This window comes from Pseudoprimorskyibacter insulae (genome assembly GCF_900302505.1).
GTDB classification, from domain to species: domain Bacteria; phylum Pseudomonadota; class Alphaproteobacteria; order Rhodobacterales; family Rhodobacteraceae; genus Pseudoprimorskyibacter; species Pseudoprimorskyibacter insulae.
In genome coordinates, this window is sequence record NZ_OMOJ01000003.1 from 224,531 (window position 1) to 282,201 (window position 57,671).

General features: G+C 61.1%; 29 protein-coding genes, 1 tRNA gene and 2 pseudogenes (2 of these 32 running past the window's edge). 8 read left to right on the forward strand and 24 right to left on the reverse strand.

What is annotated here, in order from left to right; all coding sequences use genetic code 11:
- From PRI8871_RS10240 to PRI8871_RS10255, 4 genes are all read right to left on the reverse strand, one after another.
- Window positions 1-398, reverse strand: the 5' portion of a protein-coding gene (locus PRI8871_RS10240; RefSeq protein WP_108886127.1) for a TRAP transporter small permease. 97 nt of this gene lie to the left of the window's left edge; only the first 398 of its 495 coding nucleotides appear in the window; it begins with the start codon at window positions 396-398; its stop codon lies beyond the left edge, outside the window.
- Between the two features lie 63 nt (window positions 399-461).
- On the reverse strand, window positions 462-1,433 hold the full coding sequence (locus PRI8871_RS10245) for a TRAP transporter substrate-binding protein (RefSeq protein WP_108886128.1): 972 nt from the start codon (window positions 1,431-1,433) through the stop codon (window positions 462-464).
- Window positions 1,434-1,522: 89 nt separating this feature from the next.
- The gene (locus PRI8871_RS10250) at window positions 1,523-2,221 is read right to left on the reverse strand and encodes a GntR family transcriptional regulator (protein WP_108886129.1); all 699 of its coding nucleotides are present in this window, start codon (window positions 2,219-2,221) and stop codon (window positions 1,523-1,525) included.
- 242 nt (window positions 2,222-2,463) lie between these two features.
- On the reverse strand, window positions 2,464-4,092 hold the full coding sequence (locus PRI8871_RS10255) for a thiamine pyrophosphate-binding protein (protein ID WP_108886130.1): 1,629 nt from the start codon (window positions 4,090-4,092) through the stop codon (window positions 2,464-2,466).
- Window positions 4,093-4,395: 303 nt separating this feature from the next.
- On the opposite strand from PRI8871_RS10255, the gene PRI8871_RS19945 reads away from it, so the two are divergent.
- Window positions 4,396-8,892 (forward strand): beta strand repeat-containing protein, encoded by a 4,497-nt coding sequence (locus PRI8871_RS19945; RefSeq protein WP_108886131.1) that lies wholly within the window; start codon window positions 4,396-4,398, stop codon window positions 8,890-8,892.
- A 92-nt stretch (window positions 8,893-8,984) separates the two neighbouring features.
- On the opposite strand, the gene PRI8871_RS10265 is transcribed toward PRI8871_RS19945, so the two are convergent.
- Complete coding sequence (locus PRI8871_RS10265; RefSeq protein WP_108886132.1) at window positions 8,985-10,280, reverse strand: DEAD/DEAH box helicase; 1,296 nt, start codon at window positions 10,278-10,280, stop codon at window positions 8,985-8,987.
- Window positions 10,281-10,633: 353 nt separating this feature from the next.
- On the opposite strand from PRI8871_RS10265, the gene PRI8871_RS10270 reads away from it, so the two are divergent.
- Window positions 10,634-12,283, forward strand: coding sequence for a glycoside hydrolase family 3 protein (locus PRI8871_RS10270; RefSeq protein ID WP_108886133.1), 1,650 nt, complete (start codon window positions 10,634-10,636; stop codon window positions 12,281-12,283).
- Between the two features lie 3 nt (window positions 12,284-12,286).
- On the opposite strand, the gene PRI8871_RS10275 is transcribed toward PRI8871_RS10270, so the two are convergent.
- A complete protein-coding gene (locus PRI8871_RS10275; RefSeq protein WP_181389435.1) occupies window positions 12,287-14,599 on the reverse strand; it encodes a calcium-binding protein in 2,313 nt (770 codons plus the stop codon).
- Between the two features lie 267 nt (window positions 14,600-14,866).
- Here PRI8871_RS10275 and PRI8871_RS10280 point away from each other — a divergent pair, with 267 nt between their 5' ends.
- The gene (locus tag PRI8871_RS10280) at window positions 14,867-17,794 is read left to right on the forward strand and encodes a calcium-binding protein (RefSeq protein WP_108886134.1); all 2,928 of its coding nucleotides are present in this window, start codon (window positions 14,867-14,869) and stop codon (window positions 17,792-17,794) included.
- A 4-nt stretch (window positions 17,795-17,798) separates the two neighbouring features.
- Here PRI8871_RS10280 and PRI8871_RS10285 read toward each other — a convergent pair whose 3' ends face one another.
- The gene (locus PRI8871_RS10285; RefSeq protein WP_306418450.1) at window positions 17,799-18,242 is read right to left on the reverse strand and encodes an Lrp/AsnC family transcriptional regulator; all 444 of its coding nucleotides are present in this window, start codon (window positions 18,240-18,242) and stop codon (window positions 17,799-17,801) included.
- A gap of 144 nt (window positions 18,243-18,386) precedes the next feature.
- Here PRI8871_RS10285 and putA point away from each other — a divergent pair, with 144 nt between their 5' ends.
- A complete protein-coding gene (gene putA / locus PRI8871_RS10290; RefSeq protein ID WP_108886136.1) occupies window positions 18,387-21,815 on the forward strand; it encodes a bifunctional proline dehydrogenase/L-glutamate gamma-semialdehyde dehydrogenase PutA in 3,429 nt (1,142 codons plus the stop codon).
- Between the two features lie 108 nt (window positions 21,816-21,923).
- On the opposite strand, the gene mprF is transcribed toward putA, so the two are convergent.
- Window positions 21,924-24,509 (reverse strand): bifunctional lysylphosphatidylglycerol flippase/synthetase MprF, encoded by a 2,586-nt coding sequence (gene mprF, locus PRI8871_RS10295; protein ID WP_108886137.1) that lies wholly within the window; start codon window positions 24,507-24,509, stop codon window positions 21,924-21,926.
- Between the two features lie 553 nt (window positions 24,510-25,062).
- Between mprF and PRI8871_RS10300 the strand changes: the two are divergent.
- Window positions 25,063-25,428, forward strand: a pseudogene (locus tag PRI8871_RS10300) (hypothetical protein); the annotation flags it as partial.
- A gap of 154 nt (window positions 25,429-25,582) precedes the next feature.
- On the opposite strand, the gene PRI8871_RS10305 reads toward PRI8871_RS10300, so the two are convergent.
- The 6 genes from PRI8871_RS10305 to PRI8871_RS10330 are packed head-to-tail and all read right to left on the reverse strand — an operon-like array spanning window position 25,583 to window position 31,264.
- Entirely contained in the window at window positions 25,583-26,482 is a 900-nt protein-coding gene (locus PRI8871_RS10305; protein WP_108886139.1) for a glutathione S-transferase family protein, read from the reverse strand.
- Window positions 26,391-27,839: an aldehyde dehydrogenase gene (locus PRI8871_RS10310; RefSeq protein WP_108886140.1), complete on the reverse strand. Its 1,449-nt coding sequence runs from the start codon at window positions 27,837-27,839 to the stop codon at window positions 26,391-26,393. The genes PRI8871_RS10305 and PRI8871_RS10310 overlap by 92 nt, the downstream gene beginning before the upstream one ends.
- Before the next feature lie 14 nt (window positions 27,840-27,853).
- Window positions 27,854-28,306 carry a GlcG/HbpS family heme-binding protein gene (locus PRI8871_RS10315; RefSeq protein WP_108886141.1) on the reverse strand — a complete coding sequence of 151 codons (453 nt, stop codon included), beginning with the start codon at window positions 28,304-28,306 and terminating at the stop codon, window positions 27,854-27,856.
- Window positions 28,307-28,356: 50 nt separating this feature from the next.
- Window positions 28,357-29,451 carry a type 2 periplasmic-binding domain-containing protein gene (locus tag PRI8871_RS10320; RefSeq protein ID WP_108886142.1) on the reverse strand — a complete coding sequence of 365 codons (1,095 nt, stop codon included), beginning with the start codon at window positions 29,449-29,451 and terminating at the stop codon, window positions 28,357-28,359.
- Between the two features lie 20 nt (window positions 29,452-29,471).
- Window positions 29,472-30,776, reverse strand: coding sequence for a TRAP transporter large permease (locus tag PRI8871_RS10325; protein WP_108886143.1), 1,305 nt, complete (start codon window positions 30,774-30,776; stop codon window positions 29,472-29,474).
- Window positions 30,773-31,264 (reverse strand): TRAP transporter small permease, encoded by a 492-nt coding sequence (locus tag PRI8871_RS10330; RefSeq protein ID WP_108886208.1) that lies wholly within the window; start codon window positions 31,262-31,264, stop codon window positions 30,773-30,775. The genes PRI8871_RS10325 and PRI8871_RS10330 overlap by 4 nt, the downstream gene beginning before the upstream one ends.
- A 230-nt stretch (window positions 31,265-31,494) precedes the next feature.
- On the opposite strand from PRI8871_RS10330, the gene PRI8871_RS10335 reads away from it, so the two are divergent.
- Both PRI8871_RS10335 and PRI8871_RS10340 read left to right on the forward strand, forming a co-directional pair.
- Window positions 31,495-32,181: a TetR/AcrR family transcriptional regulator gene (locus PRI8871_RS10335; protein WP_146188672.1), complete on the forward strand. Its 687-nt coding sequence runs from the start codon at window positions 31,495-31,497 to the stop codon at window positions 32,179-32,181.
- A gap of 58 nt (window positions 32,182-32,239) precedes the next feature.
- The gene (locus PRI8871_RS10340; protein ID WP_181389436.1) at window positions 32,240-33,955 is read left to right on the forward strand and encodes a thiamine pyrophosphate-binding protein; all 1,716 of its coding nucleotides are present in this window, start codon (window positions 32,240-32,242) and stop codon (window positions 33,953-33,955) included.
- A gap of 221 nt (window positions 33,956-34,176) precedes the next feature.
- Here the strand turns inward: PRI8871_RS10340 and PRI8871_RS10345 are convergent, their stop codons facing one another.
- The 3 genes and pseudogenes from PRI8871_RS10345 to PRI8871_RS10355 form a co-directional block, all read right to left on the reverse strand.
- Window positions 34,177-35,502 (reverse strand): flavin monoamine oxidase family protein, encoded by a 1,326-nt coding sequence (locus PRI8871_RS10345; RefSeq protein ID WP_108886146.1) that lies wholly within the window; start codon window positions 35,500-35,502, stop codon window positions 34,177-34,179.
- Between the two features lie 2 nt (window positions 35,503-35,504).
- On the reverse strand, window positions 35,505-35,948 hold the full coding sequence (locus PRI8871_RS10350) for a hypothetical protein (protein WP_108886147.1): 444 nt from the start codon (window positions 35,946-35,948) through the stop codon (window positions 35,505-35,507).
- A gap of 168 nt (window positions 35,949-36,116) precedes the next feature.
- A pseudogene (locus tag PRI8871_RS10355) lies at window positions 36,117-36,417 on the reverse strand (transposase); the annotation flags it as partial.
- Window positions 36,418-36,425: 8 nt separating this feature from the next.
- Here PRI8871_RS10355 and PRI8871_RS19590 point away from each other — a divergent pair.
- Window positions 36,426-36,656, forward strand: a complete 231-nt coding sequence (locus PRI8871_RS19590) for a hypothetical protein (RefSeq protein ID WP_181389439.1) — start codon at window positions 36,426-36,428, stop codon at window positions 36,654-36,656.
- Window positions 36,657-37,141: 485 nt separating this feature from the next.
- On the opposite strand, the gene PRI8871_RS10360 is transcribed toward PRI8871_RS19590, so the two are convergent.
- The 7 genes from PRI8871_RS10360 to PRI8871_RS19595 all read right to left on the reverse strand — a co-directional run.
- Window positions 37,142-37,231 (reverse strand) — tRNA-Ser (locus tag PRI8871_RS10360).
- Window positions 37,232-37,325: 94 nt separating this feature from the next.
- Entirely contained in the window at window positions 37,326-38,120 is a 795-nt protein-coding gene (locus PRI8871_RS10365; protein ID WP_108886148.1) for an efflux RND transporter periplasmic adaptor subunit, read from the reverse strand.
- A complete protein-coding gene (locus PRI8871_RS10370) occupies window positions 38,117-40,084 on the reverse strand; it encodes a preprotein translocase subunit SecA (protein WP_108886149.1) in 1,968 nt (655 codons plus the stop codon). The genes PRI8871_RS10365 and PRI8871_RS10370 overlap by 4 nt, the downstream gene beginning before the upstream one ends.
- 9 nt (window positions 40,085-40,093) lie before the next feature.
- Window positions 40,094-42,235, reverse strand: coding sequence for a peptidase M50 (locus PRI8871_RS10375; RefSeq protein WP_108886150.1), 2,142 nt, complete (start codon window positions 42,233-42,235; stop codon window positions 40,094-40,096).
- Window positions 42,236-42,247: 12 nt separating this feature from the next.
- A complete protein-coding gene (locus PRI8871_RS10380) occupies window positions 42,248-44,056 on the reverse strand; it encodes a GAF domain-containing protein (RefSeq protein WP_181389437.1) in 1,809 nt (602 codons plus the stop codon).
- Window positions 44,057-44,080: 24 nt separating this feature from the next.
- Complete coding sequence (locus PRI8871_RS10385; protein ID WP_108886152.1) at window positions 44,081-44,848, reverse strand: SapC family protein; 768 nt, start codon at window positions 44,846-44,848, stop codon at window positions 44,081-44,083.
- 12 nt (window positions 44,849-44,860) lie between these two features.
- Window positions 44,861-57,671: the end of a PKD domain-containing protein gene (locus tag PRI8871_RS19595; RefSeq protein ID WP_108886153.1), read on the reverse strand. Its footprint extends 15,974 nt past the window's final position; 12,811 of the gene's 28,785 nt are visible here — the last part of the coding sequence; its start codon lies beyond the right edge, outside the window — the gene reads right to left on this strand; the stop codon is at window positions 44,861-44,863.

Below are 57,671 nucleotides of genomic sequence, written 5' to 3' on the forward strand. Positions count from 1 at the left end.
CCTTCGGACACGCCCAGAAGCGGGATTTCGCGCTGTGCGGTGCGTTCAAACATGACATAGCCCTGCCACGCCATGACCACGCCGAAGAACAAAAGCGCCGCAATGCTGAGCAAGACGCAGGCCCGGCGTAGTGGGCCGGGCATGGCGTCGCGGATGAAGTCCACCGCCAAATGGCTGTTGCGCCGGATGCCCACGGCGGCGGCCAAAAAGGCGATCCAGACCACGATCAACAGGGCCAATTGTTCAACCCATGTGGGCGTGTCGTTCAGCACGTAGCGGCCAAAGACCAACCAGCCGAAGATGACAATCAAGACGACCATCAGAACGCTTGATAGCCCCATCGCAACAGAGGCAATGGCGTTCAAGGCGCGGTCGATCAGGGAAAGTTCAGTGGCCATCGGCCCCTCCTGAAACGGCAAGAAGGGGGCAAGGCGCCCCCTCCTTTTTGACAGTGCAAAGCGTTACTTAACGGCCTGAATGGCTTCGATCACTGCGGCCAGATCGGGGTTGGCCGATACAAAGCCTTCGTAAACCGGGGCCATCAGTTCCTGGAAGGCGACCTTGTTTTCCACTTCGTTCACCTTGGACCCGGCGGCCTCAACCTTGGCGCGGCTTTCCTTTTCACGCTCGGCCCAGAGCTTGCGCTGGGTGTCGGCGGAATTGCGGGCAGCGGTCTTGACCACGGCTTGGGTGGCTTCGTCCAGCGCGTTCCAGGCATCCGTCGAAATGCAGATACACTCGGGGATGATCAGGTGATCGGTGATCGAATAGAAGCCCGCCACTTCGAAATGGCCGGTCGATTCATACGACGGATAGTTGTTTTCCGCGCCATCGATCACGCCGGTTTTCAGCGACTGATACACTTCGCCAAAGGCCATCGGCGTTGCGTTGCCGCCCAGTTGCGCGACCATGTCAACGAACAGGTCGTTGTTCATCACGCGCAGTTTCAGACCCTGCACATCGGCGGGAGCCATGATCGGACGCTTGGAGTTGTAGAAGCTACGCGAGCCGCTGTCGTACCATGCCAGCGGGACAAGGCCCTCTTTTTCCATCGCATCGGCAAAGATCTGGCCCACATCGCCGTCCATAGCTTTGTGCATGTGATCCACACCCGAGAAAATGAACGGCAGCGACAGCACGTTCGTCGTCGGGATGATCGGGCCCATCGGCCCCATGTTGAACTGACCGAATTCCAGCGCACCGTTGCGAACCTGCTCAATCGCATCGGGCTGCGAGCCAAGCACGCCGCCGTGGAACACCTGAATGGTCAGATCCGAATTCGCGCCAACCTCTTCGGCGAACTGATCCAGCGCCACGGTGTTGGGGTAGCCTTCGGGGTGAATGTTCCAGCCGCGCCACGTTTCCGCACCTGCGATTGCAGGCAGTGCCAGCGCCAGAGCCGCAGCAGCGGCAAAAGTCGTTTTCAGGTTCATATCGGACCTCCCTATGATTCCGGGGGTCAGGATACTAGGTTACTAGTTTGAGTAAAGTTTATTAAATCATTAAATATCAACATCTTGGATTAATTCTCGAACAAATCGGGGTGATTGACATGCACAGCATCGATCGTTTGATCGATATGTGTCAAGTGCCGCCGGATCAACTGTTCGGCCTGCGCGGGGTCATTGGTTCGAATGCTATCGTAAAGCGCCCGGTGGTCGCGCGTCAGCTCTTCCATTTCCTGCAAACGTCGCAGGCTGAGGACGCAAATCCGGTGCACCAAGGCACGGCATTTTTCGACCACGTCAAAGGCATAGGGCCGCCCCGCAACCTCAGAAATCAGTTCATGAAAGGCACCATCCAGCGTGTGGAATGCCAGCGTATCATTCTCGGCCGTGGCCTTTTCCTGCGCCGCAAGATTGACCTCAAACGCGGGGCTGTGATCGTCAGACCAATTGGCGCAGGCACAGCGCAGCACCTCCAGTTCGACCGCAAGACGGATGAACCGGGCGGCGCGAATGTCCGGCAAGGAAAAGCGCCGGACCTCGGTCGCTTTTTGCGGCTGGATCAGCAGAAACCCCTGCGCACTTAGCCGTGTAAACGCCTCGCGGACGGGCTGACGGGACACGCCATACCGATCTGCGACTTCAACCTCAGACATCTTGGTGCCGGGCATCAGTTCCAGCGAAACAATCTGTTCGCGCAGGTCTTGGAACACCAAATCTGCATTGGTCTTACGCTCTGACGCGGGGTCTAATTTGCGTTTCAGGATCGCAGACAAATCGGGCCTCTTCGGGTGTGGTTGCGCAGTTCACGTAGCCTGTCCGGCGCTTAATTTCCACCCCGTTGTCTTTCGAATCCGCCTTTGCAGCCCGATCTGCCACGCGGCAATTGCGCGCAAAACCTGGGATGGCGTCAAAAATTGACGGCAGAAATATTTTTATTTTTCAATTATAAAATTGCCACTCTTAATCTGATCCGAAGTGCCACGAGCGGCGGATTGATCCCCGCCGCCCTGCCCGGTCAGATGCGCATGCGCGGCACATCGTCGGGGTCCAGATGCAGTTCCAGCAGCTTGGTGCCCTTGGTTTGCGCGGCCTCGGCCAGCGCCGTCTCCAGCGCTTCAAGACTGCGCACTTCAAACCCGGTGCCACCAAGCGCGGTCGCGACCTTGGCAAAGGACGGCCAGTCGAATTCCGACAGGCTGGGATCCATGCGGCGATCCAGGAATTGGATATGTTCCGCGCCATAGGCCGCGTCGTTGCACATGATGATCGTCAGGTTCAGCCCCAGCCGAACGGCGGTGTTAAACTCGTTGATCCCGCCCATCATGAAGCCGCCATCGCCGGTGAACAAAACCACCTCGCGGTCGGGCGCAGCCAAGGCCGCCCCGATGGCCGATTGCAGCCCCAACCCGATCGAGCCGAAATTGGCGGTGACAACAAAGCTTTGCGGATCGGTCACGGACACGCGGCACCAGACCTCGGTCATAAAGCGCCCGCCGTCAGTGACCAACACACGGTCCTGCGGCAGCACCTGCTCCATCCGTTCGAGCGCCGCGACGTAGGGCACGCAGCCCTCTTTCACCTCGCCCGGTGCGCGACTGGGATGGAAGCGCAGGGTTTCGGGATCAAGGTCGCGGGTAAAGCCGCTGGCAGGGATTTCCGCCTCATTCAGCCACCAGACAAAGTTATCCGCCGTCAGCGCCGCATCGGCCACCAAAGCCGCGTCTGGATGCACGCTGCGCCCGATCACACGCGGGTCGTTGTCGATGTGAATGACCCGTTTCTTGGCCATCAGCTTGCCGCGGTCGGTGGTGAATTCGTGCAGGCCCGCGCCGAAACAGATCAGGCAGTCGGACTGGGCAATCAGATCATAGGCGGCAGGCGTCGAGAGCGTGCCGAAAATATCCATATCATAGGGATGGCCGCGGAACAGGCCTTTCGCCTTGAGCGTCGTGGCCAAGGGGGCCTCTAGCCGGTCGGCCAGTTTGATGATCGCATCGCGCGCATGAACCGCGCCGCCGCCTGCCAAAATCAAAGGCCGACGGGCCGAAGCGATCATGCCAATCGCCTCGTCCACGGCGGGGCCTTCGGGCACATAGGCCGGACCTTCGAGCAACCCAAGAATGACGGGCGTATGGGGCGTTTCCACCCACATGTAATCGGCGGGCATGTTCAGGACGATGGGCCGCCGCTCAGACTGTGCCCGGTACATCGCCCGCGCCAGATCTTTGGTGGCGGTTTCCGGCAGGCGGACTTGTTCAAACCCCGCGCCGGTGGTTTTGACCACCTCGCGCTGGTCAATGCTTTGCAAATGCAAGGGGTTGGACGCAGGCGTATCCCCCGCCATCAGCACCATCGGAATGCGGCCCCGCACGCCTTCGGTCAGCGCGGTGACGCAGTTGGTCAGGGCCGGGCCATGGGTGACGGTGGCCACGGCCACATTGCCCGATAGCTGCGCATAGGCCAGCGCCATCAGAACCGAGCTGCCCTCATAGGCCGCCGGAACAAACCGCCCGCCGCAGCCGCGCACGTAATGATCGACGAAGAACAGGTTGGCATCCCCCATCAGACCGAACAGCACGCCAACCCCATGATCTTGCAGCCCTTGGGCCAAGGATTGGTGAACAAATGTCTTCTGGTCGGTCATGGCACGCTCCTGTTCTTGGGTGGGCGCAGTTTAGGGCCCAAACGATGCAGGAAGTGTGCGTTACGCTGGTTTGACGCAGCAATAACGCATGAATAACGCGCCCCATCGTTTGTTGATGCAAACATCGCGCATCGGCCAAGGCGTCTCATCCAGAAAGGTCCAAGACGTCCAGAGCTTTGCTGGGCAATCCCAGTTTGAGACGCATCGCCCATCGACTTTATGAAACTCTAAGGATTGAGACCGAAACAATGCCTGTTTAGGCTAACCCCAATTTTAAAAATACCGTTCAAGGAGGGACTTTTCATGCAAATTGCCATTCGGGGTAGCTCTGCAACCTTTTTCGACGACGCTTTTTTCACCAACAACGGTGATGTGGACGTTCAAGTCGTTGGCACGCCAACCTCCACTCAGATCACGCTGAAAAGCAATTTCAACGGTCATGAAACCACGCTTTTCGGAACCGGGCTAAGCCTTTCGCAGTCCATGTCGCCAACCGGCGGCACCGTGACGGGCATTCAGTACAACGACGCAAACGGGTCTCGTCTGGCGGATGTGACGGGCATTTCCTGGTCGCTGGTGGCGTTTGACTCGGCGCTGGCGGCTTCGGCAGTCGGCAACCTTGCACCCATGGCCGCGCTGATCGACGGCTCTGGCCCGCTGAGCGTGGACGGCAGCAACATGACCGGCCCGCTGAACTTGGTCGATGACTGGAACGATCTGTTGCCGCTGGTGACCACGCCAATCACCGTGGCCGGATCAAGCTTTGGCGACCGTTTGGAAGGCGGCGCAGGCAATGACAGCATTTCGCTTGGGCCGGTCAGCAGCGACAACAACCTATTTGAACAAGTGCGTGCCAGCGCGGGGAATGATACCGTCGATCTTTCTGGCCTGACCGGACGACAAGGCGCAGGAATTAGCTACGAAGACATTGCCGAGGCGGTAACGCTCACAGTGAATGGCGCATCCAATACCGGATCCGCCAGCAGCGCGAATAAATCCGACACCTTGCTTGGCCTTAAAGACGCGATGGAGGCCGATGGGCTGGACCTTTCTGGCACTGAGTTTGGCGACACATTCAATGTCACCGGCACTGATGACAGCTGGATCGGGCTAAGCGGTCTGGAAGGGAACGATACGTTCAACGTTACTGTGAACGACACCGTTCGCGTTTCATTCCGCTACGGTGCCGACACGGCGGCGACGCAAGGAGTGGTTGCAGATTTGCGGACCGGCGTTGTGTCGAATGACGGGCTGGGGTTCTCCGATCAAATCAATGTCTTGGGCGGCAGCGGCCGGCTAGAGCTTGAGGGCACGGACAATTTTGCCGACCATTTCATCGGCTCGGACCGGGACGAACGGTTCCGCCTGCTGGGCGGGGATGACACGGTGGATGCAGGCGGCGGCGATCGTGATGTGCTGCGGCTGGACCGCAGTAACTTTGGCACGGTCGATATTGATCTGGCGGCAGGCACCGCAACCGGCACCTATAACGGGCTGGCCTTTACCAAGACCGTGCAGAACTTCGAAGAGGTTCGCGCCTCAGACAACAACGACACAGTGCGCGGCAATGATGCGGACAACTGGATCGAAGGGCGCGACGGCGACGATAGCCTGATGGGCGGCGCGGGTGATGACGATCTGCGCGGCGATGCTGGCAATGACACCATGGACGGCGGCACCGGCTTTGACACCGCCCGGATGGAAATGAACCGCGCGGATGCCACCATCACCTTTGGCGGTGCGGGCGAGGCAACGATTGTGTCGGCTGACGGCACCGATGTTCTACGCAGCATGGAGCGTATTCGCTTCTGGGATGAGGACGTGTCGCTGGGCAATGGCGTCTCCCCCACCGAAGGCGACGATTTAATTGTTGGCGGCGCGCAGGGCGACACGATTGATGGGCTTGGCGGAAACGACACCATCGAAGGCGGCGGCGGCAATGACAGCCTGCTGGGCAGCACGGGCGATGATCGGCTTGAGGGCGACGCGGGCAATGACACGCTGCGGGGCGGCGCGGGCCGCGACCGTCTGCAAGGCGGGGATGGCAACGATCTGCTGGACGCCTCGGGCGGGGATGTGGCCTCAAACGGTTGGGGTGACTACATCCGCCCCGGTCTGGGGCAAGACACCATCGTCGGGCATGAGGGCCTCTATAATTCGGATGGAGAAGGCGCTGACATTTCCTATGGCGATCTGCGCAACGTGGGCGGGCTGACAATCAACGTCGGCGTGAATGGCACAGGCACCGCTGTCAGCGGGACGCCGGGTCAGGTCAATGACACCTTCACCTTCATCCACTACTTTGAAGGCTCGCAAGACGCCGATAGCATCACCGGGTCGGATACCGACCACTGGGAAGGCTTCGTTGGCCATGACGGCAACGATACAATTGATGGCCGCGGCGGCTTTGACCGTGTCAGCTATCGGTGGGAACCGGGCTGGGACAACCATCCGGGCGCGGCGGTCACTGTCAATCTGGCGACAGGCGTGGCAACTGACACCTATGGCAACACCGATACGCTGCGGAACATCGAAGGCGTGGAAGGCACCGTGTTCAACGATGTCATCACCGCCGCCGGGGCCAGCTTTGACACCCGGCTAGAGGGCGATGACGGCAACGACACGCTGACCGGCGGCAATGGCGATGACACGCTGGAAGGCGAGGCAGGCGATGACGTTATGGTCGGCGGCGACGGCGAAGACGAGGCGCGCTTTGCCCTGAACCTTGCGGATGCGACCGTCACCAAAGGCGCGGCGGGCGAGGCGACGATCACCTCGTCCCTCGGTACGGATGTGGTCTCGGGGGTTGAACGTTTGCGCTTTAACGACCAGACGGTGCAACTGAATGCCAGCAGCGGCCCCAGCCCGAACGATGACACTCTGATCGGCGGCGGAGGCGACGATCTGATTGACGGTCTGGCCGGGAATGACAGCATTCTGGGCCTAGGCGGCAATGATACGCTGATCGGGGGCGCGGGCGATGACACGCTGGAAGGCGGCGCGGGCAACGACCTGCTGAAGCCTGGCACCAGCACCTTTACGAACACGCTGCACACCGGCACGGGCAATGACACCATCGACTTTGATGGCGCCGATAGCGCAACGTTCAACTATATCGGCCACTGGGACAGCACAGGCGGCGTTGTCGTCACGCTGGATGGCATCGCCGGGACCGGAAGCATCAACAAGGGCGCGGATGGCACAACCACGCTGGTGAACGTGCTGCAAACCTTGCAACCGCAATCGGGCCAATGGGTGAACGGACTGGGCATTGCGACAGACCAGTTTAACGACACGTTCAACATCACCGCAGCCCCCGGAAGCGGCATGTTTGTCGAAGGGCGCGGCGGCAACAACACCTACAATCTGGCCTCGGCCAATCCATTCGTGCTGCGGCTGAACATGGGCAACGGCGATCAAGGGGCGAATGTGAACCTTGCCACCAAAACCGTGTCCAACAACGGCTATGGTGGCACGGACACCATCACCGGAAACGGCCATTTCACCGAATTGCGAACGACCCATTTCAACGACACGGTCGTCGGGTCCGGTTTTGACGAAAGCTTTGTCCTGCGCGGCGGCAATGACACGCTGGATGCAGGCGGCGGCCATGACGTTTTGCGTTATGACCGGGGCGGCGTGTCGGACGTGGTCGTTGATATGACCAACGGCACGGCAACGGGGTCGTGGAATGGCACCTTCCACCACAGCTTCAGCAATGTCGAAGAGATCCACGGATCGAACAGCGGCGTCGATAGCATCACCGGCAGCGCCAATGCAGACCGGATTGACGGGCGTGACGGTGATGACGTGATCCTTGGCATGGGCGGCAATGACACCCTGCGGGATGGCGCGGGCGACGATAGCGTGAACGGCGGCGACGGCGATGACACTTGGTTCATGGGAACCGGCAATGACACGTTCAACGGCGGAACCGGGTCCGACACAGTCTATGTGGACGCCTCGACCTTCAGCATCACCGCAGGCAGCATTATCGAAGGCAATCTGACCACCGGTGATGGCGGCGTTCAGGGGCTGAATCTGCTGCGCGATACCTTCATCGACGTCGAAAACTACACCTTCGCCAATAGCCAGTTGGCGACACGCCTGACCGGCAATGCCTCGGCCAACACGCTGCGGTCGGATGCGGGCAATGACCGGCTGGAAGGTCTGGACGGCGATGACCACCTCTATGCGGGCGACGGGGCCGATACGATCATTGGCGGCGACGGCGATGATTTCATCTATGGCGGCACCACCGAAAGCGACCTGCGGGACGTGGTCTATGGCGGCAATGGCAATGACAGCGTTCAGGGCGGTTACGGCAATGACGAGCTGCGCGGCGACGCGGGCAATGACACGCTGGAAGGCGGGTTTGGCGCTGACACGATGATCGGCGGCGCGGGCAACGATGTTGTGACTGGCGGCGCTTGGGGCGATGTCCTGTTCGGCGGCGACGGCAACGACTTCGTCAATGGCGGCTTTGGCTTTGACCGGGTCAACGGCGGCGGCGGCGCAGACCGCTTCTTCCACCAGGGCGTGCTCGGCCATGGCGACGACTGGATCCAGGATTACAGCGCCTCGGAGGGCGATGTGCTGGTCTTTGGTGGCGGCGCGGCCTCCAAGTCCGATTTCCTTGTCCAGCGCGGCTCGACCGCCGGTGCGGGGGATGCTGCGGTACAAGAGGTGTTCATCACCTACAAGCCGACCAACGATATCCTCTGGGCGCTGATCGATGGTGATGCACAGACCCAGCTGAACGTGACCGCCGCTGGCGTGACCTTCGATCTGCTGGCCTGATATCAAGGCAAGGGGGCGGTTCAGCCCCCTGCCCTAAGCCATTCACAAGAAACAAAAAAGGCGACGGAACACCGTCGCCTTTTCGTTTGAGCTTAGGCCGCCACTGCGCTTCTGCGACGGGGGCGGCGTTTCTTGTTGGCCGCTGCCGGGGCCGCCTTCGCCTGACCTTGGCCTTGACCGCCGGGCTTGCGGCCACCGCCGCCACGGCGCGGGCCACCTTTGCCGCGACCACCGCCATTGCCGCTCGGGGCGGCGGCGGCGGGCATGGTGCCACTGGCCACCGGAATATCGATCTTCATCAGCTTCTGGATCTGCTTCAGCTGATCCACCTCATCCGCCGAGCAAAACGCAATCGCCTCGCCCTCGCGGCCCGCGCGGGCGGTCCGGCCAATGCGGTGCACATAGTTGTCGGGCACATCCGGCAAGTCGTAGTTGATTACGTAAGCCACGCCCGGAATATCAATGCCGCGCGCCGCCACATCGGTGGCCACAAGCGTGGTGATTTCCCCGTCACGGAAGGCTTTGATTGCGCGATCGCGCTGGCCTTGGCTTTTGTTGCCGTGGATCGAGGCCACGTTATACCCGTCCGAGGCAAGCCCCTTCATCAGCCGTTCCGCCCCGTGTTTGGTGCGGGCAAAGACCAGCGTCAGCGCATTCGTGTCCTGCGACAGGATCTCACGCAGCTTGGTCGGCTTGTCGCCCTTGGGCAGGAAGTGCACCGATTGGGTGATCTTGTCGGCAGCTTTGCCCGGAGGCGACACTTGCACCTTGCGCGGATCGGTTTGGTAATCGCGCGACAGTTCTTCGATCTGTTTTGGCATGGTGGCCGAAAACAGCATGGTCTGGCGCGGCGTGCCCAGTTGCGGGGCGATTTTGCGCAGCGCGTGCACAAAACCCATGTCCAGCATCTGGTCGGCCTCATCCAGCACCAACTGGCGAACCGAGCGCAGATCCACCGCGCGGCGGTCCATCAGGTCGATCAGACGGCCCGGCGTGGCGACCAGAATATCGGTGCCGCGCGACAACATGTTGATCTGGCGGTTGATGGATTGCCCGCCCACCACGGTTGCAATGCGCAGCTTGGTGCCTTTGGCCAGCGGGCGCAGGCTGTCGGCGATCTGGTTGACCAATTCACGCGTCGGGGCCAGCACCAGCGCCTTGGCGGTTTTGGGCAAAGGCTTGCCCTGTTGGGCCAGCAGCGCATCGATCAGCGGCAGACCAAAGGCCAGCGTCTTGCCCGTGCCGGTCTGGGCCAGGCCCATGATGTCATGCCCTTCCAGCGCAAGCGGAATGGCCTTTTCCTGAATCGGGGTCGGTTTGGCAAAGCCTGCTTCTTTCAAGGCGGCCGTCAGTGTCGGCGCGAGGCCGAGTTTTTCAAAGTCGAACAAATGATATCCTAGCGGCCCGGTTCCGGATCCATCCGATGGGCCAAGTTGTGGCCGCATCCGCGACCGAGAAGGATCCGCGCCAGCCCGCCGCCGTTTGCGACAAGGCCAATGCGTCAAGAACCCTGCGTGATGGGGATGCTTTATGACGGTCTGCGCTGATGGCCCTGTTCGGGCGCGGCAAGCTCACGCGGCTGCGCAGCACAGACCTGTCAAATGCGCTGCGCCGCCGCAAAAGTCAAGGGGCTGTGCGTAGGATGAATTTAGGCCTGCCAGAACCTTCCCCCGCCCCTTGCACAACATTTGCGCATCGCTACAGTTACCGCTAACTGGCCGCAGACTGAGGGGGATTTCGCGTGCAACTGGATCTGTCACATTTGACCCGCCCGCCTTTTTCGCTGGATGCAGAGGCGCTAAGCTGGGTCGCGCAGACCTTTTCTGAGCTGACGATTGAGGAACGCGTGGGCCAGTTGTTCAACCTGCGCTCAGCCGGTGAGGCGGCGTTGCCGCGTGATCTGGTCAGCCAGATTGCCCCAGGTGCGATCACGCGCTTCTTCGGCCCTGACGGCGATTATGAACGCGCCCATATCGCGGATTTGCAGGCGGCCTCGAAGGTGCCGCTGCTGGTCTCGGCCGATCTGGAAGGATCACGGATGAGCCTGCCCTTTGGCACGCAGGTTCCCAACCCGATTGCCCTTGCTGCGATTGACGACACCGAGGTGACCGCCGAGGTCAGCGCTGTTCTGGCGCAAGAGGCCCGCGCCGTGGGGGTCAACTGGTCGTTCACGCCGGTTCTGGACATCAACGCCACCCCCCGCAGCGCCATCGTCGCGACTCGTGGCAGCGGATCAGACCCGGACCGGATCGAACGGCACATGCTGACGCAGCTGCGCAGCTTTCAGGCCAATGGTATCGCCGCCACGGCCAAGCATTGGCCCGGCGAAGGCCACGATGACCGCGATCAGCACTTGGTCACCACGATCAACCCTCTGTCGCTTGAGGACTGGGAGGCGACCCATGGCCGCCTGTACCGCGCCGCGATTGACGCCGGGGTCATGGCGGTGATGTCGGCCCATATCGCCTTCCCCGCCTGGACCGAAGCGCAGGGGCTTGAAGGTTTGGACCGGTATTACCCCGCCTCGCTTTGCCGGACTTTGAACATGGACCTGTTGCGCGGGCGGCTTGGCTTTAACGGGCTGATCGTGTCGGACGCCAGCGAAATGGCGGGGCTGACCGCCTATATTGAGGCGCAACCGGGCAAGGTGGAACTGATCCGCGCGGGCTGCGATATGATCCTGTTCTCGACCGATCCTTTGGGCGACTACAACGCCGTTCTGGCCGCCGTGAACGCGGGCTATATCGACCAAAACCGCCTGACCGATGCGGTGACCCGCGTTCTGGGCCTAAAGGCCGCGCTTGGCCTGCACAAACGCGCCGCCCTGCCCGAGATGCCCGCGCTGCGCCAAGATGCGATGGCCCCGATCCTGCGCCGTGCGCCGGTGCTGGAAAAGGACGTGGCCAACCTGCTGCCCATCAGCCCCAAGACCCACAAACGGGTTCTGGTCGTGGCCCCCGGTATCTTTGAGCCGCTCTGGAACAAGACCCTGCCGGTTGCCTTCCCGGACCTGCTGGCCGCCGAAGGGTTTGACGTGACGCTGCATGAAACAGGCACGCCAGCGGACCCGGCGGGCTTTGACCTGCTGATCTATGCCTTCACAGAAGAAACCCTGCTGCTGCGCGGGCGGATCTTTCTGGATTGGGGCAAGCTGTTTGGCGGGCTTGCGGGCGCAATGAAGCGGCCTTGGCACAGCGTGCCGACGGTGATGGTCTCGTTCGGGTATCCCTATTACCTTTACGATGCGCCGCGCGTGCCGACCTATATCAACGCTTGGGCCACCATGGACGAGATGCAGACGGCAGTGGTTGACCTGCTGCTGGGCCGCGGAAACTGGAACCGAAACAGCCCCGTGGACGCCTTCGCAGGCGCGCCCGACGCGCGCTACTAGGATCTAGGCCAGCAGATCGAATTCAACGCCGCCCGCCCGGACCGTGATTGCGGCTTGCGCGTCGCCATCGACCAGCGCCCAAAGCAAGGCGTTGCTGGGAACGTGGGTGATGAACACCTCTTTGACCGCAGCGTCGCCTGCGCCGGGTGTCGCAGCCCGCTGCACCAAGAAATCGCCCTTCGTTGCGGTGCCGCCATAGACCAGCACATCGCCTTCGGCGGCGCTATAGTCCTGTATCCAGTCCGACCCATGCCCCGCCGCGCCAAGGTGAAAGAACTGATCCGCGCCAGACCCGCCGTTCAGCCGGTCAAACCCAAAGCCGCCATTCAGGAAATCATCGCCGTCGCCGCCGAACAGCATATCGCCCCAAGCGCCGCCAGTCAGAACGTCGTTGCCGGTGCCGCCCAGCACTGTATCCGCGCCAAAGCCGCCCTCTAGCGTGTCATTGCCCGCATCGCCGCGCAATTCGTCATTGCCGTAGCCCCCGACCAAACTGTCATCGCCGTCGCCGCCATAGATCACGTCGCGCAGATCGGCGGCGGTGGTTCCGCCGTTGACCACATCGTCGCCGGGCCCGGCAATCACCGTATCGGCCCCATCCAGCGCGTTGACCGTGTCATTGCCTGCATCGGCAGTGATCCAGTCCGGGCCGTCGCTGCCACTCAGAACCTCTGCCAAGGCGGTGCCGATCCGCACGCCGTTTTGCGTCATCGACAGGGTGTAGCCATAGCCCATGTCGCCCTCGGACCATGCAAAGATGTCTGGGCCGAACAGGCTGAACGATCCGGGCGGCGGCGTGACTTTGGCGAAATAGGTCTTGCCCGGCTCTGGCGTGAAGGTCAGCGTTTCGCTTGTATCCGTCACCGTGGAAATGGCCAGAACGGTGCCCGTTTCATCGACCAGCGACAGGAAGATCCCTTCCTCTGGTTCGATGGGCGACAAGGTTGGCGCACCCGACCCCATGTCGATCGACAGGGTCACGTCCCTGCCCGGCTGCGCCACGATGCGCACCCAATCCTCATCGTCCCATTCATCGATGTTTCCGGCAAATTGCCCGCCTGGGCGGATGGCGGATCCGGTCTGCGCGTCGCCCGCCTCTTCCGGCGTCATGGTCAGGATATAATCGCCACCATCGTAGATTTGTCCGGTCAGCAGGCGGGCGAAATATGTCCCTGCCCCAAGCCCTTCGGTCAGATACCGCCATTCGCTGCCAAGCCCGCCGTTGACCGGAACCTGCGTGCCATCTTCGTCGAAAATTGCGAACCGCAACCGCGTCAGTTCATCGCCACCGGGATCACCACGGAACCGGATCAAGTAATCCGCACCATCGGTGATTTCGAACCGGAAGACATCGATATCGCCGCCATATTGCAGCGTGTCATGTACCGGCGCATCCGGCGTCAGCATGGATTTGCTGTCCAACGTGCCAAGCACCTCGCGCTCAGCGGTCAGGATGTAGCCGCCCGGACCATCTGCCCCGACCGTGATGGCCGTGGGGCCGGTCAGCACGAACTGCGTATCGGTGACGCCATATGACACGTCATATTCATAAGCGAATAGGTCCAGCCCCAAGGCCGGATCCGTATCCGCCGCCGTGACAGTGACGGTCAGGCCAAAGCCGTCTTCGGGCGTGACATGGAACACATCGTAATCGCCCATGTAGTCGATGCGCGATGCGATCGACGTATCCGGTTTGAGAACCGCCACGGAACTCAGTGAATTGCCGACCTCTTGGCGAACGGTCAGCGTGTAATCGGTGACGACACCGCTATAAACGCCGACATAAAGCAGTTCATCCGCTTCGGGGGTAAAATAGGTGTATGACGGTCCGCTGCCATCATTCTTGATATACCCCGAGACTGTGGCCCCCTCGACCTCGGTCACGATCTCATTGAAATAACCAACGCCCGCACGGCCCTGAAACCCAATCACATCCCGGTCGCTCACATAGTCGAACCGGCCATGATAGGCCGTTTCAACCTCAAGCCGTTCGGTGCTGGCATTGCTGTTGCCGACCTCCTCATAGACACTCAGCGTATAGGCCCCGGCATATCCCGGCACGTAATTGGGCGTGTACATCGCGTAGGGCTGCGATTTCAGCACCAGCCGGTGATCACCATCCGCCGTCGCGGTGTTTCCGTCCATTCGCGCACCGGTTTGCGAGGCAAAGGACACCGAGATCCCGCCCGGATCATCGACAGCCCGTTCAAGATCATACCAGTAGTTCTTGCCTGCGGTCAGTTGAAGGATGTAGCGGTCTTCGTCGTAATTGCCGCTAAGGGAATTGGTGAAGGTTGCAAATGCCGGTGACGCCATAACCGCCTCAATCGCTTCAATCTACAAATCCTTGCCCAATCTCTGGATGCCTTCAAATAGCGGCTCAAGGATGCAGCCAGTTTTGCCGGTGCACGTTCAAAGGTTAGCAAGGCACGCCGCATCGTCAATACCGCGCCGGGCCATTGCGGCGGCGATCCGCAAATTTTGCGCGATCCGGTTGCAACCCAAGGCTGAGCCGCTAACCTGTTCAACAAATCTTTTCAATCCACCCTTTGCGCAAAACCGTTCTCGCAGATTGGACGTTTCATGACCTTCGCATTCACCACCGGCCTGACCAAAGACCCCGTCGCCTTCAATGAAATCGAACAGACCGGATTGGGCATTGATCTGACGACTGTTTTCCCAAGCGGGATCAAAATCGGCGATGTGACCTACACGTCCATCCGCATAGGCGGTGAACAACATTTACGACTGTTTTCCGAGGACTCAACAGAAACCGTTGACATCTGGGCCTTTGCGGGACGCACCACCTCCAGCCAATTTACTGTCGGACCACGCGGGATCACGACCTATTGGAATGACTACGGAGATGGGGATGTTTCGCTCGGCTATGGCCTTGATGGATCGTCCGTCATCCTCGATGTGTCGAACATGCCTCATTACAAAGGTCCGAGCGAAGCCTATTCCTATCAGGTTGAACTTATTTATCGCGGTGGCGCAGATGTTGAGGTGATCTTTCGCTATAGCGATATTCATGGGAATGCCTCCAACTTAGCCGAAAACGGCTTTCTCATCGGCGATGACTTTTACCAGCCGCAGTTCGGTCAGGATCAGACGATATATGAACGTGATTGGGATAGCCTTGTCGGCAACACCGGGGTCGAAGGTGTTTGGCAGTTTCGGATCAGCGATGGGCAATTGAACCTGGACGATCTGGGCGTTTCGCCGGAAACGCTGCAAGGCACGGATGGCAATGACTCTCTGACCGGGGATTTCATGTCCGATGAACTGATCGGGCAACTGGGGGCTGACACGCTCACGGCTGGTCCCGGCGAAGATACAATTGATGCGGGCGGCGGGAATGACATGATCCTGCCCGGCAAAGGCACGGATGCCATCACCACCGGCGACGGGCGCGACAGCGTCGAAGGCTCCGCCAATGATCTGGCGGGCGAAACGGTGCTGGATTTCGCGCCTGAGGATGTGATCCGCCTGACCGATGTGGCGCTGGGAACCACGGTTCAGTTTCAGCAATTCGCCGGGCGCACAGCCGTGTTTGGCGATCCCACTGGCGACGGCAAGGTTGATTTCTCGATGTTGCTGGAGGGGAGCTTTGACCCGGCTGCCCTGTCATATGACCTGATTGTCGAATCCGTGTCGGTCTTTGATCCCGACCGCGCAGTTGTTCTGATCGGACAACGCGATTTCACAGCCGAAACGCCGGGCCACTTGTTTGGCAATGACCTGGCCAATACGATGAGCGGTACTGCGGGCGCTGACACCATCTGGTCCGGCGTGGGTGACGATGTGATCCTTGGCGGCTCTGGTGATGACAGCCTAATGGGCGATGTTGGCGACGACACGATCCGTCCTGGACTGGGCCTCGACAGCATAATCGGCGGCGCGGGCGGCGATGCCATTCTTGGCACGGCGGCGGAGCTGTCGGGCGATACGCTGACCGGCTTTGGTGCAACCGACGGCGTGCGGATCGAAGGCGCATCCATTGCCGCCTCGGCACGGCTAGACGTTGGCGCGGGCCGCACCATTCTGTTTGCCGACACCACCGGCGATGGGTCCGAAGACTTCAACCTGACTTTCCTCGGGGCCTATTCGGCCAGCGATTTCGCCATCACGCAAGCGGGCACGGATACGCTTGTCACCCTCACCACGCCAACCGGGACAACCGACTATGACACCCTGACCGGAACGCCCTTCGCCGACACCATTCTTGGGTTGGGAGGCCGAGACCAATTGTTCGGGGGCGATGGCGCGGATTCCATCAATGGCGGCACCGGCCATGACACAATCAACGGCGGCCTTGGCGCAGACACCCTGACCGGCGGTGACGGCACCGACCAATTCAACGGCACCTTGGCGGAATTGAACGGCGATCTGATTGCCGATTTCGACTTTCATGGACGTGTCGTGTTCGAAGCGACCGCATTCGCCGAATGGCGGATCGAAGGCACCGGCACCGGCAGCGCCTTTATCGCAACCACGTTGGGCGGCACAACAGATGACTTCCAGCTGAACTTTGCGTTTGACGCGTCTGCTTTGAACATGACCACCAGTGTGATCGGCACCAGCACCTATCTCACCGCGCGAACCTTCATTGGCACAGAAAACCGAGATGTCGAAACAGGCTCTTATGTCGCGGTCACTTTGCTGGGAATGGGCGGTGACGACTATTTGGAAGCCAGCAATTATGGCGATCTTCTCGATGGCGGCGCGGGAAATGACGCGCTCGAAGGGAAGAACGGGGATGACACGCTTCTGGGCGGGGCGGGCAACGACACCCTGAACGGTGGCCAAGGGTCGGATTTGCTGAAAGGCGGGGCCGGAGACGACTATTTTCTCTTAAGCGTTAATCGATATTCGACCCTTGAGACCCACAACGACACTGCCATTGGCGGGGCTGGCAGTGATCGGATCATCGGCGGCGCGAAAGGCGATCTGATCTATGGCGGCGGCGAAGATGGGGATTTGGCGGACTTCCTCTATGGCCGTGGCGGCAATGACACGATCTTTGGCGACGAAGGCAGCGACGAATTGCGCGGCGATGACGGCGACGACCTGCTGGACGGCGGAACGGGCGGCGATTTCATCGTCGGCGGCGCAGGCAATGACACGCTGTCCGGCGGCGCGCATGGCGATATGCTGCTGGGCGGCGCGGGCGATGATTTCCTCAACGGTGGGTTCGGGCATGACCGGCTGAACGGCGGCGACGGTGCAGACAGGTTCTATCATCTTGGCAGCCGCGCCCATGGGGCCGACTGGGTGCAGGACTATGACGCGGCAGAAGGCGACATGCTTTATCTTGGCAATCCCAATGTCGGCAAAGCCCAGTTGCAGGTCAACTTCTCAGCCGCGACGGGCGCGGGCGATGCCGCTGTGTCCGAGGCCTTTGTCATCTACAAACCAGATGGCCGCATTCTATGGGCGCTGGTGGACGGGGGCGATCAAGCCTCAATAAATGTGCAAACCGATGCGGGGGTGTTCGACCTGTTGGCCTAGCCCGTCACAGGGTCAGCCCGCCCGCCTCTAGCACGGTTTCCATCGACACATATGTCGAAGTTGATGCCACATGTGGCAACTGCGAGATTTGTTCGCCCAGCACGCGGCGATAGTCGTTGATATCGCGCGTGCGAACCTTCAGCAGGTAATCAAACCCGCCCGCGATCATGTGGCAAGCCTCTACCTCGGGGATCAGGCGGACGGCGCGGTTAAAGCCGCGCAGCGATGCCTCGCGCGTGTCGGACAGGCGCACCTCAAGGAAGGCGACATGTTCCAGCCCCAGTTTTTTCGGCGACAGTTCAGCCCGGTAGCCGGTGATGACGCCCATCGCCTCAAGCCGTTTGACCCGCGCGGTGACGGGCGTTTTCGACAGCCCCACCGTTTTGCCAAGCGCCGTCATGGAAATCCGACCATCGGTGGCCAGCACCGATAGAATGCGATGATCCATCGAGTCTATCTCGTCACCGCTTTGCATATACACCTACCCAAAACTTGCTAACATTTTGGACGTTACGCCCATTATATTCAAAAATATAGGCAAATCGTCCAAGCGCAAGATGCTACACAGATCCAACGAACAGGAGTGTGGCCAATGATCGACCTCAACGCAGACTGGGACAAGAACAAGCGCCGGGATGAAACCCGCGTTCTGGCCGATTTGATCCAGACCGCCAATCTGGACAGCGCCGCGCGGGCCGGGATCGTGGACAAGGCCGCCAAATTGGTCACCCAGATCCGCGCCGCCGCCCACCCCGGATTGATGGAGGTGTTTCTGGCCGAATACGGGCTGTCAACCAATGAGGGCGTGGCGCTAATGTGTCTGGCCGAAGCCTTGCTGCGGGTGCCAGACCCGACCACCATCGACGCGCTGATCGAAGATAAGATCGCCCCTTCGGACTGGTCAGCGCATCTTGGGCAGTCGGCCTCGCCCTTGGTCAATGCCTCGACTTGGGGTCTGCTGCTGACGGGTCGCGTGCTCGATGAGGCCGAACCGGGCGTTGCTGGCACCCTGCGCGGCATGGTCCGCCGCTTGGGCGAGCCGGTGATCCGCAAAGCCGTCAGCGCCGCAATCAAGCAAATGGGCCGTCAGTTCGTATTGGGCGAAGACATCGACGCCGCCATGACCCGCGCCCGCGGGATGGAGGCCAAGGGCTTTACCTATTCCTACGACATGCTGGGCGAAGCGGCGATGACCGCCAAGGACGCCGCCCGCTATGCCCGCGCCTATAGTGATGCGATTGCCCGGATCGGGACGGCCTGCAAAGGCAATGACATCACCGCCAATCCCGGCATCTCGGTCAAGCTCTCGGCGCTGCATCCCCGGTACGAGGTCGCCAAGACCGACCGCGTGATGGCCGAACTTGTGCCGGTTCTGACCGATCTGGCCCGCCGTGCGGCCAAAGCCGGGATGGGCCTGAACATCGACGCAGAAGAGGCCGACCGACTGGCCCTGTCGCTCAAGGTGATTGAGGCCACGCTGGCCGATCCGTCGCTTGCCGGTTGGGCGGGCTTCGGCATGGTGGTCCAAGCCTACGGTCGCCGCGCCGGGGACGTGGTCGATGCGCTTTATCGCATGGCCCAAACCCATGACCGCCGCATCATGGTTCGTCTGGTCAAAGGGGCCTATTGGGACACCGAAATCAAGCACGCCCAAGTACAGGGGCTTGCCGATTTCCCGGTCTTCACCCGCAAACCGGCCAGCGATGTCAGCTATATCGGTCTTGCGCGCAAACTGCTGCTGATGACCGATCGCATCTACCCGCAATTCGCCACGCATAATGCCCATTCCGTCGCCGCTGTTCTGGCGATGGCCGCGGACCTGCCGTGCGAGGCTTTTGAATTTCAGCGCCTGCACGGGATGGGAGAAGCGCTTCATACCATTGTTCTGAATAGTGAAAACACGCGCTGCCGCATCTATGCCCCCGTCGGGGCGCATCGCGATCTGCTGGCCTATTTGGTGCGGCGGCTGTTGGAGAATGGGGCGAATTCGTCTTTTGTGAACCAGATCGTAGATACCGCCGTTCCGGCCTCGGTCGTGGCGGCCTGCCCGTTCGAGGCGCTGTCGATGGATCAGGGCGCACCTCTGCCAACGGGTGCCGATCTTTTCGCGCCGGAGCGGCAGAACTCCAAAGGGGTCGATCTGAGCGACATAACGCAGCTTGCGCGGATCAATGCCGCGCGGCTGCGCCCTGCCCCGATCGCCGTCACGCCAATCATCGACGGCACCCCAAGCGGCGGCGAGGCGCAACCGCTCACCTCGCCCAGCGATGCGGCGGTCATCGGTCAAGTTACGTTCGCCTCAAGCCGCGATGTGGACACCGCCCTTGCCGCCGCCGCGCCTTGGTCCGCCGCCCCGCAGGACCGCGCCGCCATCCTGATCCGCGCCGCCGATCTGTTCGAAGCGGGCTTTGGCGAGGTCTTCGCGCTTTTGGCGGTTGAGGCGGGCAAAACCCTTGCCGATGCTGTGGCTGAACTTCGCGAGGCGGTGGACTTTCTGCGCTATTATGCGGTGCAGGCCCGATCACTGACTGCCCCGGCGCGAGGCGTGTTCACCTGCATCAGCCCGTGGAATTTCCCGCTGGCTATTTTCAGTGGCCAAATCGCGGCGGCCTTGGCGGCGGGCAATGGAGTTCTGGCCAAACCGGCCGAAACAACGCCCGCCATCGCCGCGTGGGCCGTGGCCAAACTGCACGAGGCCGGGGTACCCCGATCTGCGTTGCAGTTGCTGCCCGGTTTGGGCAGTGTCATCGGCGCGCGCCTGACCTCGGATGCGCGCGTGAACGGTGTGGCCTTCACCGGCTCCACCGCCACCGCCCGGCGCATTCAGACCGCCATGGCCAAGGGCTGCGCCCCCGGCACGCCCTTGATTGCGGAAACCGGCGGGCTGAACGCGATGATCGTCGACAGCACCGCCCTGCCCGAACAGGCCATCCGCGATATCGTCGTGTCGGCCTTCCAATCAGCGGGCCAGCGCTGTTCGGCGCTGCGCTGCCTTTACGTGCAAGAAGACATCGCCCAACCCTTTTTGACCCTTCTGACCGGCGCGATGGATGAGCTATCGCTTGGCGATCCATGGGCGATTGCGACCGACATTGGCCCCGTCATCACGCGCGAGGCGGCGGATCAGATCAACGCCTATGTTGAGGGCGCGGCCAAGGATGGCCGGTTGCTGCATCGGCTGACTGCTCCGACGACAGGATCGTTTGTCGCCCCAGCCCTGATCCGCGTATCGGGTATCGGCGATCTGGCCCAAGAGGTGTTCGGCCCCGTCCTGCATGTGGCCACTTTCAAGGCACGTGAGATTCCGCAGGTGATCGCGGCGATCAATGCAACGGGATATGGGCTGACCTTTGGCCTGCACAGCCGGATCGACGACCGGGTGCAAACCATTTCCGAAGCCGTTCATGCCGGGAACATCTACGCCAACCGCAATCAAATCGGCGCGATTGTCGGCAGCCAACCTTTTGGCGGCGAAGGGCTTTCTGGCACCGGCCCCAAGGCGGGCGGCCCGCTTTACCTGCCGCGCTTTACCGTTTCCCAAGCGGATGAGACGACAAGCGCATGGGACCAGCCTGCGCAGTTTGAGGCTTTGACCGCTGCCCTGCGCGCCACCAATGCCACGCCATGCGCCGCGCAAGTGCAAACCCTGCCCGGTCCTACGGGCGAGTTGAACCGCCTGACGACCCAGCCCCGGCCCGCCTTGATCTGCGCCGGTCCCGGAGCGGAGGCCGGCAATGCGCAACGCCGCATGATCGAGGCGTTTGGCGGGCGCGCGGTGCTGGCACATGGCCAAATCGCGCCCGAGGATCTGCAGCGCCTGCCCGACATCGGCGGCGTGATCTGGTGGGGCGACACCGACACCGCCCGCGCCTACGGCCAAGCCCTCACGGGCCGCAACGGTCCCATCATCCCGCTCATCACCGACCAGCCGGACAAAGCACACGCCTGCTACGAACGCCACCTTTGCGTCGACACCACCGCCGCAGGCGGCAACGCAGGCCTATTGGCCGGTGCGGAATAGAACCCATCGCAACCGGGGCGCCCCATCAAATGACGCGCCCCGCGCGGGCCTGACAGGCGCTGCGGGCCAGCCAGGTGTCGGGCTTAGGCCGTGTGATGGCTTATACGATCACTTGGCAATCAGCCCCCGCGCCGATCCCGCGATCAACAAAGCCACATCGCCCATCGCCCGCATGGGCGAGACATTGGGCGGCAGTGCCAGATAGCGCGGACGCCAGTCCGGCTGAAATTTTTGCTTAAAGGCCCTTAGCCCCTCAAAATTATAGAACGTCCCGCCGTGCCGGAAAATCAGACGTCCGAACCGGTTCCACGACCGAGCGACGGACCGTTCCGACAGGCCCGACAGTGGCGCGGTTCCAAGGCTCAGTTCCTGTGCGCCCTTGGCTTTGTAATGTTCAATCAGGCTCAGGAACATGAATTCCATCAGGCCCGAGGCTTCCTCAGGCAGATAGCGCATCAGATCCACCGCAAGCTGATCGCCCGCCTTGGTCGCCATGATATTGGCAAAGGCGATGATCCGCCCCTCTTTTCGCACGACCGAAATGTCGAAATGGGCCAAATAGACCGGATCGAAACGCCCGACCGAAAACCCCTTTTCACGCCCGATTTTGCCGCCAAGCCAAGCATCTGAAATAACCCTAAGCTCCTCCAGTAGGTCAGGCGCGTGGGGCGCGGCCAGAACCGAAAAAGCATAGCCATCGCGCAGGCGTTTGTTTTGCGCGGCGCGCATGGTCTTGAACCGTCCGCCTGCAAGGCTGAACTCCGGCAGGCGTACCACGGCCTCCTCTCCGACCTTGTGCAGGGACATCCCAAACTCAACCCAAAGTGCAAGATTTCGGGCGCTGACCTCATAGAACACCGGCCGGGCGTTGGATTGCGCTGCTTGGTCGGTGAAGGACCAGATCAGATCTTCGAACTCGGCCGGATCACCAACCGGATCCCCCAGAGCCACCCAGGATCCACCGCGCACGGCATACATGATGAAAGCGTTTCCAGGCTCGGAAAACAGGAACCGTTTGTCACCGGTTTGGCTCAGCCAGGCCATCGGATCATCTGCCTGCGCGCATAGTGTCGACGATTGCGATCCGGCCTCATCTCGCGCATCCACGGGCGGCTTGCGCCGCACCGGACGGGTCAAAAGGTAAACCCCGAAAAAGAACATCAGCGCCGTCGCCGCCAACGCTGCCCGCAGAGCGCGCGGCGTGTCAGAGTCGCGCGAAAACTCGGACCAAAGATCATTGGAATAAGGAACCGTCTTGTGCACAAAGAAGAAAAACGCCGCAGCCGCCACCCCGACGCCAAGCACAGTTGCGAACCAATACGCATCGAATACCCCCGCCGTCAGCCGCCCCGGACGGTCAAAAGCCTTGCGGAAGGGCAATAGCAACAGCACCCCTGCCCCCAAAAACGCCGCATTTTCATATCCGTAATCGTTCAATAGAGACGCGACCGCCCCCGCCAGCATCGCGCCGATGGCAAACCACCAAGCCGACGACACCCGCCGGGCCAGCCCATGCGACACGATGATTAGCCCCACGCCCGCCACTGCCGATGCAAGGGTGCCCCCCTCCAACAGAAGAACGCCGATCAGATCACCCTCAGCCATGGCTTCGGCCCGGACGGCGGGCAGCATGGTTATCAGCAGCAACCAAGCCCCGAACCCAAAGGCAACCGTCGCGACCAAGCCCGGCGACACCCCGTGCAAGGTGGCATAGGCCGGTTGCAAGGCCGGTGCCCGCGCCAGCAATCGACTGCCAAGCCCGCTGACCAGGCGGATTTCGTTCATCACCACCAGCAAGAAGGCCAGCGCGAAGGGTACGAGGTAATAGATCAGACGGAACAGCAACAGCGCGGCCGCAGCATCCCCAACCGGAACAGATGCGGGCAACGTGCCAATGACCACCGCCTCAAAAACGCCAATGCCGCCCGGCACATGGCTTAGCACACCGATCATTGTGGCGGCGGCATAGACTGCCACAAAGGTCGCGTAGTCGGGCTTACCAGCGGGCAGCAACACCCAAAGCGCAAAAGCCGCTGCCGCAATATCGACCATCGTAACGATCAGCTGTCCGGTCAGATCGGCAGGTGGCGGCATCCGCAGGTCAAGGCCGCGCAAAACCAATGACCGCTGCGAGACAGACATCCACGCAATCAGCCCGACAGAGGCAACGGTAAGGGCCGCCGCGCCAGACTGAATCGCTTGCGGCGCATAGGGCAACAACGTGCCGACCGCGCCGGGCAGAATGGCCAGCGATGCAACGCCCACCAGTGTCAGGCCGGTGCCAAGCGCCACCGCGATATAGCCCGACACCGCCGCCACCTCAAAGGCGTTGAGGCCAACGGCGGAGTAGATCCGGTATCGCACCGCCCCTCCAGACACGACGCTGACCCCGATCGTGTTTCCGAACGCGTAGCCCAGAAAGCCCCCCAGCGCCACGACGCCGCGATCCAGCCGTTTTCCGATAAAGCGCAGCCCAAACCAGTCATAAAAGATCAGCGCGATGTAACCAATGAAGGTCGCCGCAAGCGCGGCCACCAGCGCACTGCGTGGCGTGGCCCTGATCTGGGCCGCAACATCCGCCATATTGACCGGCCTAAGGATATGATAAAGCGCGTAAAGACCCAGAGCGAACAGCACCGCCCCCACGGCAATCGGCGCCACGCTTTTTATGGTTTGGTGGGGCAGTCGCGGCATCCCGGTCTCCGGTGCGTTCAGAATTTCGATGATCGCGATGTGAATACCCTCACCCGTGCCCGACTTGAAACCACTAATTTTCCTAAAGCTGGGTTCTTACGAAACGGTAAAATGTCGAACGGGAAAATCGCGATGTCCCTCCTAAGATCGCCGCTCATGCCAGTGAGCACGTCTGGCGAATGAGGCAGAAGCACTGCGTGGATGACGTTAGGCCTATAGAACTAGGAACCATCTGGGTGTTGACCGATCCATTTTAAAGACGGGCGGCCACGCCACCCTTTCCTTTAGGACAAAATGGGCGTCTGTTGCCTCAGATTTGGGTCAACGGACCGAGACGCCATCGCTGCATGCCATAGCGGAGTCGCTCATATTTCCAGGCATTGGCTCTTTGGGATTTCTTGAGGTTGCTAGGGGCTATTGATCCCAAAGCGTCCAGACCCAACGCAATTTATGGACAGATGTGCGACAGTTCGACGAAGACAAATATTGAACTCCTCTCCATGCAACCGATCGTTGTCACCCTTCCGCGCAGTGTTGATAAAAAGGGTTCACAATGGGCTTTGATCTAGTGATAGCTGACAGTCTTGCCGAGCTCAGCGTCCTGTTGGCCGATGGAGTCTATGGTGCTGACTGCATTCGGAAAAAGATCGAGGCGCGGTATGTTCTCAGCCAAATCACAATGCGCAAATCAAGAAAGATGCACGTCGGCGTAGATTTTGCCCTGTATTCGACGCGCAACTTGGTCGAACGGTGCTTCAACAAACGGACGAACGCCCGCCGGGTCGCAACCAGCTACGACACGACTTCTGAAAGCGTCCTCGGCTTCATGGACATCACGTCCTTCCACCATTGGCAGCGCCGTTTTCACCATCGCCTAGGAATGTCCCAACCCATTCAAGTGCGACTACAGGCCCAATAATCCGTCTACAAATATCGAAATCAATTTTCCGTTCGGCACGAGCCATCTACAAAACGCGCAAGCGCCGGCCTTGGCATTGCCAAGGGCCACTCGATTTCAGGTCCAGATCACCGCGCTGCCGGGCGTTCCATTTCCCGCAGGTGGCGGTCAACGTTCAGGCGGCGTCGTAGGCCGCTTGAACCGCGGTTGCAAAGGCTTGACCTCCGGTCAATAGTGCCTCGGCCAGCTTTTTCGGTATCTTGTCCGAAACCTCTGCCGCGTAGCTGTCGCGTGCCTGCATCCGGGCCAGCCAATCCGCGACGTTAGGGTGATCTCTTGCGTACAGGCTGTCAAAACCCAATCGATGAAGTCTGTCCACATAGGCCACAAGCGCAATATCTACGAGGCTGAAATTCGGACCACCGACCCAATCGCTGAGAGCCAATGCGGCATCCATATCGTGAAAACACCTGCGCATGGTGGCGCAGGCATGTTGCAGATAGGCTGACTCCATCCCCTTATCGAAAATCTCGGCGCGTTTCATCCGCGCGATGGCGTTGGGCATTTTGTCCAGGATCTGCTGCACTTGCGCGGGGGTGTTTTCGGCCAAGACCTTTTCACGCATCACCGTCGCAAATGAGAAGGTGTTGATCGCCGCATGAATGTCGATGCAACGCAACAGCCAAAGCCGGGCGGCAACTTCAGCCTCGCGCCCTTTGGGCATCAGCCGGCCTTGGTTATATTCACTGTCCAGATACTCAATGATAAGGCTGGACTCGACCACAACCAGATCCCCATCGATCAATGTCGGCACGACCCCATTTGGATTGAGCTTCAAATAGTCAGGCTCGCCCTGTTCACCCGCTTGAAGGTTCATGGGAACGCTTTCGTAGTCCAGCCCGATTTCGGCCAAGGCGACACGGACTTTGATGGAACAAACGCTTGGAATTCCATGGTAAAGTTTCAGCATAGGCTCGGCTTTCTTAGAACGGGTATGGTTGGGCCGGGTCTTCCAGGGTGATCCACCGCATCTCGGTAAATTCCGCAATCCCGGATGATCCGCCGAACCGACCATATCCGCTGTCTTTGACGCCGCCAAACGGCATTTGCGCTTCGTCAAACACGGTTGGGCCGTTGATGTGGCAAATACCCGCCTCAATCTGCCGCGCAACGTCCATTGCTCGACGTATATTCTGACTGAATACTGCGGAACTAAGCCCATAATCCGTGTCATTCGCGGCCGCGATCAAGGCTTCATCACCGCTGGCGCGGATGACGGACAGGATGGGGCCAAAGCTTTCCTCGTAGTAGATCCGCATATCGGGCGTCACCGCGTCCAAGACCGTGGCGGGCATGATCGTGCCCTCACTCGGCGCTCCTCCGACTTTCAATTGCGCGCCTTTTGATAGGGCGTCATCGATCAGCGCCTTGATGTGTTGAATGCTGTCGTGATCGACAACCGACCCCAGATGCACCTGCCCTGTCGGATCTCCGGCCACCAAGGACCCGGCTTTAACCACCAGCTTTTCCACAAAGGCATCGGCGATCTTGTTGTCAACGATGATCCGCTCGGTCGACATGCAGATCTGGCCCGAGTTCATGAAAGCACCAAAATTGGCGGCGTTCACGGCCCCGTCAAGGTGAGCATCGTCCAGCAAGACCAGCGGCGCTTTGCCGCCCAGTTCCAACAGGCAGGGTTTGAGATGCTTGGCCGCGCGTTCAGCAATCATTCGGCCTACACGCGATGATCCGGTAAAATTGATCCGCTTGACCAAAGGATGGTCGATCAACGCGTTGACAACTTCAGGCGCGTCCGCCGCACTGTGGGTGATGACATTCAACACGCCCGAGGGCAAACCGGCGTCAACCATAACATCGCCAAGCATCTTGTGGGTCTGCGGGCATTTTTCGGAGGCTTTGAAGACCACTGAATTTCCGCATGCCAAAGGCATTGCAAAGGCGCGCACGCCCAGGATTTGAGCGGCATTCCAAGGGGCCATTCCCACGAGAACCCCGACTGGTTGGCGATATCCCATGGACAACGAACCGGGACGATCCGAAGGGATCACCTCGCCTTTGATCTGAGTGGTCATCGCTGCGGCTTCACGCAGAATTTTGCTGGCAAACATGCAGTTGAAACCGTGCCACATGCCCGTGCCGCCTGTTTCAGAAATACCGACCCTGATGAAGTCAGGTGTCCGCTCTGCCAAAAGATCGGCCGCCTTGTTCAAGATGGAGCGGCGTTCGCTTGGACCTGTTCTTGACCAAGTTTTAAAGGCCCGAGCAGCCGACTCGACTGCGCGGCTGACATCAGCGGTCCGGGCGGCAGCGGCGGTCGAAGCGACTTTCCCGGTTACGGGGTTCTTTCGATCAAACGTGCCACCAGCAGAAGCCCCAAGGGTTTCATTGTCGATAATCAATCCAGCATCCATTTTTCACCCTTTCCTCACGATTTATGTGTGCCCGGTTTCAGGCCCGCGGCCGCAATCCCTTCCAGCACGCAAAGTTCGTCATTTTCGCCTGTGTCGCCGCTGATGCCGACCGCACCTATGACCGTGTCATGATCGTCCAAAATCAGAACCCCGCCCCAGTTGGGGGCCATACGCCCGCCAGAGGCCGCGACGATTGCGTTCAGGAAGGCTGGGTTCTGGCCAAGATTGACACCTAAGGTTTTGGCCGGCAGGCCCATGCCCAAAGCCCCCCAGGCCTTGGCAAAGGCCACGTCAAACCGAACGATGCCGCATCCATCTTCGCGCTTTGCAACAACGATCTGCCCGCCGGAATCGAGGACAACCACCGTCAAGGGCAAGAAGTTTTGAGACCGCCCAAAAGCAATCGCGACGTTGCAGATCGTTTCCGCCGCTTCCAGCGAAAGTGAGGAAAAGACTTTGAAAACCATAACGCTTCCTTTTGATGAGACGGGGCGAACATCGCCCCGCCACATGGGGTTTAGAATTCGGCCTTGTCCCAAATCTCGCGCTTGAGAAGGTCTGCGTAATTTTCTGTGCCTTCTGCCGCGATCAGCGCTTCCCACTTGGCCAAGTTCTCGGTGAAATGCCCGACGATCTCGGCCGCGTTGGTCACACCGCGCGCTTCGGCATTTGCGATAACCCGTTCTTCGAACCCATCAAGATAGGCGTCCAAAGCGGCCTTATACGCGCCCCCTAGATCGGTGAAGACAATCCCCTTGCTGCGGGCCTCGTCTTCGGCGGCCTTGTCATTCTTCACATATGTTTCGACCAGATTTGCGACCGAAATCGGCATTTGCGCGATAAACGCCGCCCGCGCTGCATCAGACAGATCAGCCCAGGTGTCAGTGTTCATCGTGGCAATCGAGATCGCGAATTGAGAGCCGTTCGATACCGGGATGATCGTCTTTGCGACCTCCATGATCGAAAACGTCTTAAGCCATTCGCGAGAGATCAAGGTGCAATCCGCCACTCCGCGTTCCATCGCTTCCAAGCGCGCGGGCGGAGGTACATCGATCTGGGTGCCGTTGAACGACTGAATCCAATTCGCGATCGTCGCCTGACCGATCACTTTGCGGCCCGTCAGATCGTCCATCGAGTTGATTTCGTCCGCGCAGACCATCACGGTTGGAGTCGTCGCATGGCTTCCCATGAACATGCCATTGTTGCTGGCATATTCCGCCCGGCACTCTGGGCAATCCACCAAAATGGTCTCGTTCAGCGCGGCAGCGGTTACATATGGATCGTCCCCAATGTGATACAGGTCCGCAAAGAGCATATTGACGGGAAAATCGGCCTGCGCATCGTCTGGTTGGGTAAATGCCACATCCACCACACCATCACGAATGGCCTCAAGGTTCCCAGCCGAATTGAACAGCTGGCCGGCCCAGAAATACTTGACGCTCAGATCGTCATCCGCAGCCAAAACCGCATCGAACAGCGGGACAATCGCGACAGGATTGATTGCCACTGACGGTGGCAAATGCGTTGAGTATTGCAATTCCTTTGCGACCAGCGGTGTGCTCACACAGCCAAGCGTAAGAGCCGTCAGTAGCATTTTTGCTTTGTACGTCATAATCTTCTCCTCCTCTGATATTATTTCGCCATTTCGACCAGTCCGAGCGTGATCGCTGGGAAGGCAATCAACAGGCCCAACACCACAAGTTCAGTGACAAAGAACCACCCCGTTCCGCGAAAGATCGTACCAACCGGAACGTCCGGCAAAATCGACCGTAGAATGTAAACATTCATCCCGACCGGGGGCGTGATCAGACCGATCTCGATATACTTGATGAACAGAATTCCGAACCAAATCAGGTTGATATCGGCCGCGATATAGATCGGAAGAAACACAGGCAGGGCCAGCAACATCAACCCGATCGGATCGAGGATACACCCCAAGGCCAGAAAGATAACGCCGGTGATCAAAACAAGCGCAAGCGGCGACAGATCCAGCGCAATCACAAAGTTCGAAATGAACTCTGGCAGGTCGGAATAGGCCATGAAACGTGTCAGCAAAATCGCGCCCGTGATCACAAAGAAGATGCTGGCGGTGTTGGCGACCGACCCGGCGACACACTGCACCATGTTTTCACGGGTCAGCCTGCGTTGTACTGCGGCAATCATCAGCGCGGCGATCACACCGAAGGAGGCAGACTCCGTCGCCGACGCGACACCGGTATAGATACTGCCGATCACCACCAGAATGATGAACGGAAGCGGCCAGATGTCAGCCAGAGCGCGCCATTTTTCCTTGGGATCTGCGGCAGCGCTTGTCGCTGGCGCAAGGCTCGGGTTAAGAGCGCATCGCCCGACGATCATCACGGCATAAAGGATCGCCGTCAAAAGACCGGGGACAATACCGGCGAGGAACATCGCGCCGACCGAGACCTCGGCAAAATAGGCATAAATGATCATGGGAATGGACGGCGGGATCATAACGCCCAATGTCCCGGCCGCTGCAACCACTCCGGTTGCCAGGCCTTTGTCGTACTTATGCTCCAACATCTCTGGCACGGCAATTTTGCCCATCGCAATGGATGTCACGACCGACGACCCCGCTGCGGCGGAAAACCCGGCGCAACCGAAATTGGTGGCCACAGCCAGCCCGCCAGGAAGCCAGGACAGCCAAAGACGCGCCGCCCGAAACAGGGCCGTGGTCATCCCCGTTTCATGGGCAATCGCCCCCATGAGGATAAAAAGCGGCACCGCCGAAAATTCCCAATTGGCCGCGAAGCTGTAAGGCACATTTTGCAGGACCGAGAAGACGGCCCGCGATCCAGCGATCAGCCATATCCCAGCGGTCGCGACGACCCCCATGGCAATTCCGATATGGAACCGAAATGCGATCAGGACAATCATTACGATGACACCGGCCCCACCGATCTGAATATCGGTCATTGGTCGCCCTCCTGCGGCGCCTCGGCGGCACCGTCCTCGTCGCGCATCAGAAATTGGATCAGCTTTACGGCAGCGACCATCGCAAAGGCGAACATGCCAGCCACAGCGATCCAGCGCGACGGCCAATAGATATACTCAACACCGGCAACGATGCGCTTTTCCCCGCGCGCGGTCTGCGCAATCGCCTTAAGCAATACCTGCCACGTCAAGAGCGCCGTGAACCCGGCCAGAAGCAGCAGGTTCAATCCTCTGACCCAACGCTTCATCCCGTCAGGTAGAACTGAATAGAAAAGATCAGCCTTGATGTGGCCGTCGCGCAGTTCGACGTTGGCCAGCGCCAGAAAAACCAACCCCACCATGTAGTAGCGCGTGACCGCCGTATGGGTGATGTCTATCGGTGCGTTGAAGAATTTGGTTGCGATCGTGTCGACAAAGATGTGCAGCGTCACGACGACCAAAGCCAGACAGGCAACAGCACTTCCCATCATCGCCGCACCTCGGGCGACCTTTGACAGCACCCCGATCACGACCGCACCTTCGCACCCGAAGCGGATCTTGCTCCTCCCATGTGACGCGCCCCTCCCAAAGCACCGCGCTACATTTTTGGTAGCGACTGTTAATCCAATGATTAATTCAAGTCGCCTTTTCGTCAAGAAAAAAGTTTATCGATTGAGTTTGACCCTCTAGTTTGGGCGGAAATGAACAAGGGATTTATTGGGTGGCCAAGATAAAACCGAACAAGCTTGAAACACGCGCCAAACTGATTAGCGCCGGTATGCGCCTCTTCGCCGAGCAGGGCTTTCGCGCCGTTTCAACGCGGGACATCGCCAAAGAAGCAGGCGTTAATTCTGCGCTGATCAGTTACCACTTTGGCGGCAAGGATGAGTTCTTTGAAGTGGTGGTGCGATCCAGCGTCTCTGACCATGTTGCCGAGCGCATGCAAATGCTGACCAAAGCGCGCGCCAAGGGCCGGGAACTGACGTTGGAAACCCTGCTAGAGCTATACCTTCAACCCATTCTAAATAAACGAAAATGGTCGCATAGCGGCGACTACTTCACGCGCCTGCATGCTGTGGTGATTGCTGAAAAATCCGAGCTGGCCGAAGACGTGCTATCCCGCGCCTTGAGCGGCGTTAACATCGCCTTTATTGACGAACTGTGCCTCCTCCTTCCTCACTTGAAACGTGAAACGATCACCTGGCGCTTCTATGCCATGATCGGATCTTTTCTGTTCCTCGATACAGACCCATCGCCACCGGGCATGTTGACCGTCTCAGCAGGCAAATGCGATGCATCGGACCACGAAGAAGTCATGCGTCAGATGCTGCCATTCTTCGTTGCGGGCCTAGCCGCCGATGAGCCAGCCCAACCGCAATCGAGTGCAGTCAGCGCCCAAGGACTGTAATTTCGGCTTGATTAAATTAATCGATTGATTGACGATGACTTCTAGGAGGAGTCACGTCATGCAAAAGACCTGTGCACAAGCAATCTTGGATTGCCTAAGCAATCGCGGCATCACTCAGATCTTCAGCATTCCAAGCGGCAAGATGATGCCGCTGATGAAAGCGATCTCAACGCATAACGCGATCACCTTCACCGGCACGCGACACGAAGCGAACGCGGCGATGATGGCAACAGGCGTCTATTTGGCGACGGGAAAAATGGCCTGCGCTATGGGCGAATTGGGACCAGGTGGCAGCAACCTTGTGCCCGGTGTCGCGAACGCCTGTGCCGACAACATCCCGCTGATTGTGATAACCACTGGTCTGCCCACCAACACCTCTCTGCCAGAGCGCGGTGTCTTGATGGAACTGGATCTAACCGCGCTTTTTGAACCGATCACCAAGGCAAATTTTGTCATTCTGGATGGGCGCCGCGCGCCAGAGATCGTCAATCGCGCCATGCGCGCCGCTGTGACCGGGTGCCCCGGCCCTGTTCATATCAACATACCCTCAGATATTCTGGCGGAGACGTTCAACTACGCACCAGAAGGTTTTGCGGAACTGGGCGGCCAAGTATCCTGCCCGCCACATCCATGCCCCGAAGCAATCAAATCGGCCAGCCAGCTTTTGCGAATGGCGCGTAAGCCGCTTTTGATCGCAGGTGGGGGCGTTGTACATGCTGATGCTGCGGACCTGTTCACAAAGTTGGCCGAGATTACCGGCGCCCCCAGCACGGCAACCCAAATGGGGCTTGGCGCGATTTCGTCCGAACATCCGAATTTCATTGGCCATGGCGGCCCCATCGGAAGCGAAGCAATCGCCCAAGCGCTCACCACAGCGGATGTCGTTCTAGCCGTCGGCTGCCGCTTTTCTTCTTGGCTCTGGGACAAAGAACGGCCGATGGTGCAGCCCCCGACCAAAGTCATCCATATCGACATAGATCCTGAGATAATCGGAAAGCTGTTGCCCGTTGAAATCGGCATTCAAGCCGACGCAAAGGCGGCGCTTGCGGAACTCCTCGAGGCCTTGCGCGGCATCCATCCCAACGCCCACGCCGTACAGTGGCGCGACACGCTGAGAGACAACTATCTGGCTTGGATGAAGGCCAAGAAAACAGATTGTGATTCCGCGCAGATCACCAAAGCCATGCATCCCGGTGCTTTGACCTTTGCCTTTGCCGAAATGCTGCCCGACGACGCAATTGTCACCTATGACGGGGGGCATACATCATTCTGGCACAATTCCATTGTCCCCGCCACCCAGCCGCGGACCCGACTCCATGCCCCCGGCTTGGCTCAACTTGGCTGCGGGACGGCTTATGCCATTGGAATCAAACGCGCGATGCCGGATCGGACCGTGATCTGCACCACGGGTGACGGCAGTTTTGGATTTACCCTACAGGATCTGGACACCGCACGCCGGTATGGACTGCCGGTCATTTTTGTCATTCACAACAACGCGGCTTGGGGCGTCATCCGCAAAGGCCAAGAGATGAACGGCTTTGAGTTTGCCACGGATCTGAGCGGCACAGATTACGCAGCTATTGCGCGGGGGTTTGGCTGCAATGGCGTTCTGGTGAGCAGCCTGCCCGAGTTTCGGGAGGCTTTCGCCCAAGCCTTGGCGTCAGATCTGCCCACCGTTCTAGATTGCCAGACAGTGTTCATACCGCATCCTGCCATGAAGTTTTTCGGAGGTGGCACAGTGAACCCACCAATTGAGGCCGAACTGCCGTACTAATCCGCTGGACGAACCCGACGCCCGTCTGGCGCAGGCACGGCAGGCCCGTCGCGGTCTCAAATGGCGATAGGCCGATGCGTTTGGACCACCGTTATGTCGCTGGATCTGCCGTCTTTCTAAAACCAGAGCATCTGACTGACGGTGCGGCGGCTCAAGGTAAAGCCTCTGTTCGCTTTTGTCTGTAGCGTGCGCCCGGTCTGAGGGCGCTGGGATTACGCTGATTATCTGGCCCTGCGCAATGCCTGCGCGACGGACCGGCCCGACAGGACTGCCCCATGGGCAGTGCCGAAATAGCCCGTCTCGCAGGCCTCGCCGGCGAACCATAGCGCGCCGTCCCAATCTGATCCGGCCAACGCCGCACGGGTCTTCGGCGTGGTGCCGACTGCGTTAAAGCTGTAGCTGCCGCGTGCCCATGGGTCGCGTCCCCAGCGGGTGATCTGCAAATCGGCGGGCGCCGGAAAGCTGCTGCCGAACATGGCGCGCAGGGCTTCCGTGGCATCGGCCCGCGTGTCGGAATCGCTGAGTGCTTCGGCCCCGGCGGCCTCGGCGGCGGCACGGAAACCCAAAAGCACCGGCGCTCCGAGGCTGCGCGTCAGCGAAAGCCATTCCGCCCAATGCCCGGGACGCGGCCCCAGCCACTCGATCCAGTCGACATCATCGGACCAGGCCACTTTGTCAAAGCGCAGCCACACCTTGTTCAACAGCCCCATTTCGAGCGTGTCGATCGCCTGCTGGCGGTTCTGGGCCAGCGGTTCGGCAAGGTCGATCGCGCCAGCCCTGAGCACCCCGAGCGGCACAGTCAGCACCACATGATCAGCGCGCAAGACGGTGCCGTCAGCCAGGGTGACGCGACCGGGGGCAAGCGCCGCGACGGGCGTGGACAGCCGGATGCTCAACCCGCGCGCCAGATGTTCGGTCACCTGGCCAAAGCCGCCGGGAAAGACCGCATCCTCACCGTCGAATTCATCTCCATCGTCGCCATGCCAAGCTGACAGCCGGTCAGCAGCCCCGCCATGTTCCTGTTCCAGCGTCGAATTGATCACATGGTTGACCAGCCGCCGCAGATCAGCGCCGGCGTCTGCCCAGCCCGCGCTACCCTCGAGCGCGGCCCGGACAGAAAGATCCCGCCCGTGGCTTTCGGCAGCCTCCAGCGCCCGGCGCAAGATCTTTGTCGCAGGTGCCAGATCGGGATCGATGGCCGCCCCTGAGGCATCCAGCATCAGCGCGGCGTCATATGAGGTTGGAACGACCTTTGCCCCGGCCTCCTGCGCGAGATCCGTAATGGGATTGCCCTCAATGCCGTGAATCCAGCTCGCACCCAGATCCATCGGCAGATCGGACCACAGCCGCGAGGTCCAGATTCGCCCGCCTATCCGGTTGCGGGCCTCGAGCACCGTCACCCGATGCCCCTGTGCAGCCAGATCACGCGCCGCCGAAAGCCCGGCAAGCCCCGCACCGATGACAATGATGTCACGGCCAGCGCCCTGCGCCGCGCCCTTGGTCGCCAAGGCCGCCAACGCGGCACCCAGAAGTTGTCTGCGGTTCATGATCAGCCTCCGGCACAAACTCTGATGGTGGCGCATTGCGCGCGCATTTCCGACAAAAGCTCTGCGACGGCGCGGCTTTCCTGCGAGTCATCGCTTTCGCTGCACAGATAGGGCAGATGCGCCGACAGATGGTCCCTCATCACCGGCGCCCAGTCGGGGTCGGCGTCGATGGCCTGCTCGGCAGTATAAAGCAGGTAATCCACATAACCGACATAGGCGGCCTGATCGCGCGGGCTTTTCAGCACGCACCAGTCGGCGGTGGCCAGTTCTGGCTTCTGGATCGTGAGGTTCAGGTATTCCCGATAAATCTCTCGCGCGGTCTGAGCGTTTTGGATGCGATCGGCGGCAGAGATCTGCAAGGGAATGACCACCACCGCCACCAAAGCCGCTAGCGCAGTGACGATGTTTGCTATCAGACCAATCCGGTTGACCAACGTGTCGTTCATAAAGGCCCTCCGTCACGTCACCCACGGGATCACACGCGACAGAAGAAGCGATCCTGCTACTTCGCATTCCCCAACTGGCGTGCTATTTTGACGCGAAGATCGTCTGAATTCGACCGCTGGACAAGCATTTTCCGCCCAAGCGGCGCCTGAGACGCGCAAACTGCACGCTGCTGTTCCCCATGGATCATGACGCATCACCGGATCGAGGGCCAGTTGGTCGGCATCGTTGACATCCTCGTATCCGGCCAGCCGGTGGAATACCGATTGCCGGAACGATCAGCCGTGATGTTGGAACGTGTTCTCGCCGTGTCGGATCCAGCCTAGGGCTGCTGCCGCCAAATTGGACAATCCGAGCGCGTCACCGAATTCCATCATCACCAGCAAACCGCCGTCCGAACTGATCTGCGCCCCTCCGAAACTCCACTCTCGCCCGGCGGTCGAAATCGACCCAATCTGCCCGTGTCCTCAGGACGGTCCATGATGCAAAGCCTAAAATATCCGCCAAAAATACTGATTTGTATGGATAATGTGTTATTTCAGATCGCAGGTTCATTGGGAAACTTGGGTCCAACATGCGACCGGAGTCAGGGCCTTCCGCAACGCATCAAGCCCCGGATTACCGTGACGCTGTTCGGTCAAGGCATGGCCGAACGCGTCGCACCGCAGACGGCCTTACACGCCCGCCGCGACCGTCCGCACGTGAAATGAAGGTCGCAGCAAATTGGCCGTGGTCCCATTCCGCCCCTCAGCCGGTTTCAATCCATGCTCCACCAAATGGTTGTCGATCCCGACAGTCGGCTCCGCGCTGCCTGCATAGCGCAGAAACCCGTCAAGGCTGCGCCCGACCGGCTCAATCTAGATATGCGAGAGATTGGCATCCACCCGGATCCGGTCGCGCTTTCGCATGGCTGTCCCTACCCATAGACATCTGGGTTTGCGACCGTTTTTCAATTGGCCGGTCGCGTGTTGGGACACGATAAACAAGCGACACATCCGCCCGCGCAGCATCAGGTTCTTGGAACTCATACGCCCCAAAAGCTGAATTGAATTCGAACGGGCAACCGAAAATGTTGGCAAAAAGACCAGCAAAAATGGGAAGCGCAGGGGTTTGGAGAAATCCCCACCAAGCATCACCCGCTACAAGCAATTGTTTTCAAAAAACCGCTTTGTTTTAAATTTCGGATTGGGAACAGTGGCGGACAGGAAGGGATTCGAACCCTCGAGACGGTTCCCCGCCTACACACTTTCCAGGCGTGCGCCTTCGACCACTCGGCCACCTGTCCGCCGACGGGTTTATCGTGACTGCGCAAAGTAGTGCAAGGGGGGAAACGGCAAAGAATCCACTGATCGGGCAAGAAATTTCGCCGGGGGCCTTGGTCAGCCCGGCAGATCAAGGGCGCAGGGCGCGCCGGTTGGGATCTCAAGGCCGGGATTGTCCAGCACCAGACGGAAACCAAAGGTCCGGCTGGCGGGGTCAATCATCTGATCGACCACCGACACTGTGGCCAGACGTTCAAGCCGCGTGGACAGATCCAGTGTGACGGCGATCTGATCGCCCATGGCAAGGCTGCCGAACTGGTCCGACGGCAGGAAGCCTTCGATATAAAGCGGATCGAGGCCCACCACCGTCAGAACGGCTTCGCGCTGATCGAGGTATTCGCCCACCGATAGCCGCCTCTCGGTCACGATGCCTGAAATGGGGCTGACCACTGTCAACAGCGCCAAATCGCCTTCGATCTGTGCCAGCTCCAGCTGCGCGGCTTCATACTCCAACTCGGCGTTGCGCAGGCTGAAGGCGGCAACTTGGGCCTCGGCCAAGGCTTCTTGGTACAGCGTGTCGTTGAAAGCCGCGCTTTGGGATTGTTGCAGCACTTCGTAGCGATGCGCCGTCGTGCGGGCCAAATCGAGGCGCGCCCGCGCGGCCTGCACGTTCTGATCGTTCTGCGCCCTCAGGCGGGCCAGCGCCAGACGCGCCTGCGCGCTGCGGTCGTCCAATTGAAACAGCGCCTGCCCCTCATCGACCCGGTCGCCGCGATCAACAGTCACCGCCTGCACCAGTCCCGAGACCGCCGCGCCTACATCGACCGTGTCATTTGGCACCACCAAGCAATCGGTCTGCGCCGATACCGCCACGGGAAACAGGCACGCGGCCAGAATATGCTTGATCGTCATTCGCTTTCCCCTGTGAAGGCAAGTTGGTCTTGTTGGCGGCCTTCGGATCGGAACAGCCGCCTGCGCCCGGCGGCATGTCTGGCCTCAACCGTTTTTTGGGCAAGGGCGATCATTGCCAGCGCCGCCCGTTCCAGCCCTGCGCCCAATGCCAGACGCGCGATGCTGCGCAGCATGGGCATGGCGGCATCTTGCAAGATCACATCGTCAAGGCAAAGCACCATGTTGAACGCGCCGGGATCGCCCTGCCGCGCCGCCCTGCCCGCCAATTGCCGGTCAATCCGCCCCGAGGCATGGCGTTCGGTCATAATGACATGCAGCCCGCCCAAGTTGGCCACGCCTTGCCCCAGCGCAATGTCCGTGCCGCGCCCGGCCATATTGGTGGCAATCGTAGCCGCACCGCGCTGGCCCGCCTTTGCGACGATCTCGCTCTCGCGGGTCTCATCAAGGGCGTTGATCACCTCATGCGCGATGCCGCCCCCATGCAACACGGCGCTAAGGCGTTCGGAATCGGCAACCGAACGGGTGCCCACCAGCACCGGCGCGCCCTTTTCGGTGCAATCGGCCACCTGCGCCGCTACGGCCTGCCATTTGCGGGCCTGATCGGGCAACAGTCGGGCGCGGCCATGGCGCAGGCGCTTGCGGCGGCGCGGCGGGATGCGCACATCGCGCAACCCATAGACTTCGTGGATCTCGGCGGCGACTTCGCGGGCGGTGCCCGTCATGCCCGACAGCCACAAATACCGGCGGAACAGGCGTTGATAGGACATCTGCGCCAACGTGTCTTTGCGCGGGGACAGATCAACACCTTCCTTCAGTTCCACCAATTGGTGCAGCCCGTCCGACCAGAACCGGTCGGGCATCACCCGGCCCGTGCTTTCGTCGACGATGACGATCTTATCGTCGCGGATCACATATTGGTCGCCGCGCCGCATGACATGCAGCGCCGTCAGGGCGCGGGCCGCCACGTCTTCGCGCTGTTCGTCATGCCGCCACGCGCCGCCCAGCCGATCGGCTGCAGCCCGCAGGCGCCGCTGGCCTTCTGGCGTCAGGCGCACCGGGCCGGAGGCCCCGTCGATCCGGTAATCGCGCCCATCCCGCAGCCCCCGCGCCAGATCCAGCGCAGTGCTGAAAATCTCGGCCTCGACCGCGCTGTCGGTTTCCTGGCTAAGGATCAGCGGCGTGCGGGCCTCATCGATCAGGATGCTGTCGGCCTCATCAATGATGGCAAAGCATAGGCCCGGCATCAGGGGCCGGTCCTGCACCGTAGCGGTGCGCGCCTGTTGCAGCTTACGCCCCAGGCCACGGCCCAGATTGACGCGCTTCAGCCGGTCTTTGAGGTGGTCAAAGGCCACTTCGGTATTGGTGCAATAGGTCACATCGCAGGCATAGGCGGCTTGGCGGTCCTCCGGCTCCATCCCGCTGATGACGCATCCAACTGACAGGCCGAACCAATCAAACAGCGGCCCCATGATCCGCGCATCGCGCTGCACCAGATAGTCGTTCACCGAAATCACATGCACCGGCCAGCCCCCCAGCGCCGCCGTGATCGCCGGGAGCGTTGCGGTCAGCGTTTTGCCTTCGCCGGTGTTCATCTCGGCCAGACGGCCTTGCAAAAGCGCATATCCGCCAAGCAGTTGCACGTCATAAGGGCGCATTCCCAAGACGCGGGCCGACACTTCGCGGATCAGGGCAAAGGCCTGCCCGGCCGTTTCTTTCGTGGGGCGATCCAAACGGGCCAGTCTGGCGCGTAGGTCGGCGGCAATCTGATGCAATTCGGCGTCTGATTTTTGGTCCAATGCGCCCCAAGCACCCTCGGCCCGGTTCACATGGCGCAGGATCTGGCGCAGGCCCGCCTGCCGCGTCCGCCGCGTTGCGACCGACCAAAGCCCCGCCGCCCGACGCAGCGCGAAATCCAAGGGTCCAAGCCGGGGTGTTTCCTTTTCCAGAAAGCTGCGTTTTTGCATGGCGCGGCCCTATAGGTTCAGATCCCGCAGGAACACCTGCCGGGTCTTGGTCCAAAGGGTCACGGCCAAGGGCTGCGGGCTATGGCGGAATTTCACATCCACCCGTTGGCCCAGAAACACCTGATCCAGCGGCGCGTCGGGCAACAGCTCAATCGCGAATTGGCTTTGCAGCGGCACCAGTGCATCGCTCACCGTGGGATCAATCAGCACCCGCCCCCCATTGACCGAAGCAAAAGCCGGATGCGGAAGCTCGGCCACCGCAGAAGGCAAGGCGCGGGTCATCCGCGCCGGGATCAAAGCGCCCGTCCCCGGCATGCGCAATTCAATGGCTTGCGTGTCGCGCACGATCCGGTCGACCTGCGTTTGCGGCACGATGCTGATGACAAACAGATCCTCGGGCTGCATCAGATAGCCCAGAATATCCCCGCGTGACAGCAGCCGATACACGCGATCATCGCCCGAGATCGGAATCCACAGCCCATCCCGCACGGCGCGAATGGTCAGTTGCGATAGCTGCTGGTCGATTGAGGCAAGCCGTTCCATGCCTGCGTCGATTTGCGATTGCACGATGGACCGTTCGGCGCGGCGGTCTTGCGGCAGGGCGTCAAACCGCGCCTGCGCCTCGGCCAGTTGCGCCTTGGTCAGGATTTGCGTCGCCTTCAGATCGGGGTTGTCCAGCTGCGCCAACACTTGGCCCGCCCGAACCTCAACCGGTCCGGTATAAGGAAAGTCGGTGATCTGCCCGGCGGTGGCGCTGCGCACGCCGAAATCCTGACGCTCGGCCCAGATTAGCCCGGTGGCGATACTGGCATTTGGCACCGGCACAAAGAACAGCAGCCACGCGGCCAGCGTGCCAAGCGCCCCGATCCGAACGAAAGTCCGCAACCGCCGCCCGATCAGCGCCGCATCGAACAGCGCGAACCTCAGCGCCTTGCCCGCAGGCACCACCAGCGCTGTCGCCGCCGAATAGACCGCCGCCAAAACGCCGAAGATCAGGAAATTGCCAATCAGGAAGAAACAGATCACCCACAGGATCAGCAGCCGATAAACCAGCGCCGCCAGCCCATAGATCAGGAACCACCGCGCCTCGCCCTTGGCGGTGACCGGGCTTTCGAGATCGGGGATGCGGCACAGATGCCGTTTCAGCAGGAACACCAAATACTTGTTGGACCGCGCGCCAAGCTGCGGGATCTCGGCCAGATCGGACAGGACGTGATAGCCGTCAAACCGCAGCAAGGGGTTGCCGTTGAACAACACCGTCGAGACGCCCCCGACAACGGCCATGTTCAGCGCCACATCGCGCAGAAGCCCCGGCGCGGCGGCGGACCAGACCAGCACCGCAAGCGAAGCAAGCGCGACCTCGATCAGTATGCCTGCAGCGGCGACAATCGCGCGGCGGTGTTTGCTGGGAAAGGCCATCGCCGCCGAGGCATCGACATAAGGCACCGGCATAAAGACCAGAAACATCAGGCCGATTTCATGTACCTCGCCGCCCCAGCGTTTGGTGGCATAGGCGTGGCCCAACTCGTGCAATGTCTTGATCACCGGATAGGTCAGCGCCATCAACAGCAGATTGCCCCGTGACAGCAGATCGGTGCTGGCTGCCGCCCGCAGTTCCGGCAGGTGCAGCAGCGCCGTGCCTGCCCCCAGTGCCACGATCATCAACCACAGCAATGCGCCCAGCGGCCCGAACAGCCAACCGACGAACGGATAGGTGCGGCGCAGGAAGGGTTCGGGATCCCAGATCGGCAGGCGCAGGGCCAAGGGGTTGCGCACCTTGCCGAGCAGCTCTTGCCGGGATTGGCGACGGGCGCGGTGGTCCAGCTCTTCGAAATCCGGCAGGCCCCCGGCCCGCAGCAGATCGCCATTGTGCAGCGCGCCCATCAGGCCAATCAAATCGTCCTGACTGGGCTGCGCATCGCCCATCCGGTCGGCGCACAGTTTCCAGATCTCCTCGACCGTGCGGCGCCCGTCCATCAGCGCCAGAACGGCATGGGTTCGCGCGCTGAGGCGGTGAAACCGGCCCGATTGATTGTCGCGTACCATGTACCATTCATCACCCCGATAGACATGGCGATAGGTGCGCACATGGGCATGCAAGCGGGGGCGCAAAGGCGCGACACGATACCAGGACTTGCTGAAAAACGCCATGGCCGCCCCCGGTTATGACCAACGCCACAGCGTCATGCGGGCCCAGTCCTGCAGGCGACGGGTCCAGATCCAGATCACCCGGCGGTCGTCCAGCGTGATCCGGGCGGCCCCGCGCAGACCGGGACGCAGCAACGCGGTATCGCCAGTGGGCTGTGCCTGCACGGCAAAGACATTGCGGCCATCCACCACTTCGCCGATGGGAATAATCCGCTGAATGGTGAAGGAAAACGGATGGTTGGGGAAAGACGTTAACACCACCTGCCCGGTCTCGGTGCCGGCCAGATCTGCGATTTGATCCTCGGGCACCTCAAGTCGCAGGCGGAAAGCCCCGGCGGGCGCGACCTCATAGAGCACTTGGCCCACCTGCACGGCAGAGCCGACCATCTGGCTTGGATCGCCCGCCACGATGATCCCGTCGAAGGGCGCATCCAGCTTTGTTCGGTCCAGCCGCGCGCCGATCAAGGCAAGCCGCGCCTCGGCCTGATCGCGGCGGCTGCTGGCAATGCGCATCTCGGCGCGGTTCTGTTCGCTGAGGGCCAGTTCGTATTCCACCGCATAGCGCCGCGCCTCGGCTGTCAGTTGCAGCTTTTCCAGTTGCAGGTCGCGGTCATCAAGTTCGGCCAGAACCTGCCCCCGCGCCACCTGGTCCCCCGGACGGGCGTGCGAGGCCGCCAGAAACCCGTCAATCTGCGCGGTCACGGCCCGAAGCTGCGCCCCTTCGACCTGCGCCTCGGCGACGATGGCATAGGGTTCGGTCCAGACGTAGAACAGCGCGGTCGCCGCCAGCGCGGCAACGGCGGTCAACTTCAGCCCCGCGTGATCCGGCCCCAGCAGGGACCGCCGCAAGTTCCCCAGCGCCCGTATCCCCTGCCCGACCGGCCCCTGATCCATCAGGCGCTTTTGCTCCAGCACCGGCGCAACGGCGGCGGCCACAACATCCAGTTTGGCCAGCATCTGGTCATTCCAAGTCAGCGGCTGCGAATGTTCGATACACAGCGCCCCAACGGCTTGGCCCGAGTGCATCAGCGGCACCGTCACAATGGCCGAGAGTTGCTGCGCGCGGGCCAGCGCGTCATGGGCCTCATAGGCCATCAAATCGCCCGGCACACGCGGCCAGACGGTGATATGCTTCAGGGCCAGCGCCTCATCCATGGCGGCCTGAACCTGCCGGGGATGGGACAGTTTGCCGGTGATCCGCGCGGTATAGGACATGGCGGCGATCTTGGACCGGCCCCCGCGCTGCCACGCGACGCTAACGCGGTCCACGCCCAACCGGTCGGCCAGCGCCGTCGCCAAAGCCCGTGCGCTGGGTTTATAGCGCGGCGCGTCCAAGGCGCGGGCGAGCATATCAAGGGCAAAACGGTCGGTGCTGGCCTGCGCCGGGCCTTGACCCAGCCGGTCCAGCCGCACCCGCGCCTCAACCCAGACCGCGCCCCATTGCAGATGGCGCATCGCGGTCAACAACGCAGTCTCATCCGCCGCCCGAAGCATCACCGCAACGGCCCCCACAGCCTGCCCATCCAAGCGGACCGGGTAGGCGATCACATGGGTGCCATTGCCAACATCAGACAGGGTGCCTTGGTTGGCCTCTGCGGCCTCACTCAGCGGATCGGCCAAGGGTTCTGCCGCGCCCGCATTTGGCCATCCGGCATCGGCCCCAGCACGCACCGCACCGATCATAGCGCCGGGTAGCAGAGCAACCTGCAAGGACAGCCACGCACTCAGGAACGCCGCCAGATCAGGCTGATCTGCCAAAGCCGACCAGGCCGCCTCCTCATGGAAGGCAGCCGGGCCAGATGGGGTTTGAAGCGAAACTGTCACGGCAATGCGGCGCGGCGCTTGGGCTTACGCCCCCGCTTGCAACGCGCCAAGCGACGACATGCTGACGCGGTGGGCGTATAGCGCCTCTAGCAACCCGCCCTCGCGCAGGCTTAGGTACTCTTGGTCCGAGAGCGCCTCAAGGCGTTGGAAATCAATCCCCGCCATGCCTTGCAGGCTGACCTTGCCGCCTTCAGCGTTGCGCCCTTCAATGCCGACCGTGCGCAGCAGATCCAGATCGGCCACGCGCTTCATCGCCTCTTCGGTGCGGCGGGCTGACAGGGCGTAATCCGACGATAGCCGGATGATGCCTTGCAGATAGTCCGACTGGCCACCGTCTTCGTTGAACAGCAACTGGCCGTCATCGCCATCGGTGAAATCCTCAAACCCGCTGTCAATGCACAGGATCGGATCTTCGGCATCGGTGTTGCCAAGGATGAACGGGTAGCGGCGCAAATAGGCCGGAACATAGCCACGCGTCCAGCGACCATCGTCCGACACAAAGGCGTTGCGGCCACTGGCCAGCGAACAGACAAACACCGGCGACGGGCCTGCCACGGTCGGCACGAACATGATCGGCAGATAGGGCGCGGCGGGGCCGAATTCATCAATGACCGCCGGGATCAGATGGATGGTCGAAGCCTTGGCCAGCGCCTGATTGTTCATCGTGATCCGGTGGCTGCGATGCGCCTCATTGGAAATGGGCAGCACGCCGGAATACATCACCGGAAACCCACCGCCTGCCCGTTTGGCAGGCTTGGTTGCGGGATCAAGCGTTTCGGTTTCAGTGGCCATTGGTAATCTCCTTTAATCAATCGTCGCGCGGCGCGCGCGTTCTGCGCGGGACAGTGCCCAGCCGCCGGGGATGGCCTTGCCTGCGTGGCTGGTGGACCAGCCGGTTGGCACCGGCATCCGCCGTGGCGCAGCATCTGCGTGCAGCGCCCCATTGGCAAGCAGGATCACGCCAGAGGGTGCGAAATTCTCAGCCAAGTCAGACCCCTGCCCGTCGGCCTTTGCGTCCACCGCGTATTCGGCCAGATCCAGCACAGGCATCGGGCGATCCGTTCTGGCGCGGCTATGGGTGACCGGCACGGGTGAGCGCGGCGCCATTCCGGGCAAAGACACCCGGATATCCCGCGCCGTGCCAAGCGTCGGCACGGTGGCCGACGCATCCGGTGCCACGACAAACACCCGCTGGGCAAAGTCTGTCATCTGCCGGGTGGGCATCTGCATCGTCGGGACAGCCACCGACACCGGCGCATGCGCGGCGCTGGCCACGGCCACCGGGTCGGTTGCGACGGTCTTGACCGTCGGCTGAACCGTAACAACCGGCGTTTTGGCCACCTTTTGAACCGCGAAGGTCTGTTTGGTGCTGCTGGTGCCATCGCTGATGGTCAGCGTGGCGTTGAAACGGTCACCGGGCGCGACATAGGCATGATCCAGCGTCAGCTTGCCATCCGCCGGAACGACGCCCGTGGCGATTGTCCCGTCACCCCAGTTCATCTGGTAGGTCAACGCCTGCCCCAAACGGTCCATCACAGCCGCGTTCAGGACATAGTCATTGTCCCCGCCTACGGCGTCCTGAACGACCTGAGCGCCAAGGATCACGGGCACCACCGGCGCGACCGCGACCTCAACCACCGCCGTCGCCACGATGTTCGACTGCAGATCGGGATGCGTCCGTGCCGCGATGTTGATCTGCACCTTGCCATCCGCAGGCGCGGTGCCGCTGGCGTAGACATGGCGCGCCTCAAACCAGCCATCGGCCATCAGGGTGACGTCGCCCTGAACCATGGGTGTTACGCCAAGCTGGCGGGTGAAGGTCGACGGCGTCGTGCCATCGCCCCAATCAACGGTCAGGTTGCGGTACTGGTCATGGGTGGTTTCCACCATCCGGCCACGCAGCACATAGGTATCGCCCTCGAACGCGCCGCCAAAGACCTCTAGCCCGTCAAGGGTCGGCAGGTCCCAGATCACGGCCACCACAGATTGGCTGGTGCTATCCGCCCCATCGGATGCGGTCACCTTGATCAGCGTGTCCTGACCATCGACGGACCGTTTGGTAAAGATGTGTCTGGCGGTGAAGGCGCCATCGGCGGCCACGGTCGCGGTCCCAGTCGTGCCATCGCCCCAATCCACCGTAACCGTTACGTCATCGCCCGGCACATCCTGGGCCATGCCGGTCACTGTGACCTCACCGCCGACACCAACCGCCAACATGAACGAGGACTGGCTACCATGCGCGATTTGCAGATCGTTGATGCTCGGCGCGACGTTGGCCACCGGCACCGTATACCGGCGCGAGGTGATCAGGCTCAACGTGCCATCATCGGCCTTTTCATAAAGCGACACCGACGCCACAATGTTCGAGTTGTAGCCAAGCCCCGCCGGATCCTGATCAAAGCTGCGACTGACTTGGAACGTGCCATCCGCCGCCACGTCGATCAACTGGCCTTTGCCCACCGCATCGGTCCAGACCACCTCAATCACACGGTTTTCCGCCCAGCCTTGGGTTAGCTTGCCCGTCGCATTGAAGGTTTGGCCTTCGTAATACTGACGGTCCAGCGGCAACTCGATGATCGGGAAGGGTTCAACCTTGACGGTGTAAACCACTGTCGTCTCACCGGTTTTCCCATCATTGGCCACGGTAATCTTAACCGTCGCCTCATCCCCGTCCAGCGGCGTGCGATATTGATGCGTGACCGCCAGATGGGTCGAGGCCTGCTTGATCGTCTCAACCTCGGACCCGTCGCCCCAATCGACGGTAAAGACGAAATCCCGCTCCGTCAGGTCGGACGGGCTAAGATCTGTCACATCAAGGCCCAGCGAGACGTCCTGATATTGACGCACAGCACCGGGCAGCGACACCGCCGTCACATTCGGCAAGGCGTTCTGAACGCGCAGAGGCATGCTCCGCGACACGGCATTGACGATCCTGCCATCGGGGTCGGTGATCGCATCACCGTCGATGACATAGAACTTGGCCGGGTAACGCCCCGTTTCCAGCAGCTCTGAATCCTCGGCATAGCTGTGGAACGCCGTGAATTGCCCGCCCGAAAATTGCGTGGTGTCGGCATCCGTGGTGATAACCACCTGACCATCCACAATCTCGCGCTTGTAGAACGAGGCCGTGCCATCGCCCCAATCCATACGGATTTCATAGCTGTCTTTTGGGTTATCCCACCACCGGATGTTGGCAAAAAGTTTTCGATCAAGCTGCGTGTAGTGGGGGGCAGACCCTGTGCCTACCCCTCCGATTGTTGGTGCCTTATCCTTGACCTCAGCCGTCAAGACCTTGGTACTGGTCGCGAATTCATCGGTTGCGGTGACCGTGACCTGATAGGCGGTCTTGTCCCATTGGCCGAAGAATTCCAGTGCGTCCTTGGCATAGACATGGCTGACCTCAAACGTGCCATCGGCGGCAACGGTCAAAACCTCAGCCGTGCCATCGCCCCAATCGACACTGGCGGTGAAGGCGTCATTGCCCGGATCTTTCACCGTGCCTTTCAGCGTGACGGTGCCGCCTTCGCGGGTGGTGATCGTCTCGGCGCTTTGACCGAAGACATTCAGCGTCACATCCGACAGTACCGGCGCGACGTCATGAATGACCAGCGACCCGGTTTCAACCCGACTGGGAGAGCCGATAAAGATATCCCACGTGCGCGCGGCCACAGCCGACCCCGGCTTATAGGTCTCCACCTTTTGCGTGGTGGTAAAGGTAAAGGTGCCGTCGGCTTTGATCCGCTCAAAGGAAGAATAGAGGCCCAGCTCATCAATAAATTCGACCCACGCGCCCTCCAGATCGGCAGGCACGTCAATGACCTTACCGCTGAAGGTCAGGGTTTCGCCTTCGTTGCCTTCCACCGGCTTTTGCACCCATTCGATCACCGGCGCTTTGTCTTTGATGACCACGGATGTGGTCACAACGTCAGTCTTGTCGCCCAGACGATCCTGAACATAGGCCTTGATCGTATAGGGCGCGTCGTCTTTTTGGTTGTTGCCATAGGCATGGGTGGCAGTGAAGGCCCGGGTGTCGCCCGCCACATCATAGGCGGTCAGGGCCGTGCCATCGCCCCAATCGACCCAAACCTTATGCACATCCGAGGCGGAGGCATCTTGGAAGCTGCCCGAAAGCGAAACCTCTTCGCCCTCGAAATAGCTGGCCTGAACAGGCGCCATGGTCAGCCCATAGGGCAAATTGCGCACGACTTGGGTCACGCCGCCAGTGTAAGTCGCTTCGTCTGATCCGTCGTTCGTCACGGTAACGCTGATCGACAAAGGCGTGCCAACGGCCAGATTTCCGGCAATGCGCGTAAAGGTATAGGCGTCTTGCGGGCCGATGGCCTTGATCACCTCAGGCTCGGTGCCGTCACCCCAGTCGATGGTAAAGACATAGTTGCCCGCCTCGCGGTCGCCTTTGCCGGGGTCGGTGACGTTCAGCGTCAACTCGATGTCCTGCCCCGGTTCGACCATCGGCGTCAGAGCGATGCCGGTAATCTGCGGCGCGGCGTTCAGAACCTCAACCGTCGAGGGGAACTGAACACCGTTTACCGGTGCGCCGGTATCGGGATGATAGATCGGCTGGCCATCGAACAATGACAGTTCGATCTGGGCGTCACCCTTCTGGGCAAAGACATGCTCAAGCCGTATATGCCCATCGGCGGTTTTGAATGCCGAGCCGGTGAAGATTTCACTGCCGACCCCATTTGCATCCCGCTGCCAAGTGTATGATGCGACTTCGCCCGCAAAGGTGATCGAAAAGACGAACTGTTGCTCGTTCTCATAGCCCGAGATGTCATACTCGACAAAGAGCGTATCCCCCTCGCGCAGCGAGTTAAAATCGCTTGCATCAATGCCCTGAACAGACGGATAGACGTTGCTGACCGCCGCCGACAGGGTCTTGCTGACCTCATCCACCCGGTCCGATACCGTCATTTTCACCGGGAAGGCGGTTTTTGCCACATCGCCAAAATATTGCACCGCATCATCCAGATACAGATGGCTGGCGCGGATTTGGCCCAGATCGTTGGCTTGGACGGTCTCAACTGTGCCATCGCCCCAATCGACGGTGATCAGCAGATCCTCTTCGCCACCACCGTCATCCACATCGGCGACCAAGGTCACGGTGTTGTTTTCCGGCAGGCTGACCGTCGCGCCGTTTTGCCCTTCATAGGTCAAGGCCGCCGTCAAGATAACCGGCGGGCGGTTCTTGACGATCACAGATCCGGCCTTGCGGTCGAATTCAACCCCATCCACCGAGACAATCGCCGTATAGCCGTAGCTGTCCTTGCCCAGCGCCGATTGCGCACTGTTTTCCATAAAGCGGCTGACCAGCCAGATGTCTGCCCCCGTCTGCAAGGCCAGGTTCTGCACGTAGCCATCTTCCCAGACCACGGTGATCGCGGTGTTGGTGGCACGGCCAATGCCGCTCAGACGTCCGCCGATCATTGCAGCCTCGCCCTCGGTCACGGCAGCTGCCGCGCTCAGGGTGGTCTCAAGCGTGCCTTTCGCCGTCATCTGACCGTTTGCCGAATGGCCGGTGCTGTCGGTCACGGTGACTGTGATGCCAAGGCCCGCGTCCTTCTGCGCGGCAAAGCCCTTGGCGTCGAACACATGCGACAGCTCATAGCTGCGCGCATCGGCTACGAGGGTCTGCGTCGACGTGGAGCCATCGCCCCAATCGACACGCACGGTGTGCAGGTCATGCGTGCTTTGGTCGGTGAAGGTTCCGGTGATGACATAGCTGCCATCGGCGGCCAGCCCGGCTTTGGGCGCGACCGTCACTGCGGTGGGCGCATAGCCGGTCACCTCAAGCTCACGGGTAATGGTTTTCAGGCGCCCTTGGCTATCAAGCGTGCCAAAGGTCACCTTGCGCTGGCCCGGCGCGTCGATGCTCGCGTCCAGTGTGACAATCAGATTGCCGTTGCTGATGCCATACTGCCCATTGGGAACAGGCCGGAATTCGGTATCCCCGTCGAACTTATAACCCACGCTTGCGATATCCCAAGCGTCCGCACCGGCCAGACGGAACACCAGCGGCGTTCCTTCCAGAACCGGGCCATTAACCTTTTGCCCGTCCTTCAGAATGTCGAAGCCGGTAAAGGTCATTGCCGGATGCGTGACGGCGATCTGGGACCATGCGACCGAAGTCACCTGATTGCCGTCCTTGATCGTGGTCACTGGCGTCAGGGTTTCGGCCTTGGTCAGCGTCACCGACGCCGTAAAGCGCCCGGTTGCCGGATCAAGCACAACTTTCGGCGCGGAGCCTGTGCTGCTTAGGACCGTGCCATTGCCAAGGTTGATGGTGATGACCGGGGTTTTGCCGTCATCGGTGTAATCGTCATAGCTGCCACTGAAGGTCAGCGCGCGATGGGTCAGCGCCTGCGCCTGATCCAAGCCAAAGCCCGAAATCACCGGCGGCAGTGGGCTGACGTTGAACATCAGCGAGGCCGCGGCCTTGGCCCCACCATCGTCAGTCACCGTGATCTTCACCTCATAGGTGCCCGGCGCATCATAGCGATGGGTCAGCGACCACAGGTTGGCGATCTCATCGTCGGACATACGCGCGACGTCTTGCTGTCCGGTCAGGGTCAGCGTGGTGCCATCGCCAAAGTCCACCACGGCGGTCAGATGGTCATTGCTGGCCGCGCCTGCGACCATGTCCCGGAACGGATCCATCAAGATCAGGTCGATCAGGGCAGTCTCGCCCGCCGTCAGATCCGTCGCCTCGGCGATCAGATCAACCGACGGGGCAAGGTTGTGGACAGTGACAAGGCCCAGGGCCTGCGCCGCGCCGTCGTCATCGGTTTGGCCAAAGACATCACCGTTGTTCGTTACGGCCTGCACGGTGATGGCAAAGGGGTCGCGACCATCATTGTCCTGCGCATAGGTATGCCGCGCGATGGAGGCATCCCCCGCCTCGGTGGTGACTGTGCCATCGCCCCAGTCAATCCGCCATTCCTTCAGCCCCTGCTCAGATCCATAGACAACCGCACCAAGGCCCAGCGCCACCTGTCCGGTTTCGTTGATCGTCAGGGCAACCGGCGTGCCGTTGAATGTCGTGGCCGTTCCCCCGTTGGAGGTCAGAGTAACCGTCAGCTTGGGGTCGCGGGATTGGGTGCTGTATTCAGTCTTGATATCCGCATCGAGCGGGATGCCGCCCCGTTCATGGGCAATAGCCACATCAATCGTGCCCACCCCTTCGAAGCGGGTGAAGTCGCGCGGCACCATAATAAGGGTGATCGTATCGACCACCTTGGGCGTGTCTTTGTCATTGATATCTGTCAGCAGGTCGAACGGGATGGTGCCTGTGGGCTCTCCTGTTTGGGACAGGATCATATTGGCCACTTCGACCGTGTTCAGCGCGTTCAGAATGGTTGCTTTGACGCTATCAGACAGAACCGCCTTGCCGAGCTTATCGGCAGTGGGCGTGCCAATCGCGTTCAGAGTAATGATTTCCGACAGCAGCTGGCTGCGTTTGGTCGCAGTCGTACCAGCGGCGTCAGCTTGGGTCTGTTTGTTCTCAACCAGCCAATCGCGCAGCGCCACCGCCCCTTTGGGTGTCAGCGCAGCGAAAAGCGTATCTGCATCGCCCCCCGCGATGGTCGCAAAGCGGCCTGTGCCTTGGGCCACTTGGCCGGTCAGTTCCGCCGCACCGCCATTGCCAAAGTCCACGGTATAGCGGTACGCGCCCCGATCTCCGATACTGGTATCAAGGTTCTTCACTTTATCGCCGAACATCGACAGATCAACGGCAACCACAGCACGATCGGCACCGGCGTCCACAGACGTTTGGCCCGCAATCTGGGATGTCGTCGCCGTAGCAACCGGCGTCAGGGTGAATTGCAGATCATAGGGCCGCACGCGCAGGGTTGCGTGGTAGTCTTCGGACGTGGCGTTGACCTGTGCCTTGGTGTTCTTGAACGAATAGGTCAGGTTGTAGACACCTAGGTCGTTGAAAGAGCGGCTGACCTCAAAGCTGCCATCTGCAGAGCTGATTTGATAGGTCACCGGGTTCCGGTCATCCCCATCGCCCCAGTTTACGATAATGCTGGTCGCATCGCCCATACCGGCGTCGGTGTATTTGCCCGATAGCGTAACCTTATCCCCATTAAACACGATCTGCGGCAGAGACACCGTTCCAGACAGGGCGGGCGCTTTGTTCACCACGTAAATCGTTTTGGACAGGCTGACGACCTGCCCTTGATTGTCAAAGGCTTTGACCGTCGCGGTGTAATCGGGCGTGCCATCCTCAGAATAGGTATGGGCAAAGACATGGCTCCGGCTGTCGAGCGCCGACACCCCTGCGGGCGTTTTATATTCGCTGACCTGCCCATCGCCCCAATTGACGATCCAGTGGTCGATGCGATCCGTGGGGTCCACATCAATGACAGATGCCAGCAGGCTGATCGGATTGCCTTCGCTGACCGCCTCTTTGCCCGCGTACAGGCCCGGATTGACCCAAGTCACCGACATTTCGGGCGGCACATCGGCCACGGTGAACTGCGTCGTCGCAAATGAGGTCGCGCCGCCGGGGTCGCGCACAGTGACTTTCAGCGCATAAACGCCAGACCGCATCAGCTCAAACAGAGGTATGTCAAACCCGACCGAGCCCGAAGCCAGCCCCGACACGGTGTAGTACCCATCGGCGCTGGTCGTCGCCCCCAGAACCAAGGCCTTGGACGTGCCATCAGGGCCGATCAGTTCGGCCCGCAGTTTCAGGTTCGCACGATCATAGGCGCTGTCGTCGGCGATGCCGGTCACAGTGACCTTGGCCCCTTGGCCTTCTTGTAGCGCTGGCGCGGTTTCTGCCTTCGTCACCGTCACCTGCCCGATGCGCGGGGCGTTGTTCAGAACGGTCACGGTTGTGACAGCTTGCGTGCTGACGATCAGCCCGACATAGCCCGCAGGGGCGTCTGCCTTAACGGAGCGATAATTGACCCGTGCCGTGACCGACAGGGATTTGTTGCCCGATGTCTGGCCAATCGCGGCCTCAAGCGTGGGCCAGTCAAAGGTCTGGCTGGCCGATTGTCCTTGGGCCGCCGTCAAATCCTGCGTGGCAATGGTTTTGCCGTCGATGATCCAGTCGATGCTTTCCGGCGTGCCGACCCATTCTGTGTGCAGGGTCACAGGTTGACCCGCACGGATCGTGGGGACGGAATTGCCGACAAACTTCGCCGCCTCGGTGCCAAGCGTAACCTCTTTGAACGTAAAATTCATAGCGGCAGATTCAGCGCCGCCCACCGGGTAGTCGTTGTTATAGGCCCCCACGAGCACGGAATAGGTGCCGGGCTTGCTATAAGTATGCGACGCGCTTGTTGCGCTTGCCCCCAGTGCGTCAAACGTCCCATCGCCCCAAACCACGACCCAACCCGTAACGCGGTCTTCGGACGAGGGGTCAGAATAGGCCAATTGAACGGTGGTTTCGGTACCAAGCTTGCCCGAATAGGTGCCAGTGACACTGACCGTTGGGCGGGTATCGGCCATCACCAGCTTCTGATCGCTGGTTGATTGCGTGCCATCGGCGATTTTGGCCATGACGGTCACGCTGTAGTTGCCATCGCGGCCAAGGCCCAGGCGTTGCAGTTCCGCCCAAGTGACCTGATGCGAGATCGTGAATTCGGTCGACGACTTGCGCGTCACGACCGCGTTGAAATCGGCCTGCCCGTCGCCATTGAGGTCAATCTGCACGGTGGGAGTTGCGCCATTGGAAACCGTGACCGTTGCCGCAATGACAATCGCATCGCCTTCGGCAATCGGATCGGCGGTGGTTTTGTCCTTCGCCCGCAGGGTCAGACCAGAAACCGCCACCTGAACCGGCGTGACCGGAATGGGCGTGACCACCGGGTCCGCCTTCGCCGAGGTCGCAATATCGGTGTAGTACAGCTGCCCCGCAATCGTCCCGGTCGGCGGCGTCAGCGTCGGAACGCCGCCGCCTGCCGTATCCGGCTGAAGGATAAGCTTATTGCCGATATTCGCCCCACTGGAGCCCAGCTTATCCGCATAGACAAACACGCCGTATTTCGTCGCGCTGCCAGTGTGGCCGATCTTCGAAGGCTGCACGATGAAGGTATCGGCGAAATAGGTGGTCGAGGTTTTGCCATCGCCATAAAGGACGGCCGTCGCCCCAGTCGCGACCGTATAGGCCGCCAGCGTATCGCTATCCGCCCCGCCCAGCAGGTTGACGATATCGCCGTTGTCCAGCTTATGCACGGTGCCGGTGTCTTTGCCATCGCCCAGATCCACCGTCACCGCGTTGGATGCGGCATAGATGTCAGCCACATCTGAGCCCGCACCCAGATTGGCGGTCAACTCGCTGTTTTGTGCGATGCTGCGCAGGGTCAGGGTGTCGGCCCCCGTGCCGCCGGTGATGGTATAGGTGATCTTATCGGCAGCCGCAGTGCTTGCGCCGTCTTCGGTGGTTTCAAACAAGAAGGTGTTCAGGCCGCTATCGCCCACAAAGGCATAGCTGCCGCCCAGCCCGGCCCGCGTGACATGGACCTTATCGGTGCCCGCGCCCAGATTGGCGGTGACATTGGCCTTGGCGCTGTGGTTGCGAACGTTCAGCAGGTCATCGCCTGCCCCCAGTTGCACGGTCACCGGATTGGTCCCGGTTTCGACCAGCGTGACAACGTCATCCGACGCGCCGGTGTCGATCAACAGGGTTGAGCTGAACCCGCCCGTTAGCTGCACCACATCCGCGCCCGCGCCCAGCTTCAGGTCAAAGGCGGTTTGACCGCGCGTTTCGACCACGGCATTGCGCAGGTTGCTTTGTTCCTCAAGCGAGATGACAAGTCGGGACAGCCCGCCGCGCCCCGTTGTTTCGGTATAGCCGGACGACACCAGCATCACCTGCTCTGTCGCCCCGGAGGACACCGGCATCAGCGCGACCTTGGTCAGACCGTTCAGCCCGACCGCCCCGCCGCTGCCATCGCGCACGACTTGTACCGCACGGCTGGTCAAGGTGCCAACGGCAACCGCGCCGCCTGCCTCGACCTGACGTTCGAAGACGCCGATTTCGCCGTTGCCATTGGCGACCAACACATAGCGTCCGCCATCGGCGATATGCACCGATACCGGCACCGCCACGCCGCGCACGCCGTTTTGCCCCTGCACAAACGTCGTGGTTTGCCCGCCAATGGTGGCCTTCAACTGGCCCACGCCATTGACCGTGCTGACGCTATAGGTCGCGCCATCAAGGCTGACCGAGGTTTGCGCCGCCTGCACCTTGGCGCTGCTGGTCGTGGCAACGGATGTCAGCTTGCCGTCTGTGCCAGCCGCGAAGGTAAGCCCGTTGTTGCCAATCGTCCGCACCGTCAGCGTGCCATTGGCAAAGCCAAGCCCGCTGGCCCCGGTCAGCGATTTGCCGGTCCCGCCGCTGAGGGCGGGCAGATCGGAGCTGCGGAAGACCTGCATCACCGTCCCGCTCTGGGACATCACGAACAGCGTCGGCTCCGACCCAGAGGTGTCGATCGCATAGACCACCGATCCGTTTACCACGAAATCGTCGATGCCCTTGACCGTCTGTTCGACCGGCGCGGCCTCAGACAGGCTCATCACGGTCCGGCTGCCTGTCGCGCGTTGATCCGCGGCCAGATCGAAGCTTTGGGTGATGGCCGTGGCGCTATTGCCCAGCTTGGCCGACACCGTATTGCCCTTGATCGTGTCCGATTTGATCAGCGTCACCCAAACACCGCCCGCCCGCAGGCTGTCGATATTGGTGGCCTTGGCAACCCCGCTGCGCAGATCGCTTTCGTAGATCTGCGTGGCCTTGCCGCCCAGATTGATCGTCACGCCCTGCAAGGACACGTTCGACAGGTTCGACACGACCAGCACGTCGTAATCCTGCCCATCGAGCGACAGATCCCCGGTGAACCCTGTCGTCAGCCCGCCGCTCTTGGCGTAGGCGTTGAAATCGTCCAGCGTCTCAAACACGGTCAGCGACAGCAGATCACCGCCGCGCACCGCGTCCATGCTGCCGGTTGAGGCCAGATCCTGATCCAACCCCCGCGCATCCAGATACCGCGCTTGGCCAAGCTGGCCCGTCGCGCCAACCGCCATGCCTGCCACGGCAGTGCCGGTCGCCAAACCGGACACCATCGGCGTCGAGGAGGCCGTATAGAGCAGGTTCGCGCCAAGATCGGCAGCGTTGCCCTGATTGTAGATGCCGCCCGTGGCCGCCGTGCCCTTGGCCGCGACGGTTGTGGTGGAAATCGACTCCACCACCACGCGCCCGCCGGTGCCCTTGGCCCCGCGTGTCACGGTTGCGCTTGTCGTGGTTGTGGCTGTGTCGGTGCGGGTGCCGACGCCGCTGCGGATTTCGTCGGCAGACCGGCCATGCAGGCCGCCTGCCCCGCCTGATACGTCCACGCTGACCTTATCCAGCCCGATGATCTGCGTGCCGCTTAGCTTGACGGTGCCGCCCGCGCCGCCTGCGCCGCCGCTACCTGCGCCGCCGTCGCCGCCGTCCCCACCAAGCCCGCCATCGCCACCGGACGATCCATCCGCGCCATAGCCGCCCCACATCGCATCGCCTGAGAACACCAGCGCGCCGCCGCTCCAACGGGCTTCGTTGCCAAGCGAGCCATCTGACATGCGCGACATGGCCGCCGCCGCTGGGCCGCTGATATTATAGCCCGAAATGTACTTGAGTTTGTCGTAAAAATTCCCTTGGCCGATCCCCGCGCCGCCCGATTTACCATCGGCGGGCGCCAGGTTCTGCGTTGTTTCGGCGGATCCGCCCAAGGTCGCGTCTTGGCCGTCCGACCCATCGCCGCCCGTCGCCGACAAGGATGTGCCGCCGCCCTCGACAAAGGTGATGGTCCCGGCCGCTTCAATCCAGAAGCCGCCGCCACCGCCACCGCCTGCGCCGCCAGCACCGCCCGAGCCGCCTGTTGCGCCATCATCGCCGTCCGCGCCATCGCCACCTATGCCGCCCACGCCGCCGCGACCAAAGTCAGGCGTGCTGGTATCGGCCCAGATGCCGCCGCCGCCGCCCGCACCGCCGCCGCCGCCGCCCGCGCCGCCCTGACCGCCCGAGCCGCCTGCCCCACCAACGCCCGAAGCGCCGCCGCTGCCTGCCGCCAGACCGTTGGCCGTGCCTGCGTTCAAACCGCCGCCAGCCTGCCCGCTGAAGCTGCTAAACTCAGTCGCTGCGCTGGTGCCATTGGCCCCGCTACCGCCATCGGATCCGTCTGCCCCGGACTTGCCAAGACGCGCCTCGCCCGATTGTGTGCTTGCCCCGCCTGCGCCGCCTGTCCCGGCGGTCCCGCCCGCCAGATCGGCCCCGGTGAACTGCGTCGCAGATCGGGTGAGGCTCAGGCTGCCGCCACTGGTCCGCACGCCGTTGAACACCTGCGCCTTGCCGCCTTGGATCGACGCCCCGCCTGCCTTGCCGTCATTTGCCGCTGTCATGTCCACGGCTGTACCTGCGGTTCCCGATGGCCCAGCCGACCCAGCCAGCCCCACTGCGGTCTTGCCATGGAACCAGTGCGCGACGCTTTTGATGTCGGGATCGTTCGAACCGATGACGTTGAACTGGTCCTCCAGAACGCCCATGCCGCCCTTGCCGCCATAGGAATAGGTGTAGGACGACGCGATATATCTGCCCTGCGCATGG

What these genes read in the sequence shown, in the direction of transcription:
- PRI8871_RS10350 (WP_108886147.1), bottom strand. Translation starts at nt 35,948, where the DNA reads ATGAACGACACGTTGGTCAACCGGATTGGTCTGATAGCAAACATCGTC.
- PRI8871_RS10285 (WP_306418450.1), bottom strand. Translation starts at nt 18,242, where the DNA reads ATGGATCATCGCATTCTATCGGTGCTGGCCACCGATGGTCGGATTTCC.
- PRI8871_RS10330 (WP_108886208.1), bottom strand. Translation starts at nt 31,264, where the DNA reads ATGATGGGAAGTGCTGTTGCCTGTCTGGCTTTGGTCGTCGTGACGCTG.
- PRI8871_RS10340 (WP_181389436.1), top strand. Translation starts at nt 32,240, where the DNA reads ATGCAAAAGACCTGTGCACAAGCAATCTTGGATTGCCTAAGCAATCGC.
- mprF (WP_108886137.1), bottom strand. Translation starts at nt 24,509, where the DNA reads ATGCCGCGACTGCCCCACCAAACCATAAAAAGCGTGGCGCCGATTGCC.
- putA (WP_108886136.1), top strand. Translation starts at nt 18,387, where the DNA reads ATGATCGACCTCAACGCAGACTGGGACAAGAACAAGCGCCGGGATGAA.
- PRI8871_RS10255 (WP_108886130.1), bottom strand. Translation starts at nt 4,092, where the DNA reads ATGACCGACCAGAAGACATTTGTTCACCAATCCTTGGCCCAAGGGCTG.
- PRI8871_RS10315 (WP_108886141.1), bottom strand. Translation starts at nt 28,306, where the DNA reads ATGGTTTTCAAAGTCTTTTCCTCACTTTCGCTGGAAGCGGCGGAAACG.
- PRI8871_RS10325 (WP_108886143.1), bottom strand. Translation starts at nt 30,776, where the DNA reads ATGACCGATATTCAGATCGGTGGGGCCGGTGTCATCGTAATGATTGTC.
- PRI8871_RS10275 (WP_181389435.1), bottom strand. Translation starts at nt 14,599, where the DNA reads ATGGCGTCACCGGCATTTGCAACCTTCACCAATTCCCTTAGCGGCAAT.
- PRI8871_RS10310 (WP_108886140.1), bottom strand. Translation starts at nt 27,839, where the DNA reads ATGGATGCTGGATTGATTATCGACAATGAAACCCTTGGGGCTTCTGCT.
- PRI8871_RS10365 (WP_108886148.1), bottom strand. Translation starts at nt 38,120, where the DNA reads ATGACGATCAAGCATATTCTGGCCGCGTGCCTGTTTCCCGTGGCGGTA.
- PRI8871_RS10345 (WP_108886146.1), bottom strand. Translation starts at nt 35,502, where the DNA reads ATGAACCGCAGACAACTTCTGGGTGCCGCGTTGGCGGCCTTGGCGACC.
- PRI8871_RS10385 (WP_108886152.1), bottom strand. Translation starts at nt 44,848, where the DNA reads ATGGCCACTGAAACCGAAACGCTTGATCCCGCAACCAAGCCTGCCAAA.
- PRI8871_RS10375 (WP_108886150.1), bottom strand. Translation starts at nt 42,235, where the DNA reads ATGGCGTTTTTCAGCAAGTCCTGGTATCGTGTCGCGCCTTTGCGCCCC.
- PRI8871_RS19945 (WP_108886131.1), top strand. Translation starts at nt 4,396, where the DNA reads ATGCAAATTGCCATTCGGGGTAGCTCTGCAACCTTTTTCGACGACGCT.
- PRI8871_RS10280 (WP_108886134.1), top strand. Translation starts at nt 14,867, where the DNA reads ATGACCTTCGCATTCACCACCGGCCTGACCAAAGACCCCGTCGCCTTC.
- PRI8871_RS10245 (WP_108886128.1), bottom strand. Translation starts at nt 1,433, where the DNA reads ATGAACCTGAAAACGACTTTTGCCGCTGCTGCGGCTCTGGCGCTGGCA.
- PRI8871_RS10305 (WP_108886139.1), bottom strand. Translation starts at nt 26,482, where the DNA reads ATGGTCGGTTCGGCGGATCATCCGGGATTGCGGAATTTACCGAGATGC.
- PRI8871_RS10370 (WP_108886149.1), bottom strand. Translation starts at nt 40,084, where the DNA reads ATGCAAAAACGCAGCTTTCTGGAAAAGGAAACACCCCGGCTTGGACCC.
- PRI8871_RS19590 (WP_181389439.1), top strand. Translation starts at nt 36,426, where the DNA reads ATGATGCAAAGCCTAAAATATCCGCCAAAAATACTGATTTGTATGGAT.
- PRI8871_RS10320 (WP_108886142.1), bottom strand. Translation starts at nt 29,451, where the DNA reads ATGACGTACAAAGCAAAAATGCTACTGACGGCTCTTACGCTTGGCTGT.